Here is a 57,247-nt window from a genome sequence, read left to right as displayed (position 1 = left end):
AATGACTGGGGCGTTTTTTATTGCGGCAAAGAAATGTTCAGGCAAAAAAAGCGCGGCCATTGCCGCGCTCGGTATTACTCTTCTTCCGCTTCCGTCGCGGGTTCCAGCTCGCTAAACCAGGTGTCGAGCTTCTGACGCAGCTTGTCCACGCCCTGCTTTTTCAGCGAGGAGAACGGCTCAACCTGCACATCGCCGTTGAACGCCAGCACCGCTTCGCGAACCATATTCACCTGCGCTTTACGCGCGCCGCTTGCCAGCTTATCGGCTTTCGTCAGCAGCACCAGCACGGCGATATCGCTTGCCACCGCCCAGTCGATCATCTGCTGATCGAGATCTTTCAGCGGGTGGCGAATATCCATCAATACCACCAGACCTTTCAGGCACATGCGTTTTTCGAGGTATTCACCCAGCGCACGCTGCCATTTGATTTTCATCTCTTCGGGTACCTGCGCATAACCGTACCCCGGTAAGTCGACCAGGCGTTTGCCCTCTGCGACTTCAAACAGGTTGATCAGCTGGGTACGGCCAGGTGTTTTTGAGGTACGCGCCAGGTTCTTCTGATTGGTCAGCGTATTCAGGGCGCTGGATTTACCCGCATTAGAGCGGCCAGCAAAGGCCACTTCAATACCGGTATCAGAGGGGAGGTGGCGAATATCGGGCGCACTGGTGACAAAATGCGTCTGTTGGTAGTTCCAGGTAGTCACGTGGTCGTCTCCAAAAATCGTAATCTGAGGGGGATTATACCTGAATGCGGGCAAAAGACTTTTTTCATTGCACTCAGCCTGTAGGCTTAAGCCCTGGCCGCTGTGAGAGATTGGCTATACGTACTATGGGAGATTTCAGAGAAATCGCAGGAGCAAGAAAAAGGCAAACTGTTTTAAATCATCATCTTATTTCCAGGTAATTATCTGAAAATCCGTTTTTGTACCGTTTCGTTGCTTGTTAGTTTAAGCGAACACGGTAAAGTATGCGGCAAGGCGAGGAAGCCAACAGGATGATGACTTAAGGATAAGGGTCAGGAGCGCCAGGAGGCGAAGACGCAGGATTGTCAGGACGACCAGCGCCCGGAGGCGTTTTAACAGGAAATGGAACCGTATCACGGACGGTATTAGCCAAGGGATAAACAGGGTTTGTTGTTGGCAAACATGGAATGTCTGACCCGTTAAGGGTTGTGAGTCAGGAAAAAAGGCGACAGATTGCTCTGTCGCCTTTTTTCTTTGCTTGCTTTCTGCTAGATTTCGCCGCAATTCTATACTGAAGAAAACGACTTAAAGATAAAACATCATGAAAAAACCAACCTCCGCTGCGGGCGCGAAACGCCCTGCAAAAGCACGCCGCAAAACGCGCGAAGAACTGAACCAGGAAGCGCGCGACCGCAAACGCGACAAAAAACATCGCGGTCATGCTGCGGGTAGCCGTGCCAACGGTGGTGGTGCAGCGGGCGCTTCTGCAAAAAGCAAGCAGCAGAAAGATCCTCGTATCGGCAGTAAAACTCCCATTCCACTGGGTGTGACAGACACCCCGGTCACTAAGCAGCACAAACCAAAGAGCGAGAAACCTATGCTTTCACCGCAGGCTGAGCTGGATTTGCTGGAGAACGATGAGCGCCTGGACGCGCTGCTGGAACGTCTTGAAGAGGGTGAAACCCTGACCGCTGAAGAGCAGTCATGGGTGGATGCCAAACTGGATCGCATCGACGAGCTGATGCAGAAGCTGGGTCTGTCTTACGATGACGAAGACGACGAAGAAGAAGACGAAAAGCAGGAAGATATGATGCGTCTTCTGAAGGGTGGAAACTAACATTTGCACCCGGCAGGCACGATAGTCCTGCTTATAACCCTTCCGGTTATATGTTATCTGGTGTGGTTATTCGTTAAACTACGGCGGTTGTCGCGGCGACAGAAGTGGCTGCGCACCCGAATGATGTCCCGCAATGGGGTCAGAACGGGCCGCCGTATACGAACGCGACACCAACGGAAGGAGTGAGCATGTCAGCACCAACTATCGACTGGGATTTGGCCCTAATCCAGAAATATAACTATTCCGGGCCGCGTTATACGTCATACCCCACCGCGCTGGAGTTCTCCGATGCCTTCGGCGAGGAGGATTTTCAGCAGGCTGTCGCGCGCTATCCTGAGCGTCCGCTGTCGCTCTATGTCCATATTCCGTTCTGCCACAAGCTTTGTTACTTCTGCGGCTGCAATAAAATCGTGACCCGCCAGCAGCATAAAGCCGACCAGTATCTTGACGCGCTCGAACAGGAAGTTGTGCATCGCGCGCCGCTGTTTAAAGGCCGTCACGTCAGCCAGCTTCACTGGGGCGGCGGTACGCCAACCTATCTGAACAAAGCGCAAATAAGCCGCCTGATGACCCTGCTGCGCGGCAATTTCAGTTTTAACGTCGACGCTGAAATCTCGATCGAAGTCGATCCGCGTGAAATTGAGCTGGATGTGCTGGATCACTTACGCGCAGAAGGCTTCAACCGCCTGAGCATGGGCGTGCAGGACTTCAATAAAGAGGTTCAGCGCCTGGTGAACCGCGAGCAGGACGAAGACTTTATCTTTGCCTTACTCAACCATGCGCGTGACATCGGTTTCACGTCGACCAACATCGACCTGATTTACGGCCTGCCAAAGCAGACGCCGGAAAGCTTCGCCTTTACGTTGAAGCGCGTGGCTGAACTCAGTCCGGACCGCCTGAGCGTCTTTAACTACGCGCATCTGCCGACGCTCTTTGCCGCCCAGCGCAAAATCAAAGATGCCGATCTGCCTTCTGCCCAGCAGAAGCTGGATATCCTGCAGGAAACCATCACCTCGCTGACCGACACCGGCTATCAGTTTATCGGCATGGATCACTTTGCCCGTCCGGACGACGAACTGGCGGTCGCTCAGCGCGAAGGGGTCCTGCACCGCAACTTCCAGGGCTACACGACCCAGGGCGATACCGATCTGCTCGGCATGGGCGTCTCCGCCATCAGCATGATCGGCGACTGCTACGCGCAGAACCAGAAAGAGCTAAAGCTGTATTACCAGCAGGTGGATGAGACCGGCAACGCGCTGTGGCGCGGCATCGCATTAACCCGTGACGACTGCATCCGTCGCGATGTGATTAAGGCGCTTATCTGCAACTTCCGTCTCGATTTCAGGGACGTGGAAGCGCAGTGGGCGCTGAACTTCAGCGATTATTTCGCGGAAGACCTGAAGCTGCTGGCGCCGCTGGCGAAAGACGGGCTGGTGGATATGTCGGAGAGCGCGATTGAGGTCACGCCGAAAGGGCGTCTGTTGATCCGCAATATCTGCATGTGCTTTGACGCATACCTGCGTCAGAAAGCGCGTATGCAGCAGTTCTCGCGGGTGATTTAAACGGTAATGCCGGGTGGCGGCTTCGCCTTACCCGGCCTACAAAAGTGCGAAATGTAGGCCGGGTAAGCGAAGCGCCACCCGGCTTTTCATCGCCAACTCGCTAGCTAAACAGCCCAACCAGCGCCGCACACAGCACCGCCGCAACGGCGGTTTGTGGCGTGTGGCTTTCAGCGGCTCCGCTAGAGAGCATATTCACGAATGTTTCCAGCATGATGTTCACCCCCAATTTCCGGGCACGATCATACAAAACTCATCGGAACAGTAAAGCGCAAAATAACGGCAATTTGCGCTCAATTAATAACCTTTACACAAGCGCGGATATTACTCCATTCCCAGCTCTTTCAGCTTGCGCGTCAGGGTATTGCGTCCCCATCCTAACAGGCGAGCGGCTTCCTGCTTATGACCCTGGGTATGACGAAGCGCGGTGGTCAACAGCGTACGCTCCATCTCAGGCTGAGCCTCAGACAGCAGGTTTTGATGACCGGAACGCAGCGCGCGGTCGGCCCACTGCGCCAGCAGCGTCGCCCAGCTGTCCGGCAGCGCGTGTCCGCTACTGCTTTCCGGCGCGGTCGCCTCAAACAGCTCGGCCGGTAAATCCTGAATCAGCACTTCCTGACCGGCAGCCATCACGGTTAACCAGCGGCAAGTGTTTTCCAGCTGACGCACGTTGCCTGGCCACGCCAGACGCGTCAGAGCGGCATCGGTTTCGGGATGAAGCTGCTTAGCTTCCACACCCAGCTCGCGGGCAGCCACCTGCAGGAAATGACGCGCCAGGCGGGGAATATCTTCCCGGCGTTCACGCAGCGGCGGCAGATGAACGCGAATGACGTTCAGACGATGGAATAAATCCTCACGGAATTTGCCTTCCTGCACGCGCTGCTCCAGGTTCTGGTGGGTCGCGGCGATAATACGCACGTCCACCTTCACCGGCGCATAACCGCCCACGCGATAAAACTGCCCGTCGGCCAGCACGCGCAGCAGACGGGTCTGAACGTCCAGCGGCATATCGCCGATCTCATCCAGGAACAGCGTGCCGCCGTCAGCCTGTTCGAAGCGCCCCTGGCGAATGGTATTTGCGCCGGTAAACGCCCCTTTTTCGTGCCCGAACAGCTCGGATTCAATCAAGTCCTTTGGGATCGCCGCCATATTCAGGGCGATAAACGGCGCTTTTGCCCGCGGGCTGTGGCGATGCAGCGCATGGGCCACAAGCTCTTTACCGGTGCCCGATTCGCCGTTAATCAAGACGCTGATGGAGGAGCGGGACAGACGGCCAATAATGCGAAACACGTCCTGCATCGCCGGCGCTTCGCCGATGATGTCGGTGGTTGGCCCAAAATCGGGCGCGTGGCGCGGCTGTTGCTGCTCCTGATAATGGCTAATCGCGCGCTCAACCAGCGCCACCGCTTCGTCGATATCAAACGGTTTGGGCAGATAATCGAATGCCCCTTGCTGGTAAGCGCTCACCGCGGCATCCAGATCGGAATGAGCCGTCATTATGATGACCGGAAGCATAGGGTGGCGTTGTTTGATCTGCTTTAACAGCGCCAGCCCGTCCATGCCCGGCATACGGATATCCGACAGCAGAACATCGGGCGTTTTAGTGGTGAGTGCGTCGAGCACTTCGCTGCCGCTCTCAAACGTCGTGCAGCTTAATCCTGCCCCTGTGAGCGCGCGTTCAAGCACCCAACGGATTGAGCTATCGTCATCGACTACCCAGACTATCCCTCGTTGCATAAACGTCACCTTTATTTTTTAATCGGCAGGAAAACCGAAAACTCGGTATGTCCCGGCCAACTGGTAAATTCAATTTTTCCAGAGTGTTGGTCGATCAAACTGCGGGCAATGGATAAGCCCAGGCCGGTACCGCCTTCACGGCCGCTGACCATCGGGTAGAACAGAGTGTCCTGAAGATGCGATGGAATACCGGGGCCGTTATCCTCGACGTCGATACGGGCCGCAAGCCGATAGCGCACGCCGTGTAACGTGAGCTGGAAGGCGGTACGGGTGCGCAAAATAATCTCGCCCCCTTCCGGTCCCAGCGCCTGCAGGGCATTGCGCACAATGTTCAACAGGACCTGCTCAATCTGATCCGGGTCATGGGCCAGTTCCGGCAGGCTTGGGTCGTAATCACGCACCAGCGTGACGTTCTCCGGCAGCTCCATCGAGACGAGCTTCACCACCCGCTCGGCCACTTTATGGATGCTTTCTGTGACGTGCATTCCCGGCTGCTGTGGCCCGAGAAGACGGTCAACCAGATTTCGCAGGCGGTCCGCCTGCTCGATGATGACGTTGGTGTACTCCGCCAGCGCAGGGTCGGGCAGCGCCTTGGTCAGAAGCTGCGCCGCGCCGCGTAACCCACCCAGCGGGTTTTTGATTTCATGCGCCAGGCCGCGCACCAGGTCTCGGGCGGCAATTTGCTGCGCATGCTGAAGCTGCTCCTGGCTCAGGCGACGCTGATTATCCATCGGCGCCATTTCCAGCAGGATCAAGCCTTCGGGAAGACGTTGCGCGGTCAGCGACAGAATGTGCGAGCGCCCGTCGATCACCAGCGTCACTTCGTTATCGGTGAAACCCTGGCCCGCCTGTAAACTTTCCTGCATCAGGCCAATATTCAGCGAAAAATAGCTCAGAAGTTCCGGAAGCGGGGTGCCGAACAGTTTGCGTGCGCTTTGGGCGAGCAGCTGCTGTGCCGCCGGGTTGGCGTAATGAACGGCCAGCTCGTCATCCACCAGCAAAATGCTGTTAATCAAAGAATTGAGGATCTGCCCAGCATCGGGCAGCGTGCCAGTTGCCATTCAGCAGTCTCCTGGAGTCGTTTGCACTAATTTAGTGCAGTATAGCGTTTTCGGCGTCAAAAGCGCGTGAGATCAGGTTGTTGGTGGAGAAAAAAGCCCATCCGGAGATGGGCTAAAAGTTTCCACGGCAACTACTCCCGGCGCTTGTCACGCCGGGTAAAACAACTTAATTAAACGCTGTAGTACAGTTCGAACTCAACCGGATGCGGAGTCATGCGCACGCGGTCGTTCTCTTCAGTACGCAGGGCGATGTAGGCATCAATAGCGTCGTCAGTGAATACGCCACCTGCGGTCAGGAACTCACGGTCTGCGTCCAGCGCCTGCAGGGCTTCTTCCAGAGAGCCAGCAACCTGTGGGATCTCTTTCGCTTCTTCTGGCGGCAGGTCGTACAGGTTTTTGTCCATCGCTTCGCCTGGGTGGATCTTGTTCTTGATACCGTCCAGACCGGCCATCAGCAGTGCTGCGAAGCACAGGTATGGGTTAGCCGCTGGATCCGGGAAGCGAACTTCGATACGACGCGCTTTAGGAGACGCCACCACCGGGATACGGATAGAAGCAGAACGGTTACGCGCAGAGTAGGCCAGCATCACTGGCGCTTCGTAGCCCGGGACCAGACGCTTGTAGGAGTTGGTGGTTGGGTTCGCCAGGGCGTTGATCGCTTTAGCGTGTTTGATTACGCCGCCGATGTAGTACAGCGCCTGCTCGGACAGACCGGCATATTTGTCACCAGAGAACAGGTTGGTACCGTTCTTGGACAGAGACATGTGGCAGTGCATACCGGAACCGTTGTCGCCAAACATTGGTTTTGGCATGAAGGTCGCGGTTTTACCGAAACGGTGCGCAACGTTGTGCACAACGTATTTGTAGATCTGAATTTCGTCCGCTTTTTTGGTCATGGTGTTGAAGCGGGTAGCCACTTCGTTCTGACCCGCAGTCGCCACTTCGTGGTGGTGAGCTTCAACAACCAGGCCCATCTCTTCCATCACCAGACACATGGTGGAACGAATGTCCTGTGCAGAGTCGACCGGAGGAACCGGGAAGTAACCGCCTTTAACGCCTGGACGGTGACCTTTGTTACCACCTTCGTATTTGGTGGAGGAGTTCCATGCGCCTTCGATGTCGTCGATAGCCACGTGGGAGCCAGAGATAGAGGCACCAAAACGGATGTCATCGAACAGGAAGAACTCTGGCTCTGGCCCGAACAGAACGGTGTCCGCGATGCCGGTAGAACGCAGGTACTCTTCAGCGCGTTTCGCGATAGAACGTGGGTCGCGGTCGTAGCCCTGCAGCGTGCCTGGCTCGAGGATGTCGCAACGGATGATCAGGGTAGGTTCTTCGAAGAACGGATCAATGACCGCAGTGGTTGCATCTGGCATCAGAACCATGTCGGATTCGTTAATGCCTTTCCAGCCACCAATGGAGGAGCCGTCAAACATTTTGCCTTCTTCAAAGAATTCGGCGTTCACCTGATGAGCAGGGATTGTGACGTGCTGTTCTTTACCTTTGGTGTCGGTGAAGCGGAGATCAACAAACTTCACTTCATGTTCGTTCAGCATCGTCAAAACGTGTTCAGCGGACATACTTAACTCTCCAGATTGGTCATTGTCGTCGTGGTAACGAGGTCTTCAGTTTCTGTTTGTACTGGCTGTTGCCATGTAATTTTTATAAAGCGAAATCTGTGCCAACTTTTAAAACACCCCAAAAAGGCGTTATCATGCGCACCATAGTGCAAAAGGGCTGCACCACAATGGTAATGTTGCACCAGTATAGTGCTTCAGTGTGAACACCGAGCACCATATTGGTGCAATTTTCGTTAAAGTGCCCTTTTTCGCTCCGTGAAAGCGATCACAAAGCATCTCTGCGATACTTGTTTGCGGAGGATGTTTGTGATCCTGTTTTGTAGTGCGATTAATCCGTGTACAATAACGCGCTATTTCTAATGCCTGAGGCAAAGTTGTGATCGAAAATTTGCGTAACATCGCCATCATCGCGCACGTTGACCATGGTAAAACTACCCTGGTTGATAAGCTGCTGCAGCAATCCGGTACGTTTGATGCACGTGCCGAAACTCAAGAGCGTGTGATGGACTCCAACGATTTGGAGAAAGAGCGTGGGATTACTATCCTCGCGAAAAACACCGCTATTAAATGGAATGACTACCGTATCAACATCGTTGATACCCCAGGGCACGCCGACTTCGGTGGTGAAGTTGAGCGCGTGATGTCCATGGTGGATTCCGTGCTGCTGGTGGTTGACGCATTTGACGGCCCAATGCCGCAAACGCGCTTCGTGACCAAAAAAGCATTTGCCCATGGCCTGAAACCAATTGTTGTTATCAACAAGGTTGACCGTCCTGGCGCACGTCCTGACTGGGTTGTTGATCAGGTATTCGACCTGTTCGTTAACCTCGACGCGACCGACGAACAGCTGGACTTCCCTATCATTTACGCTTCGGCGCTGAATGGTATCGCGGGTCTGGACCACGAAGATATGGCGGAAGACATGACCCCGCTGTATCAGGCGATTGTCGATCACGTACCGGCACCGGATGTTGATCTGGATGGTCCACTGCAGATGCAGATCTCCCAGCTGGACTACAACAACTACGTTGGCGTCATCGGTATCGGCCGTATCAAACGCGGTAAAGTGAAGCCAAACCAGCAGGTTACTATCATCGATAGCGAAGGCAAAACCCGCAACGGTAAAGTGGGCAAAGTGCTGACTCACCTGGGTCTGGAGCGTATCGACAGCGATCTGGCTGAAGCGGGCGACATCATCGCGATCACCGGTCTGGGCGAGCTGAACATCTCTGACACCATCTGCGACCCGCAGAACGTGGAAGCGCTGCCAGCCCTGTCTGTTGATGAACCAACCGTTACCATGTTCTTCAACGTCAACACCTCTCCGTTCTGTGGTAAAGAAGGTAAGTTCGTGACCTCTCGTCAGATCCTTGACCGCCTGAACAAAGAGCTGGTGCACAACGTTGCGCTGCGCGTTGAAGAAACCGAAGACGCTGATGCCTTCCGCGTATCCGGTCGTGGTGAACTGCACCTGTCTGTTCTGATCGAAAACATGCGTCGTGAAGGTTTCGAGATGGCGGTTTCCCGTCCGAAAGTTATCTTCCGCGAAATCGACGGCCGTAAACAAGAGCCGTTCGAAAACGTGACGCTGGACGTTGAAGAGCAGCACCAGGGTTCTGTGATGCAGGCGCTGGGCGAGCGTAAAGGCGACCTGAAAAACATGAATCCAGATGGCAAAGGCCGCGTACGTCTCGACTACGTGATCCCAAGCCGTGGCCTGATCGGCTTCCGTTCTGAGTTCATGACCATGACCTCTGGTACCGGTCTGCTGTACTCCACCTTCAGCCACTACGACGACGTGCGTCCGGGCGAAGTGGGCCAGCGTAACAACGGCGTACTGATCTCCAACGGTCAGGGTAAAGCGGTTGCGTTTGCGCTGTTCGGTCTGCAGGATCGCGGTAAGCTGTTCCTGGGTCACGGTGCTGAAGTTTACGAAGGCCAGATCATCGGTATTCACAGCCGTTCTAACGACCTGACCGTAAACTGCCTGACCGGTAAGAAACTGACCAACATGCGTGCGTCCGGTACTGACGAAGCAACGGTTCTGGTTCCACCGATCAAGATGACTCTGGAGCAGGCTCTGGAATTCATCGATGACGACGAACTGGTAGAAGTGACTCCGCTGTCTATCCGTATCCGTAAACGTCACCTGACCGAGAACGATCGTAAACGTGCTATGCGCGGTGCGAAAGAAGAGTAATTCGGTTATGCCGTAGGCCGGGTATGCGCATGCGCCACCCGGCAACGAAAAAGCCGCTGAGCGATCAGCGGCTTTTTTTATTAGAACGAATACCGTAGCCCTAAACGGATCCGGTACTGCTCCCGGTTGTAATCATTCCATCTGTCCAGCCACTGCAGTTCGAGGTACGGCAGCCAGTTTTTGTCGATCCTGTAACTGAATTTATTGGTAATTTCCCAGTGATGGTCTTTGCCATTTTTGCTGTGATAATCATTCACCCGCTGGAAAAAGTGCGGTTCAAAGGTGTAGAAAAATGCATCCGTTACTTTGAAATTCCAGTAGTTGGCAAATTCGTGCGTGTCGTTCTTATCCATCTGCCCGTTATAGTCCGGCGTATCGTAGTTGTTATGGTTATAGCGATAGCGGAACGTCAGATTAAACCAGTCTGTAAATTTGTAGTTGGTATCTAAATACACCGCGCCACCCGAACCGGCGCTGCTGTCGTTAATCAACCCGCCGGGCTGGAAGGTGAGTTTATCGGTCGGCTTAAAGAGCGGATACCACCCCTCGATTTCGTTATAGCTGTGCTTAAGTTCATCCCATTTACCCACGTTATAGGCGTTGGTGAACATCAGTCCCGCGCCCATATCGAAGTTATAACCCGCACGCAGGATCACCTCGTGCATCTCTGAGGCCGTATTGTAGGCTTCACGCGTTTCGACATAGGCCCCGGCAAATACCGGGCAGGACACAGACGACACGATCAGTACAGTGATGATTCTTTTCATAATTTGTCCATGTATCAGGTACAGAAAGGCCTCCCTCCTGATAAACAGGAAGGACATAGTGGCCGGATTTATTGTTATAAAGTGACTGCTGACGCTTTATTGTTGGCGGTTATCTCAGGGGTATTCGCGGTTTGTTTCTTCCGTTTTCCAATCTCCTCGATAATAAAGGCGAAGCGCGCTTCGTTGAGTTTATAAAACAGCCCCATGGTCACGGCAGCAACAATCGCCAGGCCGCACGGCCAGAGGAAAATAAGCTGACGCAACCCAAGCAGCGTGCCCGCGCTCTGCACGGCATGGGGAACGTAGCCAATCTGGGTCAGCATAATGCCGGGCAGGAAACCGGCGAGCGCAGCGGAGATTTTGCGCGAGAAGGTATAGCCGGTATACACCGACCCTTCGGCGCGAATGCCGGTTTTCCACTCGCCGTAATCGACGGTATCCGGCACCAGCGCCCAGTTCAGGCTGTTCACAAACGCCGTGCCGAAGAAGGCCATGCAGGAAAACAGCACGAACAGCAGGGAGCTGGTCCCCCAGAAGAAATTCAGCACGTCGCCCACCGCCCACAGCGCCAGCCCGCCCAGATAGACCGGTTTCTTGCCAAAGCGCTTTACCGCGCTGGGCACCAGAAACACGCCAATCAGAATGCAGCCCATGCTGAAAAAGCCCATCCACGACAGCAGATGCAGATCGTTCAGCACGTACTGGGTGTAATAGACCTGAATCGCCAGCTTGATGTTAAACGCGGCGAGAGTGCACAGGTTGGCGATGCACAGCACCAGCAGCGGCGGATTGCGGAAAATCGCGCAGAACGATTTCAGAATGCCGGGCTTATGGTGATCGGGCGTAAGCTCGACGTAGCGTTCTTTCACCCCGCTGTAGCACCACCACATGCAGAACAGGCCGCCGGTAACGAACACCAGCGCGGCCACCAGATAGCCGAGTGAGGGCTGGTGGACGAACAGCGCCTGAATGGGCATAAAGCCGACGGTGCAGAGCAACAGCCCCACCGTAGCGCCGCCCTGACGCCACGCCGCAAGCTGCGCGCGCTCGTTCGGGTTTTTGGTGATGGCCGGGACCATCGCACCGTAGGCGCAGTTCATCAGGCTATAGCAGAGGCCAAACATCATGAAGAGCACGGTGGCGAGGGCCGTTTTCACCGTCAGGCTAAAGTCGTTGGCCATAAACTGCGCCGTCGCCACCAGCGCCACCGGAACGGAGGCGTAAAGAATGAACGGCCTGAATTTTCCCCGCGCGCCGATGTTACGTCGGGAGTCGAGCAGCACCCCGGTCAGCATGTCGGTAAAGGCGGTGAAAAACTTTGCCACCAGGAAAATAATGCCGCCGTAGAACGCCGGCATGCCCAGTTCATCGGTGTAGAACTTCAGCAGATACAGCGTGCCAATACACAGCATCAGGTTCGAGCCAAAATCGCCCATCCCGTAGGCGCACTTCTCTCGCAGGCTCAATTTCAGGGTTAACGGATCAGTATTATGTGTCATGGTCGATCCTCAAAGCGCCCCGCAGGGCGCTCTATCACGTCATTATGCCGTACGTTTGCGCAGTTCGATCTCTTCGACGATGCGCACATACATCTTCTCGTTGAGGTTGTAGAAGCAGCCCATCGCCACGATGGTGATAACTGCCAGCAGGCTCGGGTAGATAAATATCAGCTGCCGCAGCCCTTCAACCGTGCCACTGGATTGCACCACGTTGGGCACATAGCCGATCTGCGTGAGCATGATCCCCGGGAAGAAGCCCGCCAGCGCCTGGGAGACCTTCCTGAAGAAGGTAAAACCGGTATAGACCGTCCCCTCTGAGCGCACGCCGGTGCGCCACTCGCCGTACTCCACGGTATCGGACACCAGCGCCCAGTTCAGGCTGTTCACGAACGCGGAGCCGAAAAAGGCCAGGCAGGAGAACGCCACAAAGCTCACCGAGCCGCCGCCGAAGAAGTAGTTGAGCAGATCGCCCGCCACCCAAATCATCAGCCCGCTGATGTAGACCTTTTTCTTGCCGAATCGCCGCACCGCGCCGGGCATCATAAAGACGCCGATAAAAATACAGCCCATGCTGAAGAAGCCCATGTACGACAGCAGGATCGGGTCGTTCAGCACGTACTGCGTGTAGTAAACCTGAATGGCGAGTTTGACGTTAAAGGCGCCCAGCGTGCACAGGTTAGCGATGCACAGGATAAACAGCGGACGGTTCCCGGCGATGGCGCGAAACGACTGCAGCAGCCCCGGTTTTTGCGCCGGGTTGGCGGGTTGCGCCTCGACGTAACGCTCGGTCACCCCCTTGTAGCACCACCACATAAAAAACAGTCCGAACAGCGAGAAGAGGGTGGCGGCAAAGATATAGCCAAGCTGGTCATTGCCTTCAATCAGGTTCATCACCGGAACAAAACCCACGGTACAGAGCAGCAGGCCCAGCGTAGCGCCGCCCTGACGCCAGGCGGCCAGCGAGGCGCGCTCGTCCGGGTTTTTGGTAATGGCGGGCACCATCGCGCCGTAGGAGCAGTTCATCATGCTGAAGAACAGGCCGTACAGCATGAACAGCACCGTCGCCATCACCGTTTTACCGGTGATTTCAAACGGCGTGCCGACGAAGTTGGCAATCGCCAGTAAGGTCACCGGGAACGCCGCATAGAGCACGAACGGGCGGAATTTCCCTTTCGGGCCGATCTTGCGCCGGGAGTCAAGCATGATCCCGGTGCCCATATCGGTGAAGGCGGTAAAGAACTTCGCAATCAGGAAGATAATTCCGCCGTAGGTGCCCGGCAGCCCCAGCACGTCGGTGTAAAACTTCAGCAGATAAAGCGTGCCGATATCCAGCAGGATGTTTGAGCCGAGATCGCCCATCCCGTAGGCGAGTTTTTCTTTAAACGGCAGGCGTAGGGTTGCCGGATCGGAAGTATGTTGACTCATTATTGTTCTCCGTCTGCCCGCAGGTGGCCCCGCGGGCGAGCCTTATCAGATATGACGTAAGGTGCTAAACAGATCTGCCCATTCGCTGTGCTGGCGGTAGAAGACCGGCGGCTTGCCGAGCGGGGCATCTACGGTCACGTCACCGCCCCGGCAGATTTCCCCGGTCCACGCATTCACCCAGCTGTCCTGCGGCAGATAGAGCGACCAGTCGCGGCGCCCCTCTTCATGAACCGGCGCCACCAGCAGGTCGCGGCCAAACAGGTACTGGTATTTCAGCGTGTAGGCGCGCGCGTCGTCCTCGTAGTGCAGGAACAGCGGACGCATCACCGGCAGGCCGCTTTTCGCGTTCTGCGCGACCGCAGCTTTGATGTACGGCTTCAGGGTGGTGAAGACGGTGGTCATGCGCGCGAAGTGCGCGATGGTTTCCGCGTCGCCGTCGAACTGCCAGTTATCGCCTGGACGGTTGCCCTCATGGGTACGCATCATCGGCGTAAAGGCGCTGAAGTCGCACCAGCGCAGCAGCAGCTCCTTGCTGCGCTTCATCTCGAACAGGGTGGTGTAGCCGCCGATGTCGCTGTGGTGCAGGCCGTGCCCGGTCATCGCCAGCGACAGCGCCGCAGGGATGACGGACGCCAGACCGTCGTCCAGGCTCCAGTCGACGTTCTGATCTCCCGCCCACATCATCACCGAGTGCTTCTGGCTGCCGGTATAGCCCGCGCGCATGAAGAACAGGATCTCCCCGAGCTTGCCGGTCTCTTCCAGCGCCTCATAGTTACATTTGGCCCACAGGGCAGGCCAGGCGTTATGCATGATCTCCGCGCTCACGCCGTTATGCAGGAAGGTGTCGGTCGGCAGATATTCCCCGAAATCGGCCATCCAGCCGCCGCAGCCCAGTTCGATCAGGTTCTTTTTAATGACCTCTTTGTACCAGTCGTAGGCTGCCGGGTTGGTCAGGTCGATAACGCCCGCGTAGAACTCGCCGAACTCGACGTGGTAGTCCTCGCCGTTGGCGTTTTTGGTCAGATAGCCGCGTTTCGCGGCCTCTTCGCAGAGATCTTTATCGCTGGCGACGTACGGGTTGATATAGGAGAGGAACTGAACCCCTTCCTGTTTCCACTTCGCAATCCGCGCATCAAGCTGCGGATAGAGCGCGCTGTTCCACTTCCAGTTCCACATCACGCGCTTGCCGAAGGAGGTCATGCGAATGCCGGACCAGTCCTGCGCCCAGATGCCGTTGACCTTCACGCCGCCCTCGCGCATGGCGTCGAGCTTCTGCTGACACACCTCGGTGCCGCCCTGAATGCCCAGCGTCACGCCGTCGTACACCCAGTCCGGCAGCTCCGGCTGACGCCCCAGCAGGCCGGTCAGTTTTTCCAGTAGATCGACGTACGTTTCCGCACATTCGAAGCGCAGCGTGGCGTTATCTTCCCAGAACGCCAGCTCGTGGAAGTCCGGCGCGCTGAAGTCAAAGTTCATATAGCAGCTGTTATCCACGTGGCAGTAGTACTTCTGGGTGCTCACGAAGGTAGGCTGCGGGAAGAAGGTCCAGTAGTAGTCGCCGCCCGCGTTCTCTTTGCAGTCGGCCTGCCAGGTGACGTAGGTTTGCTTATTGCGGCCCACGCCCTGCTCGCTGGTCCACAGCGGGAACGGCTTGCCGCGCAAATCGAAATACGAGAACTGCTCGCCGCAGCCGTAAATATGATCGTCTGGCTGCGCCGCCAGCCGCAGCCAGATGCGGTTATGGCTGGCGGCGTCATTTTTCAGCTTCAGCTCCAGACGGCCTTCCGCATCCACGCCCACCAGCAGCGTCGCGCTTACCGCATCGCCGCGGGTAAAGCGGATCGCCCAGCCCGCGTTTTGCTGCGTGACGGTCGCGTCCGTCAGGGCAATCTTTTCGTTGAGCTTGTCTTTGATGCTGAAGTTGCCGCGAAACATCTCGATATCCGCCTCGCCTGCGCCAATCCACAGGCAAGGGGCATCCGCGGTGTGGGATAAAATCAGACGGTCCTGCCAGCGCAGGGTGAAGCCACTTTCGTTATTTTTCAGGTCAATATTGTGTAGGGTACGCATAAACACTCCGTCTTAATTATTTGGCCTGGCTATCCAGTAATCCGGCGGCGACGGCAGGGGCTAAGCCCGGGGCCAGCGGCAGGCGGGGGATCACCAGGCAGTGCAGCAGGTGGTAAATATCCTGCTTGCCGTCCCAGACTTTGGTCGTCACTTCGTTATTGGTGTCCAGCTCCTGCCACCAGGAACCGTTTTCGTAATCCATCAGGTACTTGATGCAGTAATCCCACCACTTCTGATACCAGGCTTCGTACTGCGCTTCGCCGGTCACGGTATAGAGGGCATAGGCCGTGCCCATCGCCTCGACGATTGGCCAGCGCACGCGTTCACGCACAATAGGCTTGCCGTCCCAGCCCACGGAGTAGACAAACCCGTCGGCCCCGTCGGGTGCCCAGGCGTCGCGGATGGTGGCGTGGAACAGTCCTTTCGCATCTTCCAGCAGCCATTCCGGCGGGGTCTCAAAGCGCGCTTCCAGCGCGGCGCGCAGGTGCAACATCAGGCGGCCCCATTCAATCCAGTGTCCCGGCGTGCCGCCGTAGGCGCGGAAGCGGTGAGCAGGGTTATCAATGTTGTAATCGCGGATCGGGTTCCAGCTGGTGTCGAAATGCTCGTTAACGCGGTACTCCCCTTTGCGCGCCACGTCGTGAATAATCACCGAGGCGATGCGCAGGGCGCGGTCGAGCCATTTACGGTCGTGGGTCACGTCATAAACGATCAGGAAGGCTTCCACGGCGTGCATGTTGGCGTTACCGCCGCGATAGTCTTCCGTTTTGCTGAAGGCTTCATCCCAGGACTCCAGGCACATCTGCTCCTGTTCGCTCCAGAAGTAGCGCTCAATCACCTCGATGGCATCGTCCAGCAGCTTACGTGCCTGCGGGTGACCCGTGGTCACGGCGCTCGCCGCGCCCAGCAGGACGAAGAAGTGCTGATAGCCCTGCTTGGAGGCGTCAATGACGCCTTCATCGTTTACGCAGGCGTACCAGCCGCCGTGCTGCTTGTCGCGCAGCGGACCGTTGAGGGCATTAATGCCGTGCTCAACCATGGCATACGCGCCGGGGCGTCCCATGTTCGCCGCCACCGCGTACACGTGCAGCATGCGGGCGGTGATCCACAGATGGGTGCCCATATCGCTGCGCACCTGGCCGTTATTGCCCAGCCAGCCAAAGCCGGTCGGTACGGCGGCGTTTTTACCGAAATCGAGAATGCGGTCGGTCTCTTGTTCGAGCCAGCGGTTATGGCTCAGGGTGTTAAACCATTTCATGTTCGGATCCTTTCTTAACGGCGAGCCATCATTTCGTCGACGATCTCACCCAGACGCTGAAGTTTGGGGACGGAGATATCACGCAGCATCATCTCGGTGTCCGGCAGGCCAATTACAGAGGACCAGACGGCGCGACCGGCTAAAAAGCCCGATGCCCCCGCCTGCATGGCGACGCTTACGGCGCGCGGGAAGAGCTTATCGTCCACGCCGGAGGAGAGGATCACCCACGGCATGGCGATGTTCTCGTTAAGCTTTTGCGAGGCCGCCAGCAGCTCTTGCTGCGTGCCCTTGCCAAACAGCGGCATCTCCACTTTGTAGAGGTCGGCACCGCTGTCGCCCAGCTCTTTGGCCGCGTCGATAATCGCCTGTTCGCGGTTAAACGCGGCACCGCGACGTGGCGGACGCACCACCGGCTCGATAATGCTCAGCAGCCCGTTATCGTGGCACAGCGTATTGAACGCTTTCACCATCTCCAGGCGCTGCTGCGGATCTTCATCGCTGCGCCACAGCACCAGCAGCTTCAGTGCTTTGCCGCCATCGCGTTTAACCGCCTGCGCGTCGACGTTCTTGTCGATCGCCACGCTGTCGACCGGAATACCGTTCCCCGGAATAAACTCGTCGGCGGCCACAATCATCGCGCAGCTGTTGGCCACGGCCTGCTGCTCGACAATCTGGCGATAGCAGAACTGCTGGTCGACGAGAATGGCAGAGGCGTACGGCGACAGAATTTTTGCCGCGTTGACCTTAAAATCGGTCAGGTGCTGGTCGGTTACCGGCACCGGCGCGCCTGCGGCAGCAAACATCAGGCGCATCGCTTCGCGCTGATCCACGGCCAGCATCGCAAAACCGCCGGAAGGTCGGGTGATATCTTTCAGGGTGTACATCGTCATTCCTCAGTCCTTTCGTATCAGTGTGTTTTTTTCAGCCCGGCAGATGCGCGAACCTGTTCAAGAATGGCCGTCCAGTCTTCGCGCCCGCGCCCGGCGGCGCGTGCCTGGTTGTAAACTTCGCGGGAAGCCGCGCCCAGCGGCATCGGAACGTGGAGCTGGTTGGCCACGTCGAGGGCGATCCCCAGATCTTTATGCGCAAGGTCGATCATGAAGGCGGGAGAAAGATCCCCTTTCAGCACCTTGTTCGGCCAGGATGTTGTGAAGTGGCCTTTACCCGCAGGCGTACCGCTCATGACCTTGAGCGCCACGTCAAAAGAGAGGCCAAGCGCTTCGCACAGCACGGCGGCCTCGGCGGAAAGGGCGTTCAGGGCAATGCTCATGTAGTTATTGATAAGCTTCACGCGGATGCCCATGCCTGGCCCGCCGGCGTTAATCAGCTCATTGCCCATCGCCATTAAGACCGGGGTGGCGCGCTCAACCTGCTGCGCCGTGCCGCCCGCCAGCAGGAGCAGCGTGCCGGCGATGGCATGGTCAGAGGTGCGCCCGACGGGCACGTCCATCAGGCTGAAGCCTTGCTCAGCCATGTCGCGGATCAGCGCGTCGGTTTGCAGCGGGTGAATGGTGGACATATCAATGACCAGTGCGTCGCGGGATAACCCTTCGCACACGCCGTGCTCGCCGAACAGGACGCTGCGTACCAGGTCGCCGTTTGGCAGCATGGTGATCACGAATTCGGCGTCCGTTGCTGCCTGCGCGGGCGTTGCCGCCGCCCGAGCGCCGCTTTCAACCAGCGCCTGAATCGCCTGCGGGTTTACGTCAAAGACGTTAAGCTGGTGACCTTGTTTCAACAGATTCTTCGCCATTGGCGCGCCCATCTGTCCTAAGCCGATAAATGCGATTGCTGACATGCCTTTCTCCTGTCACATCGTGTCAATTTTTGCGCGTTTATGTTGTCTGTTTTTGATCGTATTTGTAATTTATAGTCAAAAAATTGACACGGGTCACTTTTTAAACATTTGATGAAATTAAAATGAAGGCATCAGAAATCGCAGAAGGAATCACCATGACTCGCATCGTTTGTGTCGGCATTACCGTGCTGGATCGCATCTGGTATCTCGATGATTTACCAAAAGAAGGTGGGAAATATGCCGCAAAGGACTATACGGAAGTGGGCGGCGGCCCGGCGGCAACGGCGGCAGTGGCGGCGGCGAAACTGGGCGCGGAAGTGGATTTTATTGGCCGGGTGGGTGATGACGATACCGGCAGACGGCTGCTCGCGGAGCTGGAATCCCTGGGGGTGAAGACCCGCTACACGCGCGTGTTTAAGGGTGCCCGATCGTCACAATCGGCGGTGCTGGTGGAAGCAAGCGGAGAGCGCGTGATTGCCAACTACCCCAGCCCCGATCTCCCTGCGGCGGCAGACTGGCTGCATGAAATCGACTTCTCTCAGTGGGATATTGTCTTAGCCGATGTGCGCTGGCATGACGGGGCAAAACAGGCGTTTACCCTGGCCCGTCAGCAGGGCGTACCGACGTTGCTTGATGCGGATGTCACCCCGCAGGACATCGCGGAGCTGATCGCCCTAAGCGACCACGCGGCCTTCTCCGCGCCGGGATTGCGGCGTTTAACGCAGCGGGATGACACCGAAGACGCGCTGAAAAAAGCACAAACGCTCACAAATGGACATGTGTATGTTACGCAGGGGCGAGACGGCTGCTTCTGGCTGGAAAACGGCGCATTGTGTCATCAGCCCGGCTTTGAGGTGAACGTGGTGGATACCACGGGGGCGGGCGACGTGTTCCACGGTGCGCTGGCGGTCAGCCTGGGGCAGCAATTGCCCGCCGCAGACGCCGTGCGTTTTGCCAGCGCCGTCGCAGCGCTGAAATGCACGAAGCCCGGCGGGCGCGCGGGTATACCTGACTGTGATCAAACCCGCTCTTTTTTGTCACTTTTTGTATAAAATGCGGGGCGTGATGGTTTTCAGAGGACAGCCCATGAGCCTTACCGAACTGACCGGCAACCCGCGTCACGATCAGCTGCTGACGCTGATTGCCGATCGCGGCTATATGAACATTGATGAACTGGCGCAGCTGCTGGATGTCTCCACGCAAACCGTGCGCCGTGATATCCGTAAGCTCAGCGAGCAGGGGCTGATCACGCGTCATCATGGCGGGGCGGGCAGGGCATCCAGCGTGGTGAACACGGCGTTCGAGCAGCGTGAAGTCTCGCTTACCGAAGAGAAGCGGGCGATTGCCGAAGCCATTGCGGACTATATTCCCGATGGCTCGACTATTTTCATCACCATCGGCACGACCGTGGAGCACGTTGCCCGGGCGCTGCTCAACCATAACCACCTGCGCATTATCACCAACAGCCTGCGGGTGGCGCATATTCTGTATAAAAACCCGCGCTTTGAAGTGATGGTGCCTGGCGGCACGCTGCGCCCGCACAATGGCGGGATTATCGGGCCTGCGGCAACGGCGTTTGTGTCTGGTTTTCGGGCGGATTATCTCGTGACCAGCGTGGGGGCAATTGAGCACGACGGCGCGATGATGGAGTTTGACGTCAATGAAGCCAGCGTGGTGAAAACCATGATCGCCCACGCTCGCCACATTCTGCTCGCAGCCGATCATACGAAATTTACCGCATCCGCGGCGGTGGAGATTGGCAACGTGGCGCAGGCCACGGCACTCTTCACCGATGAGATGCCTGGCTCGGCTCTGCAAACTCACCTGAAATCCAGTAAGGTTGAAATCATCCTGGCCAGTACCAGCGATGATATTGCCTGAAGCAAAAAAAGCCGCTGAGCAAACAGCGGCTTAAATATTGTTATTTAAAGCTGTATTTCATCCCTAACATCCCCTGCGTATCGCTGTAGCCTTTATCGCCTATCTGCTGAGCCACGTTGCCCCATACGCTAAGCTGCGGCGTAATCTGCCCCTCTACGCCGGTCTTGAGTTCACCGATATTGCGCGTACCACGCATGTCATTGCTGACGTCATCCATGCGGATACGCGTGGGCTGGGTGTTGTGGATCCAGTTCGCTTCGATAAACGGCTGGAAGGTCCGTGATTTACCGTCGTCAATCGCGTTATGTCCGCTGATGTAGGCCTTCACGCCGAGACGTGTCATCAGGTTGCCCTGAGTCTCGTCTTTCACCCGCGTGCCGTTGCGCTCGCGATGATCGTCAGCCTGCACGTCCATCCAAACGGCCTGCGCTTTCGGCTGGATCCAGTAGCTGTTGCGGCTGCTTTCGCCCACCTTAACGCTATAGCCCGCTTCGACAGAGGCGGTCACGCCGCTGGAACGATAACTCTCAGTGGCCTGATCCTGTCCCATTACCTTATTGTCGAACCAGTTATACAGCACCCAGCTATCAACGTAGGTGCCACTTTTATCCGCCTCGTTTGCGTACCAGGTACCATACAGACCGACGCTATAGCCATTCACTTCACCGCGTGAATGGTATCCGGTCAGGCTGGAAGCGCTCCGGCTCTGGCTGTTGCCGTAGCCCGCCATCAGGCCGAGATGCCAACGGTCCAGGCCGTCGGTGCTCCACTGGGCGACATCGCCACCCAACTGCAGCACGTAGCGATTGGCGGTGGTTTTTAACTGGCCGCTGCCGTCTCTGAAACGCGTATGACCGCCGACGTTACGCATCCACAGGCTCGTCACTTTCTGCTCGCCAGTGAGCATGTCGGTGTACTGCGTTTCACCCAGACGATCGTGCAGGCGGGTCATAAACAGCGTATTTGCCGCATAGCTGTTTGCCAGATAGCTACCAAATTCCGGGCGATACTGATGCTCGCTTTTCGGTGGTGCAGGCGGTGGGACCGGCTCTTGCGGCGGAATCACCGGGTCAACGGGCGGATCTACCGGGTCGACTGGTGGGTCCACGGGGTCAACAGGCGGGTCTACGGGGTCGACCGGTGGGTCAACTGGATCAACGGGCTCCGCCAGGCTGGTCAGAAACCAGTTTTTACCTTTTTGCACAACGTTATAGTCATAACCGCCCGCCACGATACGGCTGGCCTTCTCAAACGTCCCGTCAGAGTTGCCACCAACGCTGACAATTTCAATCCCCTCTACGGTTTGCGCGCCAGTACCGCCAATGTTGTTCACTTCCACCCCGGTATGACCGGACGTGTTGCCTTCAACAATCAGTTTGTCCGTTTCCGAAGTGTCGTCAAACAGCACGGTATTGAAAACCAGCTTGCCGCCGTTGCCGATAAAATCATCCTTGATGGTCAGCGTTTGCCACGCCGCGTCCTCTGCATGCTGAAAATTAATCGTGCCGCCCGCATTCAGCGTCAGGCTGGTCAGCGTGGAGCTGTCGCGCAGATTCCAGACGGCATCATTCATCGTCAGTGCGATAGTACCGGTACCCGCGGCGTTGCCCTCAATGAAGGACGCCCCATTCCACAGGGAGTTGTCATCCATCGTCAACGTAATGGTACTGTTTTGTGCCGGAAGCGTGCTGGTGGCCGCGACGCCGCCCGCTGAAAGGACATCGCCGTTGAGGATGAATTTGCCTCCAGCGGACGCGTCAATTACCCCGCCGTTACTGGCGTTCAGGGCATAGCTACCGTTGTCGCGATGGCCTGCGGTGGTAATGGTTGCACCACCCGCGAGGGCTATCACGCCGCGTGACCAGGCATACATCCCGTGCGGCGCTTGCGCAGAGCTGCTGGTTTTCTCGCTGCTGTTTACCGCAATGGTGACGTTATCTCCCAGATTCACCGCACCGGTGTAAGCATAGACGCCATGCGCACTGGCACCGTTGGTCGTGATGGTGGCGCCTTCATCAAGGGTGATGGTTGACGAACCGGTGGAATAAACCCCGGAGGCACTGGCCGCGTCGGTGGTAATCGTCGCGCTTTTGCCTAGCTCAATTTTTGACGCAGAGCCCGCGTACAGGCCATAGGCCGATGTGCCGTACGTTTCGATGGTCGCCACATCTCCCAGCCGGACGTATGAGCCGCTCTGGTTGGTACGAATTCCCTCAGCGTAAGTCCCGCGCGTCACAATATGCGCACGATCGCCGACGATAACGTTATTTTTTGCCTTTGAGGCATCATTCAGTGCATAAGCGCTAATCCCGCGCCCGGTGCTGCCCGTGGTTTCGATATAGAGATCGTCACCCACATAAATATTGGCGGAGCCGAGAGAACCCTGACTGAAGGAGCTGTACCCGGCATTAATACCGTCACCGCTTTGGCCGTTAACGTAGATATGGGTGCGGTCGCCGGTAATGATAAATACCGGGTTGGCCGGCGTGTTCATCCCGTGGGTACGAATACCGTCGACGTCTTTACCATTATTGGCAGCCACTTTTGACTGGGTGCGAATAGTCAGATCGTCACCAAATATCACCCCCGGGCTGCCGGACGTGGAGTTCTGAATAACGGTAACGGAATGCTCAAAGGCTTCCGCCCCAGGCCCTTCGAGGGTGATCCCATCTCCGTAAATCGGGATATTCCCCGGGCTGTACTGGTAGACATAGTTAGGATCGCCGGTATTTTTGCTAAAGTTCGCGTTTGCCGTTGCGGGTATCAGTGCCTGTATTTCTGCAGGCAAATCCGTTACCGCTCCGGAGGCAGGTAAATTAGCAAAATCTATTACCGCTGCATGTGCGGTAAATAGCGCTGACGTTAACGCCAGCGAAATCGCAGCGGCGACTGGTGAGTGTTTCATTAAATATGGCATGACTGCCCCCTTTCTTTCAGGCGTAGAACATCCTCCACACCATTAAATGTGGGTAGGTAAACAGGTTGAAATTACAAAATAGAAACGAGAATTTTATGAATACTGGTGCCTAACTTCCTCTCAAGTCGTATTTTATGAACATAAATTTTTTTAACATCAATGCCGTCTGATTTTATAATCTCCTGGAGGCAAGCACCTGACAAAAATCTGTTCAGTAACGTAAATTCAACAGCGTTCAACATGCTGCCGCGTCTGCTATTTAACCGTCTCCCGGAGAAAAGATGGCTGATTTTTTCCTTTAATATAATGTCGTTGTCATTCGAATAAATAATTCCCTTTATTTCACTGCGCTGCATGAAAAAATAATTGGCCAATGCTTCCAGCTTGCGGTCTGTGATAATCACGATGTTCATGTTAGTTCTCACCAGACGTTCAATCCATTGCGGATCGGCAAGTACGCGCAGGTTGCAAAACGAAAAGTCTACAAATATAAAGCCGCGTAATAAGTGATTCTTGTTTCCTTGCAATATTTTATTTTCTACTGCAATCTGCAGGAAATGGTTACCACCAGGCCAAACTGCGAATGAGGCATTTCCACAATATTGTGAACGTACTGCGTTATCTGGAAATAACTGACAGGACAATTCACAGCTCATACAGCGGACAACCTTATGCGACGATGTCATCATCCAGTCCACTCCTGTCTTATTTTCACTGTCAATATTTCACTGCCATCCAAATGTGTCAATCTTGAAACATATCTCGTGCCCCTCTCTTGTTTATGATAAATAGTGATGAAGAATATAAATTCCTGGTGATGTCTATTTTGTCAGGCCGTAGCCATAGCGAAAGGACATACCTTGGTCATCGTATTCCAGGACTATTCTTCAGCCCCTTAAGATTATTCGACAAAAAAAATCCCGAAGGATGATTTACGAAATAGCACTAATAGCTAAAGATTCGTTTCTTAAATCGGCCGTAACGACAGTCTTTTCGCGACTTGGGGCTCAATATAATGAGTGGGCCGGGCGAAGTGTAATGAAATCTCATTATGTCGTTTTAGATGAGAGAAACCTAAGAAAACTGTCTTTTAACTGATTGAAAAACAATGTGTTATTCTTAATCTTAGTTGGGGTGGTATCGCGTCCTGATCCTTCTGACCTATACTGTTGTTAAATATACGTATATCTTTCTGGTGTATATAGTTAAGGGTTGTTATTGCTGAGGAAAGGAAAATTGTATCTTATTAACAAATTGGTCGAGTATGATCCAGAAAACAAAAACCTGGTAAATCATATTACCGGGCGCTCGATACAATTGCAGCTTCCTGCCAACCTCTGTTTTCTTTATCTCATCACCCATCCCGGAGAAATAATTTCGCAAAACCAGTTAATGGTGGTGGGATGGGGGGAGCGCAATGACGTCACTACGCCGAATACCTTTTACCAGGCTATTTTGACATTACGCAATGCCCTCGCTGAGGTGGGCTTACCGCGCGATACGGTAAAAACGATTTCGCGTCGCGGGCTTATGCTTTCCGAGGCTACCGAGGTTGAATTATTTGTCCCAACCGCTGAGCCAGTCATAGCCAATAAAGACGCGGTCGTTGCCAATGGCGCCGCAAGGCAGAGGCCAGCCTGGCTGATAATAACGACCGCAACGCTTTTGTTGATCGCGCTTATCAACGGGGGAATATTATATAAAAAGCACCAGAACATGCCGTTTAGTCACTACATTCCCCTTTCAACGGGCAGCATGCCCCAGGCCTGCCAACTTTTTTATGCACCTAACGAACATATTCAGGATCATTACGTGCGCCTGCTAAACAATAATCCCGGTCTGTGTGCCGAAAAACGATACGTTTTTCTCGTCGGCTATAGTAAAACGGAGCGAATCGCGGCGTTTGTCTGTAATAACGATGCGCGAAGGGACGCGACGGCGTTATGTACTACCCATTATTTTTGGGCGCACGAAAAATGATGACTCTCCGGAACGGTATCATTTTGCTGGCGGCATTTCTGGCGGCCGCTATCACCAGTGGCTGGTTAGCTTATTCGCATTTATCGAGTACGCCGATACGCTGTACGGGAGATGTGGAATGGACGATTGGTAAAAACCGATTTGTGGGTACGGTTTCCTGGCGGATGCAGCATCGGGAGGGGTCTACGGTTATTAACGGTAAATTATTTGGTCAGACGGTTACTGAAGTTAATCGTACAATCTATTTTCACTACAGTGACCATGAGAACGCGCGCGTGTTAAATAACAATCGTATTGTTAAAACCTTTGCCGATAATGCGGATGAGGCTGATATCAACGCAACGCTACCGGGTTTTTACCGCACGCCGGGTAGGGAGCTGAGCCTGATGATCGATGAGTATCGGGGGGCCTGGATTTTTGCCGCGTCAAACGTCCCTTCGCTTTACTGTCGTAAAAACGCGCCGTAAAAATCGATCGCACACCTTAGACCGCATCCATAGTCAAATCTCTTTATTCCCGCTACAGTTACCTCTCCACGGCGAGCAGGAGATAAACATGCTTTATATCTTTGATTTAGGAAACGTCATCGTCGATATCGATTTTAATCGCGTGTTGGGTGCATGGAGCGATTTTAGCCGCGTGCCGCTGGCGACCTTAAAGCAGAATTTCGCGATGGGCGAGACCTTCCACCAGCATGAGCGCGGTGAAATCAGCGATGAAGCATTCGCTGAACGTTTCTGCCAGGAGATGGGGCTTTCGTTAAGCTATGAACAGTTTTCCCACGGCTGGCAGGCGGTATTTGTGGCGGTTCGCCCTGAGGTGATCGACATCATGCACAAACTGCGCGAGCAGGGGCATCGGGTCGTTGTGCTGTCAAATACCAACCGTCTGCACACCACGTTCTGGCCTGAAGAATACCCTGAAGTTAAGGCGGCGGCGGATAAGATCTACCTCTCGCAGGAGATGGGGATGCGTAAGCCTGAAGCGCGAATTTATCAGGCTGTTCTGCAGGCAGAGGGATTCACCGCGGCCGATGCGGTCTTTTTCGACGACAACGCCGATAATATAGAGGGAGCTAACCAGTTGGGTATTACGTCAATTCTGGTGACCGGAAAAGAGACGATACCAGACTACTTTGCGAAGCAGCTATGCTAAAAACCGTTCATCAAAAAGCCACGCACCATACTCGCCCGCTGCGGGCCTGGCTGAAACTGCTCTGGCATCGGATTGATGAGGACAATATGACCACGCTGGCGGGTAACCTCGCCTACGTGTCGCTGCTCTCATTGGTGCCGCTGGTGGCGGTCATCTTTGCCCTGTTCTCCGCCTTTCCGATGTTTGCGGACGTCAGCGTGCAGCTTCGTCATTTTGTCTTCGCGAATTTCATTCCGGCAACCGGGGATGTCATCCAGAACTACATTGAGCAGTTTGTTGCTAACTCCAGCAAGATGACGGCAGTGGGGGCATGCGGTCTTATTGTCACCGCGCTGCTGTTGATGTACGCCATCGATAACGCGCTGAACACGATCTGGCGGAGTAAAAAAGCGCGGCCAAAGGTCTATTCCTTTGCCGTGTACTGGATGATCCTCACGCTGGGGCCGCTGCTGGCCGGGGCGAGCCTCGCGATCAGTTCGTATCTGCTCTCCCTGCGCTGGGCGAGCGATTTAAACGGCGTGATTGATAATGTGCTTCGCATCTTTCCGTTGATCCTGTCGTGGCTCTCGTTCTGGCTGCTCTATAGCGTGGTGCCGACCACGCGCGTGCCTAACCGCGATGCGGTCGTGGGGGCGCTGGTGGCGGCGTTGCTCTTTGAGCTCGGTAAGAAAGGGTTTGCCCTTTACATCACCATGTTTCCGTCCTATCAGCTGATTTACGGCGTGCTGGCGGTGATCCCCATTTTGTTTGTCTGGGTCTACTGGACCTGGTGTATCGTCTTGCTTGGTGCTGAAATAACTGTCACTCTCGGTGTATACCGCGAACTTAAAAAAGCAGCAGAAGCTGAAAAACAACAAGAAGCAGACCAACCATGATTGCATTGATACAGCGCGTAACCCGTGCCAGCGTCACCGTGGAGGGAGAGGTGACGGGTGAAATTGGCTCAGGACTTTTGGTGTTGTTAGGTGTCGAAAAGGATGATGACGAACAAAAAGCCAACCGCTTGTGTGAGCGCGTGCTGGGCTACCGTATTTTCAGCGATGCGGAAGGCAAGATGAACCTGAACGTCCAGCAGGCGGGCGGCAGCGTGCTGGTGGTTTCCCAGTTTACGCTGGCAGCGGATACCGAGCGCGGCATGCGCCCGAGTTTCTCGAAAGGCGCCGCGCCGGATCGTGCAGAAGCACTTTACGAGTACTTTGTTGAGCGTTGTCGCCAGCAGGAAATGAATACGCAAACCGGACGATTCGCTGCAGATATGCAGGTATCGCTGGTGAACGATGGCCCCGTCACATTCTGGCTCCAGGTATGAGCATACTTACGGCGTGGCCGCGGGTAACAAGAGAGAGTACAGCTATGTATCACCTTCGAGTACCGCAAACGGAAGAAGAGTTAGAAGCCTATTACCAGTTCCGCTGGGAAATGCTACGCAAGCCATTACATCAGCCAAAAGGCTCTGAGCGCGACGCCTGGGACGCGATGGCCCACCATCAGATGGTGATGGACGAAGAGGGCAACCTTGTGGCCGTCGGGCGTTTGTATATCAACGCCGATAACGAAGCGTCTATTCGCTTTATGGCGGTTCATCCCTCCGTGCAGGACAAAGGTCTGGGGACGCTAATGGCGATGACCCTGGAATCCGTCGCTCGCCAGGAAGGCGTTAAGCGCGTCACCTGTAGCGCCCGCGAAGATGCCGTAGAATTCTTCGCTAAACTCGGTTTTGTGAATCAGGGTGAAATCACAACCCCGCAAACCACCCCGATTCGTCATTTTTTGATGATCAAACCCATCGCCACGCTGGACGATATTCTGCATCGCGCCGACTGGTGCGGACAGCTGCAGCAGGCCTGGTATCAGCACATTCCGCTCAGCGAAAAAATGGGCGTACGCATTCAGCAGTACACCGGACAAAAATTTATTACCACCATGCCGGAAACCGGCAACCAGAATCCGCACCACACCCTGTTTGCCGGAAGTCTTTTCTCGCTGGCCACGCTCACCGGCTGGGGGCTTATCTGGCTGATGCTGCGCGAGCGCCATCTGGGCGGGACCATCATTCTGGCCGATGCCCACATTCGCTATAGCGCGCCGATAAGCGGCAAGCCGACCGCCGTGGCCGATCTGGGATCTCTGGGTGGCGATCTTGACCGTCTGGCACGCGGTCGCAAGGCGCGCGTACAAATGCAGGTCGAACTGTTTGGCGATAAAACGCCGGGCGCGGTGTTTGAAGGCACCTACATTGTTCTTCCGGCGAAGCCTTTTGGCGCGTATGAAGAGGGCGGGAACGAGGAGGAGTAATCTCCTGTTTACGCTCCCCGGGCGTGCTGAATCCGCCCGGCGATATCCCGCATAACATCTCGCGCTGATTGGCTAATTCCACCAAGCTGGAAGAAGCCATGTATTACTCCCAGCCATCGCTGAGCGGTACACGTCACTTCTTGCTCCGTGAGGCGTTGAAACAGTGCCTCGCCTTCATCGCATAACGGATCGTACTCAGCGGTAACGATATGGACAGCTGGCAGGCCGCTGAAGTCTTCTCGCCACAGCGGGCTAACCTCAGGATGCTTACGGTCGGCTCCAGCCAGATATATTTCATAGCCGCTCAGCAGGGTATCGCGAGTAATTACGTAATCCAGGCCGTTGAGGGTATAGCTTTCAAAACTGGCCGTGGCGTCGAGCATGGGGTAGATAAGAATAAGCTGTACAGGCTGCCAGAGCCCTTTAGCCTTAAGCCGCAGCGCCGTTACCAGCGCAAGATGTCCCCCCGCGCTGTCTCCGCAAAAGGTGATCCGGTTTTTATCCACGCCCAGTTTATCCGCATATTGCCAGACCAGATCTGCACCTCTTTCCGCATCGTCATGTGCGGCGGGGAAGGTATGCTCCGGCGCCAGCCTGTATTGAATCGCAACCACCCGGCAATTGCCGTAGCAGGCTAACTGACGGAGCTGGTTGTCATGGGTATCAAAGCCGCCGCTGATAAAGCATCCGCCGTGGTAGTAGATGGCAGCAGGCAATAGTTCAGGCGCATTGAGAGGTGAAAATACCCGAATGGTAAGACCCTCAAGAACAAGCGTCTCCACCTGAACGCGCGTTTCGGTCTCCCCGGCAAGCCCTGTGCTGGCAATATAGCCTGCTCGTCGCACCTCAATGCTCTGGCGACGTGACGAGGGCCGCCCTGCAGCGATAAATCCCTGAACCAGCTGTGCAATACCCTGTTCCAGCGCCATGAATAATCCCTTTTACTGTATGGATGAACAGTTTTATAGCCTGGTTTGATTCAAAAGAAAACAAGAATAGTGTTGAAGGCAACAACCTGGAAAGCGGCTCGCAAAGGCGGTAACGCGTCTCTCAACGAGAATGGAGAGTATCTGGCATGAAAGGCGGCGGGTATTGCTGTCGAATTACAGGCCGGGCAAGCACGCGCTGCCCGGCACTGTCACAGGGAATTACTCCCCTTCACCCGGGAACAGGAACGGGTTGATCGAGCTGCGGGCAAAGCCCTCCTGCTCCATCTTTGCGTCCAGAATCAGCGAGGCGAGATCGTCGGCCACCGCTTCGACTTTCGGGTCCTTTTCCTGATAGAGAATCTTCAGGTAGGTGCCGCAGTCGCCGCAGCTTTCGGCTTTCACCGCCGCGTCTTCGTTTTCCAGCGACCAGTAGTTCAGATCGCGGGTCTGCTCGCAGTTGCTGCACTTAATGCGCACCACGTGCCACTCGGTTTCACACAGGTTGCAGTGCAGGTAGCGCAGCCCCTGAGTGGTGCCGATTTGCACCATGCTCGATACCGGCATAGAGCCGCATACCGGGCAGAACTGGCGCGCCTCGCCGTATTCGGCGCGAGCTTTGCCCGGGATCAGGCTTGCCATTTGTGCCCAGTAGAGCGACAGCGCAGCCCAGATAAACGGCGCTTTATCGCTGCTGACCAGCGAGAAGTCGGACGCGAACAGCGCGCTCGCCATCTCTTCCAGCTCCAGGTCAGAGGCTTTTTCCAGATTCTCAATGACCGCCAGCGCGGTGCCGCTCATTTCCGGCTTCAGCTCGGCAATCAGCGAATGCAGCAGCTTTTGCCAGTGCTTGTCGCGCGGCAGGACGTGAATGTCCAGCGGCGGCTTACCCTGCGCGTTGGCTTCTTTGATCCGCGCGGTCAGGTCCATTTGCAGCGGGTGGTCGTACAGCACCACTTCCTGCGCGTGGGCGACCAGCGCGGCAAAGCGCAGAAAATCACCCAGCGGGTTGTTCTCTGCCAGCTCGCGCAGACGCTCTGCGCGGCGGTTGTAGAGGTTCTTGAGTCTGGGGAATAACAACGGCGGAATATAATCCGCCGTGCGTTTCTCGCTCGACCCCAGCTCATCTTGCGGGATTATGCGAATACTCATTCAGATGACTTTTCCTGTTTCTGGCGGACTTCACGGTACCAGCGCGGGTGATGTTTCTTCGCCCACGTGCTGGTGACCCATCCCTCCACCATCGCGGTAATGGTGCCTTTCACCCAGAGGGCGGCGTAGATATGCACCATGATAACCACAATTAACGCCACTGCGGCAAATGAATGCAGCATCAGCGCGAATCGGATCACCGGGATTGAGAAAGCAGGCGCAAAGTACGGACGCCAGATGATCACGCCGCTGACCAGCAACAGGACCAGGAAGATAATCGCCGCCCAGAATACGCATTTCTGGCCGAAGTTATAACGCCCGGTGTCACCCACTTCCTCGTTGACGACGATCTTACGAATATTCTTCGCCCAAAAGATATCATCCCGATTGATTAGGTTATGGTGCCAGTAGCGGAAAAACATGATGATGAACGACGCGAACATGATGACGCCCACAAACGGGTGCAGGATGCGCGCCAGCTGTGGTGTCCCCATGATCTGCATCAGCCAGTTGAAGGACGGGAAGAAGAACCCCAGCCCGCTTATCGCCGCCAGCATGAAGCAGAAGGCGGTGACCCAGTGGTTGATGCGTTCCGGCGCGGTGTAGCGCACGATGGTGTCACGTTTTCTCATTTGCGCACCTCGTCTTTCTCTTCATGCAGGTTGTCGTCTTCCTCTTCCGCGCGGTTCGGACCGACGCCGACGTAGTGGAAGATGCTCGCTGCAAAGGTGGCAGCAAAGCCCACCGCTGCCAGCGGTTTCCAGATGCCTTTCCAGAACTTCACGGTAGCGCTGATTTCCGGGTTCTCCGGCAGGCCGTGGTACAGGTTCGGCTTGTCGGCGTGGTGCAGCACGTACATCACGTGCGTACCGCCTACCCCGGCCGGATCGTACAGGCCCGCGTTGTCGTAACCACGGGTTTTCAGCTCGCCCACGCGCTCTGCCGCCAGCGTTTTCATATCCTCTTTAGAACCAAAGTGGATGGCGCCGGTTGGGCAGGTCTTCACGCATGCAGGCTCCTGGCCAACGGTAACGCGGTCCACGCACAGGGTGCATTTGTAGACGCGGTTGTCTTCCGGGTTCAGGCGCGGTACGTCGAACGGACAGCCCGCGATGCAGTAGCCGCAGCCAATGCACTGCTCGGACTGGAAGTCGACGATGCCGTTGGCATACTGAATGATAGCCCCTTCTGACGGACATGCCTTCAGGCAGCCCGGATCCGCACAGTGCATACAGCCGTCTTTGCGGATAAGCCATTCCAGTTTGTCGTTCTGCTCCACTTCCGAGAAACGCATCACCGTCCAGGACTTGGCGGTCAGGTCTGCCGGGTTGTCGTACACCCCGACGTTGTGACCCACTTCGTCACGCAGGTCGTTCCACTCAGAGCAGGCCACCTGACAGGCTTTACAGCCGATACAGGTCGTCACGTCGATAAGCTTCGCCACTTCCTGCTGGTGGTCCCGCGCCTGAGGCGCGGGCGTGAAACCGTTAGTCGCGGAACGACGGATAATGTCTTGAGATTGATAAGCCATAAGTCGTCTCCGTTACACCTTTTCCACGTTCACGAGGAAGGCCTTAAACTCCGGCGTCTGCGTGTTCGCATCACCGACGAATGGCGTCAGGGTGTTCGCAATAAACCCTTTCTTCGCCACGCCCTCATAGCCCCAGTGAATTGGGATGCCGATGGTATCCACCTGCTGACCGTGAACGTTCAGCGTGCGAATACGCTTGGTCACCACCGCCTTGGCCTTGATGTAGCCGCGGTTAGAGGAGACCTTCACGGTATCGCCATGGGCAATGCCGAGCTTGTTCGCCAGCTTCTCGCCGATCTCCACAAACTGTTCCGGCTGCGCGATGGCGTTAAGCAGCGCGTGCTTGGTCCAGTAGTGGAAGTGCTCGGTCAGACGGTAAGTGGTGCCCACGTACGGGAACTTGTCCTTTTTACCCAGCGCTTCAAAATCGCTCTTGAAGATACGGGCTGCCGGGTTAGAAACCACGTTCGGGTGCAGCGGGTTGGTGCCCAGCGGCGTCTCAAACGGCTCATAGTGTTCCGGGAACGGACCTTCCGCCATCTTATCGATAGCGAACAGACGCCCCATCCCTTCAGGCTGCATGATAAACGGTCCGACATCGCTGCCTGGTGCGGCAGTGCTGTAGTCCGGAATATCCACGCCGCCCCATTTCGCACCGTCCCACTTCAGCAGCTGACGCTTCGGATCCCACGGGTTGCCCTGCGGGTCAGCGGACGCGCGGTTATAGAGGATACGGCGGTTGAGCGGCCACGCCCATGCCCAGCCCAGCGTATTGCCCAGACCCGACGGGTCGGCGTTATCGCGGTTGGCCATCTGGTTTCCTTTCGGCGTCCAGCTACCGGCAAAGATCCAGCAGCCGCTGGAGGTGGTGCCGTCGTCACGCAGGTGCGCGAAGGTACTGAGCTGATCGCCTTTCTTCGCCAGCACGGTGCCGGTGGCCGGGTCGATAACGTCCGCCAGCGCCTTACCGTTGCTCTCCATCGCCACTTCTTCCGGCGCTGGGTTTTCCGGCGTCGAGTAGTTCCAGGTCATGTTCAGCACAGGCTCAGGGTTCGCGCCGCCTTCAGCCGCATACATCTTACGCAGGCGTAAGAAGATACCGGCCAGGATCTCGCCGTCGTTCATGGCGATGCCCGGGGCGTCCGCGCCTTTCCAGTGCCACTGCAGCCAGCGCCCGGAGTTGACGATAGAGCCGTTTTCTTCCGCAAAGCAGGTCGATGGCAGACGGAACACTTCGGTCTGAATCTTCGACGGATCGACGTCGTTCGATTCACCGTGGTTCTGCCAGAAGGTCGAGGTTTCGGTATTGAGCGGGTCAATCGTCACCAGGAACTTCAGCTTCGACAGCGACTCAACAACCTTGTTCTTGTTCGGGAACGAGGCAACCGGGTTAAAGCCCTGGCACAGATAGCCGTTCACTTTGCCCTGGTGCATCATCTCGAAATATTGCAGAACGTCGTAGCCTTTGTCCCACTTCGGCAGCCAGTCAAAGCCCCAGCTGTTTTCCGCCGTCGCTTTGTCGCCGAAGAACGCTTTCATCATCGAGACGAAGAACTTCGGATAGTTGCCCCAGTAGTTCACCTGGCCTTCAAGCAGCGGTTTAGGCGTGCTGGCCGTCAGGTAGGTTTGCAGGTCGGTCTGTTTCTCGCTTGGCAGGTTCATGTAGCCCGGCAGGCTCTGAGACAGCAGGCCGAGGTCGGTCAGACCCTGAATGTTGGAGTGACCGCGCAGGGCGTTCACGCCGCCGCCTGCCATTCCCATGTTGCCGAGCAGCAGCTGAACCATCGCCATGGTGCGGATGTTCTGCGCGCCGATGGAGTGCTGCGTCCAGCCGAGGGCGTACAGGAACGACGCGGTTTTGTCTTTCGCGCTGGTTTCGGCAATCAGCTCGCACACCTTCAGGAAGTCCGCCTTCGGCGTACCGCAGATGTTTTCGACAACCTCCGGCGTGTAGCGGGAGACGTGCTCTTTCAGCAGGTTCCACACGCAGCGCGGGTGTTGCAGGGTGGTGTCACGCTTCGCAAAACCTTTCTCATCCAGCTCGTAGTTCCAGCTGGTTTTGTCGTACTTGCGTTTTTCGGCGTCGTAACCGCTAAACAGACCATCTTCGAAGTGGTAATCCTCACGCACGATCAGGCTGGCGTTGGTATAGGCTTCGGTGTATTCGCGGTTGTATTTTTCGTTGGTCATCAGGTACAGCAGTACGCCTGACAGGAAAGTGATGTCAGTACCTGAACGAATAGGGGTGTAAAAATCCGCCACTGACGCAGTACGCGTGAAGCGGGGATCGATCACAATCAGCTTCGCGCCGTTGTGGATTTTGGCTTCCATCGCCCAGCGGAACCCGACAGGGTGCGCTTCAGCGGCGTTACCGCCCATCACCACAATAAGGTTGGCGTTCTTGATGTCGACCCAGTGGTTGGTCATCGCACCGCGACCAAATGTTGGAGCAAGACTTGCTACCGTTGGTCCGTGTCAGACACGCGCCTGGTTGTCGACCGCGAGCATACCGAGTGCGCGCGTAAATTTCTGGGTTAAATAACCGGTTTCGTTGCTGGAGGCAGAGGCACACAGCATCCCGGTGGAGAGCCAGCGGTTGACCGTGACGCCGTCGGCGTTCTTCTCAACAAAGTTGGCATCGCGGTCTTCTTTAATCAGTTTAGCGATGCGGTCAAACGCCTCTTCCCAGCTGATTTGCTGCCATTTGTCGGAACCCGGCGCGCGGTATTCAGGGAATTTCAGGCGGCTTTCGGAGTGGATAAAGTCCACCAGACCGGCCCCTTTCGGGCACAATGCGCCGCGGTTAACCGGGTGATCCGGGTCGCCTTCGATATGGAAAATAGACGCTTTGGCGTTTTTAGCACCGTCGCCGAGGCTATACATCAACAGCCCGCAACCGACAGAGCAGTACGTACAGGTATTACGGGTTTCACGGGTGCGCAGCAGTTTATACTGCCGCGTTTCCGCCAGCGCTACGCCGGGCGCAAAGCCCAGTGCCGCTGCCGTGGTGCCTGCCATACCGCCAGCGCAGATCTTAAAGAACTGCCTTCTGCTGACCTGCATGGGTCACTCCTTGTTTCGACATTGCTTACATATGTAGTTTTGACTTCGCGGTTGAAGAATGACCGCAAAGGAAAAAATTTGCGTTAATCCCTCAATTCCACGAGGGATATCATCAGAATACCACATTGTCGGTACAGCTGTTCTAATGGCGTTAATACAAAGTGAACGTATTATCACCATGTTGATTATAAAGTGTGATATTGATCACGTTAACAGCTCTGCATGTTAAAGCGGTGTAGCCGGTGGCAGGTTGCACCCCTGCTAAATGAGTAGGAGAATGGTTGTCGAAAAGTTGATCCATACTATGCGTACAGCCTGTGGTTTATGCTGCAATAGCACGCTCGCTTCCGTGGTTGTTCAGGAATACCGCTGTGTCTAAACAAAACCGTGATCCCCACTCGTCACCCCTGCCTGCCGGCATTGTGGAACTGTCGGTACACCGACCGCCCCACATAACCGATGCCATACCCGATTTTCTGGCCGAAGAAGTGCCCGTTGCGCTCGTTTACAACGGCATCTCGCATGTGGTGATGATGGCGTCTCCGAAAGATCTTGAGCTGTTCGCCATCGGTTTTTCCCTCTCGGAAGGCATCATCGAGCATCCGCAAGATATCTATGGCATGGACGTGGTGCAGGCCTGCAACGGCCTGGAAGTGCAAATCGAGCTCTCCAGCCGCCGCTTTATGGGGCTGAAAGAGCGCCGCCGCGCGCTGGCCGGGCGTACCGGCTGCGGCGTGTGCGGCGTTGAGCAGCTCAACGATATTGGCAAACCTGTTTCACCACTGCCGTTTACTCAGACCTTTAATCTGGCGCACCTCGACCCTGCGCTTGAGCACCTCAACGATGTACAGCCTATCGGCCAGCTCAGCGGCTGCACGCACGCGGCGGCGTGGGTATTGCCGTCGGGAGAGATTGCCGGCGGGCATGAAGACGTGGGCCGCCATGTGGCGCTGGATAAGCTGCTCGGTCGTCGTGCACGTGAAAGTGAGGTTTGGCAGCAGGGCGCCGCGCTCGTTTCCAGCCGCGCCAGCTATGAGATGGTGCAAAAATCGGCGATGTGCGGGGTGGAGATCCTGTTTGCCGTGTCGGCGGCAACGACGCTGGCGGTGGAGGTGGCCGAGCGCTGCAACCTGACGCTGGTGGGTTTCTGCAAGCCGGGAAGGGCGACAATTTATACCCATCCACAGCGATTAATAGTTAATCAGTAATTTTGAATGATAATAGCAAATCCTTCCGCTTTTAGTTGTTCGCGATGAGGTCTAGTATTTATCTCATCAAGGCACGGTGCCTTACCTGAACAACTTAATGAATGGGTTTATATTATGAAAAGCATCAAAACTTTTGTCGCTGTAATCGCTCTGGCTACTTCTTTCGGTTCTTTCGCTGCGCAGACTGTGACCGCAACCGCCTCTACCATTGATGGTGCAGAAGCGAAAATCGCGGCTCAGGCTCAGGAAGCGGGCGCGTCTTCGTACAAAATTACCCAGGCATTCACCGGTAACCGCGTACACATGACTGCTGAACTGAACAAATAAGCGAGTCACACCGTCGAAAGAGCGCCCCCGGGGCGCTTTTTTAGTTTATGCCCGCTACGCGCAGCAATGCCGTCACCACTGCCGCGGCCACAATGACCACGATTAACGGCATTTTCCGCCAGGCCAAAAACACCGCAAACGCCACGCCCAGCACGCGCGCCATGCCCGCGAAGTGGTCTCCTTCATAAAAGGTGGTCGCCAGCGCCACGGAGAACAGCAATACCGTTGCCGCATCTGACAGCAGCGCCTGAGAACGCTCCGACAGCGCCAGCCGGTTGCCGAGTTTGGCGCCGCCAAGGCGCATTAAATAGGTTCCGGCAGAAAGAATGGCGATGCCGAGAATAAAGACCGTCATGTTTTCCATTATTTTTTCCTCGCGGCAAGACCGAGTAAAGAGAGCAGTACCGGTAATCCCACCGGGGCAAACGGTACGGCGGCCAGCGATAACACGGCGCCGCTGCAGGCGCGGATCAGCGTGGTACGGTTCTTAAATGCGGGAACCACTAATGCCAGCAGAATGGCCGGAAATACCGCATCCAGCCCGATGGTCTCCGGGTCGGGCAACAATTTGCCGACCATGGCCCCCAGCAGTGCGCCAAGCGGCCAGACGAGGGCGACGCCTAAGCCGCACAGCCAGTAGGCGGCTTTACGCTGCTCGGCGGTTTTTTGCGACAGGCCAAACACCACGCTTTCATCGTTCATGATGTGGCAGCCCAGCAGGCTCAGACCGCGCTTGCCCACCAGCTCACGCACCGTCACGCCAAACGGCACGTGCCGGGCGTTGACCAGCAAACCTGCCGCCGCGGCCGCCAGCGGATTGCCGCCGCTCGCCACGATGCCGATAAACATGAACTCAGACGCGCCCGCCAGCACGGTAATGGAGAGCACAAACGGCACCCAGACCGGGAAACCGTAGGCCATCGCCAGCGAGCCGTAGGACATCCCGACCACGCCCACCGCCAGGCAGACCAGAATGATTGCTTTTATGGTGTCGCCTTTCAGACAAGAGAGATGATGCTTCATACAATTTTAGCCATATCGAACGTGTATCCATTATAATGAACGCAACGAAACTGATTTTCAAGACGAACGATTCGTTCGTTTTATAGAACAAGAGGCCGTTATATGACGCAGCCGATCAGCCTGATCGCCAAAAGTCTGGTGCGAGAACGCCTGCGAACCGGGCTTTCACTGGCGGAAATTGCCCGCCGTGCCGGGATCGCAAAATCCACGCTTTCCCAGCTGGAGTCCGGCAACGGTAACCCTAGCCTGGAAACGCTGTGGTCGCTCTGCGTGGCGCTGGATATTCCTTTCGCCCGTTTGCTTGAGCCGCAGCTACCGACCACGCAGGTGATCCGCCGTGGAGAAGGGACAAAAGTGGTCGCCGGAGAGGCTAACTATGAAGCCATTTTACTGGCGGCATGCCCTCCCGGCGCGCGCCGCGATGTCTATCTTCTGATGACCCAACCGGGCGCAGACCGTCTTTCTCAGCCGCATCCGCCGGGCTCGGTTGAACATATTATTGTGACGCAGGGGCGGGCGCTGGTCGGCCTGCTCGACGCGGCGGAAGAGCTCGGCGCAGGGGATTACATTTGTTATCCCGCCGATCAGCCGCATATCTTTAAGGCCCTGGAGCCAGACACTTACGCGCTGCTGGTGGCGGAACAAAACTAACAGAGATACGGAAACTCATGTCGCTTAAAGCCATTGCCAAAGAACTGGGGCTGTCAGTCACCACCGTCAGCCGCGCCCTCAACGGATATGACGACGTCTCCGCCGAGACGCGCGCTCGCGTGGAAGCAGAGGCCCAGCGCCGTGGTTACCGACCGAACACCTTCGCCCGCCGCCTGAAGATGGGCAAAATTGACGCCGTTGGGCTGGTGTTCCCGGTCCATCCTGTTCCGCTCAATAACAGCGTATTTATGGACATGGTCGGCGAAATTAGCCACGAACTGGCGCGACATGAAATCGACCTGCTGCTCATTGCAGACGACGATCTGGCGGATAAGCACAGCTACATGCGCATGGTGCAAAGCCGCCGCGTGGATGCGCTGATCGTGGCCCACACGCTGGATCGCGATCCCCGTCTTGAGCAACTGCAGGCCGCCGGTTTTCCTTTCCTGGCGCTCGGGCGCAGCCAGCTACCGCAGCCGTACGCGTGGTTCGACTTCGACAACTATGCCGGTACGTACAATGCGACCCGCTGGCTGATCGGAAAAGGCCATCAGCGCATTGCCCTGCTGGGCGAAAGCAACAATCAGGCATTCATCACCCAGCGCCGTCAGGGCTATCTGGACGCGTTGCGGGAAGCCGGGCTTTCCAGCGAATGGCTGCGCGCCATGCCCCCTTCACGCCGGGTGGGGTATGCCACCACGAAAGAGCTTCTCTCGCTATCGCAGCCGCCCACGGCCATCATTACCGACTGCAACACTCACGGCGACGGCGCGGCGATGGCGCTGGCGGAGCTGGGCCGCCTGACCGGCGAGAACGCCGTTGCGCTGGTGGTTTATGACGGGCTTCCGCAGGACAGCATCGTCGACGCTGACGTGGCGGCAGTGATCCAGTCCACCCGTCAGGGCGTCGGGAAACAGATTGCCGATATGGTTCGCCAGCTGATCAACGGCGAGGCGATTGAGCAGCTCCAGGTGCTCTGGCAGCCCGAATTCTCTCCCGGCCAGACGGCCTGAATCTCTCCATTTTCTAAACCCGATCACAAATCCGAAACGTTTTGGTTTGTATCCGAAACGTTTCGGATCAAAACTCAAGGCATCCCATGACAGGAGATGTCTGATGCAAGATTCCATTTTACGACTCGAAAGCGCGACGGTGGATGTGGTGATAAAAACGCACCCGTTCGCCGAAATTATCTACTGGGGGCCGCATCTTCAGTACTTTTCGCCGCAGAATGCAGAAACCCTTTCCCGGCCGGTTGCCAACGGCAGGCTGGATGTGGATTCTCCGGTCACGCTGATGGCCGAGCTGGGGCACGGCCTGTTTGGGTCGCCCGGTATTGAAGGGCATCGTCTGGGCCTGGACGGTTCACCTCTCTTTAGCACCACAGACGTCCAGCAGCAGGGGCAAACCCTGACGATTACGGCAGAAGATGAACATGCGGGCCTGCGGCTGACCAGCGAGCTGGCGCTGGATGACAGCGGCGTGCTGGCGGTGCGTCACGGTTTAACCAACCTGAAAGCGCAGGCGTGGCAGGTGGACCGTTTTGCCATAACGCTACCCGTGGCCGAACGCGCACGGGAGGTGATGGCCTTCCACGGACGCTGGATCCGGGAATTTCAGCCGCACCGCGTGACGCTTGAACACGACAGCTTTGTGATTGAAAACCGCCGGGGTAAAACCTCCCATGAACACTTCCCGGCGCTGATTTCGGGTACGCCGTCGTTCAGCGAAATGCACGGCGACGTCTGGGGCGTGCATCTGGGCTGGAGCGGCAACCACCGCCTGCGTGCGGAAGCCAAAACCGACGGCCGCCGCTATCTGCAGGCTGAAGCCCTCTACCTGCCGGGCGAAATGGCGATTGAGGAGGGCGACACGCTCTGGACGCCGCGCCTGTATGCAAGCTACTCCGCACGGGGCCTGAACGGCATGAGCCAGCAGTTTCACCATTACCTTCGCGACAACGTTATCCGCTTCCCCGAAAACAAACCGCGCCCGGTTCACCTCAATACCTGGGAAGGCATCTACTTTAATCACGACCCGGACTACATCATGCGCATGGCCGACGAGGCGGCCGCGCTGGGCGTGGAGCGCTTTATCATCGACGACGGCTGGTTCAAAGGTCGCAACGACGACTACGCCGCGCTGGGTGACTGGTATCTGGACGAGAAGAAGTACCCGAACGGCCTCACGCCGGTCATCAGCCATGTGAAACAGCTCGGCATGGCGTTTGGCATCTGGGTTGAGCCGGAAATGATTAACCCGGATTCCGATCTTTATCGTGCGCATCCCGACTGGGTGCTGGCGTTGCCCGGCTACAGGCAACATACCGGGCGGCACCAGCTGGTGCTTAACCTGAACATTCCGCAGGCGTTTGATTACCTGGTGGAGCGCATGAGCTGGCTTCTGGGTGAACATGAGGTCGACTACGTGAAGTGGGACATGAACCGTGAGCTGGTGCAGCCGGGTCACGACGGGAAGGCCGCCGCCGACGCGCAAACCCGCCAGTTTTATCGCCTGCTGGACGTGCTGGGCAAGCGTTTCCCGCACGTCGAATTTGAATCCTGCTCCTCCGGCGGGGGGCGAATTGATTATGAGGTGCTGACGCGCTGCCACCGCTTCTGGGCCTCGGACAACAACGATGCGCTGGAGCGCAACGCTATCCAGCGCGGCATGAGCTATTTCTTCCCGCCGGAGGTGATGGGGGCGCATATCGGTCATCATAAATGTCACGCCACCTTCCGCCAGCACAGCATTGAATTTCGCGGTCTGACGGCGCTGTTTGGCCATATGGGGCTGGAACTGGATCCCCTCACCGTTGATGAGCAGGAGCGCGAAGGTTATCGCCGTTACGCCGCGCTGTATAAGCAGTGGCGCGAGGTTATCCATCAGGGCATCCACTGGCGCGTGGATATGCCGGATGCCACTACGCTGGCACAGGGTATTGTGAGCGAAGATAAAACGCAGGGACTGTTTATCGTGAGCCAGCTCGCCATGCCGGACTACACGTTGATGATGCCGCTGCGCATGCCGGGGCTTGAGGCCAGCGCGCAGTATCGTATTTCGCTGCTCGATCACCCTGATATTCACATCACCGGTGAAGGAGGCCATACCATGCGCAAGCTGCCGGCATGGATGGAGGCCCCGCAAACGGCGAGCGGTGAGTGGCTGATGCAGGCGGGCATTGCGCTGCCGATTCTCGATCCGGAAAGCGCCATCCTGATTGGCGTGGAACGCGTGTAAAGGTGACGGGCCGGGAAACTGGCCCTCCGTTGAGGATAAAAATAATGAACACAACAACCTGTACCCACAAAGACAACCCTAATTTCTGGATTTTCGGGCTGTTCTTCTTTCTCTACTTTTTCATCATGGCCACCTGCTTTCCGTTCCTGCCGATCTGGCTGTCGGATATCATCGGCCTCAATAAAACCCATACCGGCATCGTCTTCTCCTGCATCTCACTCTCGGCCATTGCCTTCCAGCCGGTGCTTGGGGTGATCTCGGATAAACTGGGGCTGAAAAAACACCTGCTGTGGATCATCTCCGTGCTGCTGTTCCTGTTTGCCCCTTTCTTCCTCTACGTCTTTGCGCCGTTACTGAAAGCCAACATCTGGCTGGGCGCGCTGAGCGGCGGCATTTATATCGGCTTTGTCTTTTCGGCGGGCTCAGGAGCCATTGAGGCCTACATTGAACGCGTGAGCCGTAACAGTTTCTTTGAGTACGGCAAGGCGCGCATGTTTGGCTGCCTCGGCTGGGGGCTGTGCGCCTCCACGGGCGGGATCCTGTTCGGCATCGATCCGTCGTATGTTTTCTGGATGGGCTCGGGGGCGGCGCTGCTGTTGATGCTGTTGCTGGTGGTCGCAAAGCCAAGACCCAACCAGACGGCGCAGGTGATGAATGCGCTGGGTGCCAACCAGCCGCAGATCACCGCGAAAACGGTCTTTAGCCTGTTCCGTCAGCGCAGAATGTGGATGTTTATTCTGTATGTGATTGGTGTGGCCTGCGTCTACGACGTCTTCGACCAGCAGTTTGCTACCTTCTTCAAAACGTTCTTCGCCACGCCGCAGGAGGGCACTCGCGCCTTTGGTTTTGCGACCACTGCCGGGGAAATCTGCAATGCGATCATCATGTTTTGTTCACCGTGGATCATTAACCGCATCGGCGCGAAAAACACGCTGCTGATCGCCGGGGTGATTATGGCGACGCGCATTATCGGCTCGTCGTTTGCCACCACCGCCGTAGAAGTGATTGCCCTGAAGATGCTGCACGCGCTGGAGGTGCCGTTCCTGCTGGTGGGGGCCTTCAAGTACATCACCGGGGTGTTTGATACGCGTCTTTCGGCGACTATCTATCTGATTGGCTTCCAGTTCGCGAAACAGTCGGCGGCAATCTTCCTCTCCGCGTTTGCCGGGAATATGTATGACCGGATCGGTTTCCAGGAGACGTACCTGATGCTGGGCTGTTTCGTGCTGGCGATTACGGTGGTGTCGGCGTTTACGCTCAGCAGCAGGGAGGAGATTGCGGCAGGCAATAAGGCGCTAGAAGTTCATTAACGCCCTGAACCCACTCACTATTCCGGCGTTGGTCAAAAAATGAATAACCTTATAAAAACTACGGCATTGATAATCATTTTCAATATCATTTAATTAACTATAATGAACCAACTGCTTACGCGGCATTAACAGCTGTGCCGCCCGACAATAATGGAGAGGATTATGAGTTATACACTGCCATCCCTGCCGTATGCCTACGACGCACTGGAACCGCATTTCGACAAGCAGACGATGGAAATCCATCACACTAAACACCACCAGACCTACGTGAACAACGCGAACGCCGCGCTGGAAAGCCTGCCTGAGTTCGCTAACCTGCCTGTTGAAGAGCTGATCACCAAGCTGGACCAGCTGCCAGCGGACAAGAAAACCGTGCTGCGCAACAACGCGGGCGGTCACGCTAACCACAGCCTGTTCTGGAAAGGCCTGAAAACCGGTACTACCCTGCAGGGCGACCTGAAAGCGGCTATCGAGCGCGACTTCGGTTCCGTTGACAACTTCAAAGCGGAATTCGAGAAAGCCGCTGCAACCCGCTTCGGCTCTGGCTGGGCGTGGCTGGTACTGAAAGGTGATAAACTGGCCGTGGTTTCTACCGCGAACCAGGACTCCCCGCTGATGGGTGAAGCGATCTCTGGCGCATCCGGCTTCCCAATCCTGGGTCTGGACGTGTGGGAACACGCTTACTACCTGAAATTCCAGAACCGTCGCCCGGACTACATCAAAGCGTTCTGGGACGTGGTGAACTGGGACGAAGCAGCAGCGCGTTTCGCCGCTAAAAAATAAGGTTGCATTGACGCCTGTGAGAAGCGAGTCTGATGGCTCGCTTTTTTGTATCTGCGTAATGGAGGCAGCGATGCATTATCCGGTGAATGTATTTACAGGCAAGGTAAGGGAGTACGACGGCAGCCGCCCGAGCGCCATCGCCAAAATTCAGATCGACGGTGAGCTGACGTTAACCGACCTCGGGCTTGCGGGTGACGAGCAGGCCGAAAAGAAGATCCACGGCGGGCCGGAGCGCGCGCTGTGCCACTACCCGCGCGAGCACTATCAGCACTGGAAGGCAGAGTTCCCGGAGCAGGCGGATCTCTTCGTTGCTCCCGCGTTTGGTGAAAATCTCTCCACTGAAGGGCTCACCGAAAAGAACGTGTTTATTGGTGATATCTACCGCTGGGGCGATGCCCTGATTCAGGTGACGCAGCCGCGCTCGCCGTGCTTCAAGCTCAACTACCATTTCGGCATTCATGACATGTCGGCTCAGATGCAAAGCGCGGGTAAAACCGGCTGGCTGTACCGGGTGGTGCTGGCTGGGCAGGTTTCAGCGGATGCGCCGCTTGAGCTGGTATCACGCCTGAGTGAGGTGTCTGTTTACGACGCCTGCGCCATTGCGTGGCATATGCCGTTTGATGACGAGCAGTATCATCGCCTGCTGTCGGCGGCGGGGCTGTCGACCAGCTGGACAAGAACGATGCAGAAACGGCGTTTAAGCAGCAAGATCGAGGATAATTCGCGGAGGTTGTGGGGTAAATAGACCTCAGTAAAAAGTAGGCCGGGTAAGGCGAAGCCGCCACCCGGCACTAACAGCTACGAACGCTTATACAACGGTAGCCACAGCGTTAACCGCAGCCCACCCAGCGGGCTGTCGTCGGCTTTCACCCAGCCGCGATGCTGCTGCATGGCGGTTTCCACAATCGCCAGCCCCAGCCCCGTACCGCCCGATTCCCGGTCGCGCGCCTCGTCGGTGCGGTAGAACGGACGGAAGATCTGCTCGCGGTCTTCCGGGCTGACGCCAGGACCGTCGTCGTCGACGATGACGGTGATCCCGTCTTTATCCACCGAGAACGCCACCTCAATCTTCGTGTGCGAGTAGCGCAGGGCGTTACGCACGATATTTTCCAGCGCGCTTTCCAGCGCGTTGGGGTTACCGTACAGCGGCCATGGACCCGGCGGGAAGTTAACGGTGAAGGATTTGCCCATCTGCTCCGCTTCGAACGCCGCGTTATCCAGCACTTCATGCCACAGATGATTGGCTTTCACCGTTTCGCTCACCAGCGCGTTTTTCTGCTGATTGCGCGACATGACCAGCAGATCGTTGATCATGCTGTCCAGACGATGCGCTTCGGTTTCGATGCGCTCCAGCTCTTTGCTCTCACCGCTGCGGCGACGCAGCAGGGCGGTACCCAGCTGTAAGCGCGTGAGCGGGGTACGCAGCTCGTGCGAGATATCCGACAGCAGGCGCTGCTGGGCCGTCATCATGCGATCGAGCGCGCTCACCATCTGGTTAAAACTGGTCCCGGCGGCCAGGAACTCCTGCGGTCCGGACTCCAGTTCCGGGTGCTGCCTCAGGTTGCCCTGCGCCACTTCGTCGGCGGCGTTTTTCAGCTTACGTGCGGGTTTTGCCAGGCTCCACGCCAGCCATAACAGCAGCGGCGAGCTGACCAGCATCGTGACAATCAGCAGCAGGAGAGGGCGGTCAAACAGCAGGTTGATAAAATCGGACTGGGAGCTGCTCGCGGGGCGAATCAGGTAGAGCTGATAGTTATCCTCGCCATCTCTGACGGAGAACGGCCCCACCATCTCTACGCGGCCATATTTTTTCTTCTGGGGGTGATCGGCATTATCTGCCTGGCCAATGAAGTTGCGGATGATCTGCATTTCATTGCGATCGGCGCCAATCACGCGGCCTTCGCTGGTCACCAGCAGCAGGCGTTGTCCGGGCGGCGCCCACTTGTCGATAGCGCGAAATAGCCTGCGCCACCACATCAAATCGTTTGGCGGATCGTTTGCCAGCTCGGCTTCCACGTGCTGCTCGATCATCACGCCCTGACGTTGCTCGCTGTCGAGCAGCTCCGTCATCTGGCGTGAGTCGAGTTTTGGCAACATCAGTACGAGCATTAAAACCAGTGCCAGCGTCAACCAGAAGATGGCGAAGATGCGGGCGGTTAAGCTTCCTATCATGAAGCGGAAACCATCAGATAACCGCGACCACGCAGGGTTTTAAACCATGGGTGACCGTCTTTACGCTCCGGCAGCTTACGGCGCAGGTTAGAGATGTGCATGTCGATGGCGCGGTCAAACGGGGTAAGACGCTTGCCCAGCACTTCCTGACTTAAATGTTCACGCGATACCACCTGGCCGAGGTGCTGTGCCAGCAGATACAGCAGGGTGAACTCGGTGCCGGTGAGTTCGAGCGTCTGGCCATCAAAGCTCGCTTCCTGGCGGCCCGGATTCAGGCTCAGGGAGTCGACTTCAAGGGTAGGTGAGCTGTTGTCGGTATTCTGCTGCTGCTCGCTCCAGTGGGAACGACGCAGGATCGCGCGAATACGGGCGACCAGTTCGCGGTCGTTAAACGGCTTCGGTAAATAGTCATCCGCACCCAGCTCAAGGCCGAGTACGCGGTCGAGTTCGCTGCCGCGCGCGGTCAGCATGATAACGGGAGTCTGGTGTGTCTGGCGAAGCTCTTTCAGCGTATCAATGCCGTTTTTCTTCGGCATCATCACGTCGAGCAAAAGTAAATCGATGCTGTCGTCAAGGAGACTCAGCGCCTGCTCGCCATCATGGGCAACCAGGACGTTGAAACCTTCCATGTCGAGCAACTCCTTTAAAAGGGATGTGAGCTCTCGGTCATCATCAACTAACAGGATTTTATTCATTGTTTAAATACCTCCGAGGCAGAAATTACGACATCAAGGCTGTCTAATCCATGACTTTACGTTGTTTTACACCCCCTGACGCATGTTTGCAGCCTGAATCGTAGACTGTCTCTCGTTGAATCGCGACACGAAAGATTTTGGGAGCAAGTGATGCGCAAAGTTACCGCTGCCGTCATGGCCTCAACGCTGGCGTTCAGTGCGTTTAGCCAGGCTGCTGTAGCTATCATCAGCGATAACGGTCCCTTACAAGAGGGCGCAACGCAGAACAGCAGCCAAAGCCATATGTTTGACGGCATAAGTTTAACCGAACATCAGCGTCAACAGATGCGAGATCTGATGCAGAGGGCGAGACACGACCAGCCCCCTGTTAATGTTAGCGAAATGGAGACAATGCATCGCCTTGTCACCGCAGAAAATTTTGACGAAAGCGCTGTGCGCGCTCAGGCCGAAAAAATGGCACAGGAACAGGTTGCTCGTCAGGTTGAAATGGCGAAGGTCCGCAACCAGATGTTCCACCTGCTAACGCCGGAGCAGCAAGCGGTTTTGAACACCAAACATCAGCAGCGTATGGATCAACTGCGTGAGGTTGCACGGATGCAGCGAAGCTCAGAAACCTCGTTTTTCAGTAGCAATAGCAGTACCCGTAGTAACCAGTAAACCCTGTTTTCCTTGCCATAGACACCATCCCTGTCTTCCCCCACATGATGTGGGGGTTTTTTTTGCCCCACATTCTGGTTTGTTAACCGTTTATTCATCCTTCGACTCCACATGCTTCCGTTATACTAGCGGCATGACATGACAGGAGCGTTTATGAATCAATCCTATGGAAGACTGGTCAGCCGGGCCGCCATCGCGGCGACCGTCATGGCATCCAGCCTGTTACTGATTAAAATCTTTGCCTGGTGGTATACCGGCTCGGTCAGTATTCTGGCGGCGCTGGTGGATTCGCTGATGGACATTGCCGCCTCATTGACCAACCTGCTGGTCGTGCGTTACTCGCTGCAGCCAGCGGATGAAGAGCACACCTTTGGGCACGGTAAAGCGGAGTCGCTGGCCGCGCTGGCGCAAAGCATGTTCATATCCGGTTCTGCGCTGTTCCTGTTTCTCACCGGCATACAGCATCTCGTCTCGCCGACGCCGATGAACGATCCTGGCGTCGGCGTCGTTGTGACGGTCGTTGCACTTATTTGCACACTTGTTCTGGTAACGTTCCAGCGCTGGGTGGTACGCAAAACGCAAAGTCAGGCCGTACGGGCGGATATGCTTCATTATCAATCTGATGTTATGATGAATGGGGCTATTCTTATTGCGCTCGGTCTGGCCTGGTATGGCTGGCATCGGGCCGATGCGTTGTTTGCGTTAGGGATTGGTATCTATATTTTATATAGCGCCCTGCGGATGGGGTATGAAGCAGTGCAATCGCTGCTTGACCGCGCCCTCCCGGACTCAGAACGTAATGAAATTTTTTCTATCGTGACCGCCTGGCCCGGCGTCAGCGGTGCACACGATCTTCGAACGCGGCAGTCAGGGCCGACCCGCTTTATTCAGATTCATATTGAAATGGAAGACAACCTGCCACTGGTTCAGGCTCACGTGATTGCTGAGCAGGTCGAGCAGGCGATTTTGCAGCGTTTTCCTGGTTCAGACGTCATCATTCACCAGGATCCCTGCTCGGTTGTACCCGGACATGTTGGGCTTTCGTAATTCGTTGTAAAAAAGTGAGCCAGGCCAGCATTTTGTGTATAAATTACCGCCATTTGGTCTGACCTGAATCAATTCAGCTGGAAGGGATTGATATACTATTTGCAGTATTCGTTGGTCGATAAGTTTCTTCCGGCAACAGATTTCAATTTTGCATTCCTAAGTTCAGAGGTAGTCATGATTAAGAAAATCGGTGTGTTGACAAGCGGCGGTGATGCGCCGGGCATGAACGCGGCAATTCGTGGGGTTGTCCGCGCGGCGCTGACGGAAGGTCTGGAAGTTTTTGGTATCTATGATGGTTACCTGGGTCTGTATGAAGACCGTATGGTTCAGCTCGACCGTTACAGCGTGTCTGACATGATCAACCGTGGCGGTACCTTCCTTGGGTCTGCGCGCTTCCCGGAATTCCGTGATGAACACGTTCGTGAAGTGGCTATCGAGAACATGAAAAAACGTGGACTGGACGCCCTGGTGGTTATCGGCGGTGACGGCTCGTACATGGGTGCAAAACGTCTGACTGAAATGGGCTTCCCGTGCATCGGCCTGCCGGGCACTATCGACAACGACATCAAAGGCACCGACTACACCATCGGTTACTTCACCGCGCTGGGCACCGTTGTGGAAGCGATTGACCGCCTGCGTGACACCTCTTCTTCCCACCAGCGTATCTCTATCGTTGAAGTGATGGGGCGTTACTGCGGTGACCTGACCCTGGCTGCGGCAATTGCGGGTGGCTGTGAGTTTGTCGTGGTTCCGGAAGTGGAATTCAGCCGTGAAGATCTGGTAGCTGAAATCAAAGCCGGCATCGCGAAAGGCAAAAAACATGCGATCGTGGCTATCACCGAGCACATCTGTGACGTAGACGAGCTGGCGAAGTACATCGAAACCGAAACCAAGCGTGAAACCCGTGCGACCGTACTGGGGCACATCCAGCGTGGCGGTTCCCCTGGCCCGTACGACCGTATTCTGGCGTCCCGTATGGGTGCGTACGCAATCGAACTGCTGCTGCAGGGCCACGGCGGCCGCTGCGTCGGTATTCAGAACGAGAAACTGGTTCACCATGACATCATCGACGCGATTGAAAACATGAAGCGTCCGTTCAAAGGTGACTGGCTGGACTGCGCGAAAAAACTGTACTGATCGGCGTTTGGTTTGTGCCGGGTAAGGCGTAGCCGCCACCCGGCTTTTTTATGCGTACACGCTTTATTATTCCACTACGTTATAGCCAATCTTTTTTTATTCTTTAATCCTCGATTCGCTTTCTGGCACGCTGCATTCATCAAAACACTACACAAGAGAGCTGGGCGATGAATAAATGGGGCGTGGGTTTAACATTATTGCTGGCATCGACCAGCGTTCTGGCTAAGGATATCCAGTTACTGAACGTGTCATACGACCCGACGCGTGAACTGTATGAACAATACAACAAAGCGTTTGCGGCACACTGGAAGCAGGAAACCGGCGACAATGTCGTGGTTCGCCAGTCTCACGGTGGTTCTGGCAAGCAGGCGACCTCCGTCATCAACGGTATTGAAGCCGACGTGGTGACCCTGGCGCTGGCCTACGATGTTGACGCGATCGCCGAGCGTGGCCGTATCGACAAAAACTGGATCAAACGCCTGCCGGATAACTCCGCGCCCTACACCTCGACCATCGTTTTCCTGGTACGTAAAGGCAACCCGAAACAGATCCATGACTGGAATGACCTGATTAAGCCGGGCGTGTCAGTTATTACCCCTAACCCGAAAAGCTCCGGCGGCGCACGCTGGAACTATCTGGCCGCCTGGGGCTATGCACTGCACCACAACAACGGTGACCAGGCTAAAGCCCAGGAATTCGTGAAAGCGCTGTACAAAAACGTCGAAGTGCTGGACTCCGGCGCGCGCGGTGCAACCAACACCTTCGTGGAGCGCGGCATTGGTGACGTGCTGATTGCGTGGGAAAACGAAGCCCTGCTGGCGACCAACGAACTGGGTAAAGATAAGTTTGAGATCGTGACTCCAAGCGAATCTATTCTGGCTGAGCCGACCGTTTCCGTGGTCGATAAAGTGGTTGAGAAGAAAGACACCAAAGCGGTGGCGGAAGCCTACCTGAAGTATCTCTACTCGCCGGAAGGTCAGGAGATTGCAGCGAAGAACTTCTATCGTCCACGCGATGCGGCTGTGGCGAAGAAATATGACGGCGAATTCCCGAAACTGAAGCTCTTCACAATTGATGATGTTTTCGGTGGCTGGACGAAAGCGCAGAAAGAGCACTTCTCTAACGGCGGCACCTTTGACCAGATTAGCCAGCGCTGAACATAAATAAACGACACGGTGACCCGGCGTGAGAAATCCGCCGGGTTTTTTATTTGGTCATCATTTTGCGTTACTCTTTTGCCTCTATTGAAAACAGGGAACGCGTTGTGAAAAAAATTATCTTATTGATCCTCATTGTCATCGCCCTTGCCGCTGGCGGCTGGTACTGGATGAAAGCGGGTAATCCGAATGCGTTGCGACATATCGTTCTCGACCAGTGCCTGCCGAATCAACTGCAACACCGTAACCCGGCACCGTGTGCGCAGGTGAAGCCTGACGCAGGCTATGTAGTCTTTAAAGACCGCAACGGGCCGCTGCAATACCTGCTGATGCCGACATATCGCATCAACGGCACCGAAAGCCCGCTGTTGACCGAAGCGCATACGCCGAACTTTTTCTGGCTGGCCTGGCAGTCGCGAAGCTTTATGACCCTGAAGCGTGGAAGCGAGGTGCCCGACAGCGCCATTTCACTGACGATTAACTCGCCGACAGGGCGCACGCAAAACCATTTTCACATTCATATCTCCTGCCTGCGCCCGGACGTGCGCGAGAAGCTGAACGCGGCACAGGGAGACATCAGCACCCAGTGGCTGCCCCTTCCTGGCGGCCTGGAAGGGCATGAGTATCTTGCTCGTCGGGTGACGGAGAATGAACTGGTGCAGCGCAGCCCGTTCATGATGCTGGCTGAAGAGCTGCCGGAAGCGCGCGACCATATGGGGCGCTTCGCGCTGGCAATGGCGCAGCAGTCAGATGGTTCGTTTGTGCTGCTGGCAACCGAGCGCAACCTGCTGATGCTTAACCGCGCGTCTGCTGAGGAACTGCAGGATCATCAATGCGCTATCCTGAATTGACCCCACCATAAATAGCGTTTACTCGCCCTGCCTGTCGCCGTAGACTTGCTGAAAAATTCTACAGGAGACAGGTATGTCGCTCTGGTCAACGTATCCTCTGCTGCTGCCTTCACTGATCGTTGGCGTCACTATTGTGCTCTGGGCGACGTCGCTGTTGCCGGAATTCATCACCGCGCTGCTGTTCTTCACGGTGGCAATGACGGCGAAGATCGCCCCGCCGGAGGTGATTTTCGGCGGTTTTGCCTCGTCGGCCTTCTGGCTGGTCTTCAGCGGATTCGTGCTCGGCGTGGCGATCCGTAAAACCGGTCTGGCAGACCGGGCCGCCCGGGCGCTGTCGGCAAAGCTCACCGACTCCTGGGTGTTGATGGTAGCGAGCGTGGTGCTGCTGAGCTATGCGCTGGCGTTTGTGATGCCGTCGAATATGGGACGTATCGCGCTGCTGATGCCGATTGTCGCCGCAATGGCGAAACGCGCCGGTATCGCCGACGGCTCCCGCGCCTGGTTTGGTCTGGCGCTGGCGGTAGGGTTCGGGACGTTCCAGCTTTCGGCGACGATTCTGCCCGCTAACGTGCCTAACCTGGTGATGAGCGGTGCGGCAGAAGGTTCGTACGGCATCCACCTGAACTATGTCCCGTATCTGCTGCTGCACACGCCGGTGCTGGGCATTCTCAAAGGCCTGATCCTGATTGGCCTGATCTGCTGGCTTTTTCCCGGTAGCCCGAAACCGCCGAAGGAACAGGCGCCGTCTGAACCCATGGACCGGGATGAAAAGCGTCTTGCCTGGCTGCTGGCGATAGTGCTGGGGATGTGGGTGACGGAGAGCTGGCACGGCGTGGGGCCCGCCTGGACCGGGCTGGCGGCGTCGGTCATCGTTATGCTGCCGCGCATCGGTTTTATCACCGGGGAGGAGTTTTCTGCCGGTGTGAATATGCGCACCTGCATCTACGTTGCCGGTATTCTGGGGCTGGCGATCGTCGTGACGCAAACCGGTATCGGCACGGCGGTGGGCGAGGCGTTGCTCCGTATTATGCCGCTCGATGCAGACCGACCGTTCACCAGCTTCCTGGCGCTGACCGGTATTACCACCGCACTCAACTTCATCATGACCGCTAACGGCGTTCCGGCGCTGTATACCACCCTGGCGCAGAGCTTCTCGGATGCGACCGGCTTCCCGCTGCTGTCGGTGATCATGATTCAGGTGCTGGGCTATTCTACGCCGCTGCTGCCGTATCAGGCGTCGCCGATCGTGGTGGCGATGGGGTTAGGAAAAGTGCCTGCCAGGGCGGGGATGGTGCTCTGTCTGGCGCTGGCGGTGGCAACGTATCTGGTGCTGCTGCCGCTGGATTATCTGTGGTTTAGCCTGCTGGGACGGCTGTAAAAAAGCCCGGTGGCGCTGACGCTTACCGGGCCTACAGAACCGTAGGGCGGGTTAGCGAAGCGCCACCCGCCACAAAGGCAATTACGCCTGTTTAGCCGCTTCTGCCGCTTTAACGATCACCGCGAAAGCGTCCGCTTTCAGGGATGCACCGCCAACCAGCGCGCCATCGATGTCTGGCTGGGTGAACAGCTCAGCAGCGTTAGACGCGTTAACGGAACCACCGTACTGGATGATCACTTGCTCAGCCACTTTGGCGTCAGCTTTCGCAATGTGGTCACGGATGAATTTGTGAACCGCCTGAGCCTGCGCAGGGGTGGCTGATTTGCCGGTACCGATCGCCCAGACTGGCTCGTAAGCGATAACCGCGCCTTCGAACGCTGCTGCGCCCTGCGTTTTCAGCACTGCGTCGATCTGACGTGCGCACACTTCTTCAGTTTTGCCCGCTTCGTTTTCTGCTTCGGTTTCACCGATGCACAGAACCGGGATCAGACCCTGCTCTTTCAGCACGGCGAATTTCTTCGCGATGAACTCGTCGGATTCTTTGTGATAGGTGCGACGCTCGGAGTGGCCGATGATGATGTATTTCGCGCCGATATCTTTCAGCATTTCAGCGGACGTTTCACCGGTGAACGCGCCAGACAGGTTAACGTCAACGTTCTGCGCGCCCAGAATGATGTGGCTGCCGTCAGCGGCACGTTTAGCCAGATCCAGGTACATATCCGGCGGAGCGATAGCAACCGCGCAGCCGGTCACGCCAGCCAGCTCTTTACGCAGGTTCGCAACCAGTTCGTTTACCATGTGGCGGCTGCCGTTCAGTTTCCAGTTACCCATCACTAAAGGATGTCGCATTTCAATTCTCCACGCTCAATAAGCGAATTAAGGAATATGGCCACCCTGTCGGGCAGCATGGTCTGTGAATCAGTATAGAGATTTTCCCTCGAAAGGCTTTGCTTTTTGTCATTAATTCGCCCCGCCGAGAGTGTCAGATAGTGCCAGCTTAATCGGTTCAACAGCGAAGGTCAGTCCTTTTTCGCCGTTGTCCGCCACCACATAGCGGATCGCGCCTTCGGTATCGGCGTAGTAACGCTTATTTTTACCGGCGGTGAGGAGTTTTTGCAGCTTTTGCTGGCTTTGCTTTTTCGTCAGCGCAGGGGTAAACGCCTGCAGGACCGCGCTCATGTACTCCAGCGCTTTCGCCTTCGCGGCTTTCTGCTCTGGGCCCTGTATTGGCAGCCAGGTGATTTGCATGCTTTTGATTTTTAACGTCCCGCGCTCCAGCGCCGTGGAGGCATACAAATTCTCGTTAATCTTGCTTGCCGCACGGGTCAGGGTAGGCGTGTCGCGGGGGCCATCAATGGCACGAAACTCATCCAGTTGCAGCGTGGGATTGGCCTGATTGAAGGCTTCACGAAACTGGCTGATGGACTGATCGAACGACGGTGCGCCCGCCAGCAGGTACGGTGCTGTGGTCGGGGCTGTGGTTTCGGCGGCGTGCAGGGTAAAACCCGCGCTGAGCAGCGCTAAACACAGGAATAGAGAATGTGCCGAACTTTTCATCAACATTGCCCCTGGCCGTAAGTGCTCATGATTAAAACGATATCTGGTCGGCTTGTCAAAAGGTCACAACTCCAGGGTAAAATGCGGGCTAAACGATAATAAGGAACCTTACATGACCATACAGCAGTGGCTGTTTTCATTCAAAGGGCGTATTGGACGCCGTGATTTCTGGATCTGGATGGTGACGTGGGTTGTCGCCATGCTGCTTCTGTTTTTCGTCGCCTATAACGCGTGGCTGAGCACGCAAACGGCGGCCTTCGCGCTGGTCTGCCTGCTCTGGCCAACGGCGGCTGTCGTGGTGAAACGCCTGCACGATCGCGGTCGTTCCGGCGCGTGGGCATTTCTGATTATTCTGGCGTGGATGCTGGTGGCGGGAAACTGGGCGATGCTTCCATCCATCCTGCCGTGGGTGGTGGGCAGGCTGCTGCCGTCGGTCATCTTCGTGATGATGATTGTCGATCTGGGCGCGTTTATTGGCACCCAGAGCGAAAACAAATACGGTAAAGACACCGTTGAGGTGAAATACCGCTGATCACCAGTAGTGTTCGGCGGTCATATGGCCCGGTCGGCGGCGAAGATGTTTCGTCATCTGCCGGGTATCCTTCAGAAGCTGCTGCGTGTCGCGTACCATCTGCGGGTTGCCACACAGCATGACGTGGCTGGTTTCAGCCGTCATCGGTAAACCCACCGCCTCTTCCAGGGCACCATTCTCAATTAACGCCGGCACGCGACCGGTCAGCGTTCCTGCTACGGTTTCGCGGCTGACCACCGTCTGAATCTTTAACTTTCCGCCGTACTGCTGTTCCAGCGCCTGCATCTGCGGCAGGTAGCTCAGGTCTGCGGCGTAGCGCGCAGCGTGAACCAGCACGATGTTTTTAAAACGCTCCAGGTCTTTGCCGTACTGCAAAATAGAGAGATAAGGGCCGATGGCCGTACCGGTTGCCAGCATCCAGAGCGTGTCACAATCCGGGATCTCTTCGAGCACAAAGAAGCCTGCTGCTTCACTCACGATTTGCACCTCGTCGCCGGGCTTGAGGGCGGCAAGGCGCGGGCTGAGTTTACCGTCAGGTACGGTGACCAGATAGAACTCGAGAGCCGGGTTATCAGGCGCGTTAACGTAAGAGTAGGCGCGCTGCACGCGCTCGCCGTCGACATCCAGCCCCAGCTTCGCAAATTGCCCGGCTTTAAACGGGTGGACGGGAGCATGCAGGGTGAGACTAAATAGCGCATCGGTCCAGAACTGTACCTTTGTGACTTTACCTGTTACCCAGTCCGCCATGATCTTCTCCTGTGCTGTTTCTCTGTTCTATCTTCCGTACTTAACGGGGAGATTTCCAGCCCATTTGGGCCGGAAAGCTCTATCGATCAAACGGTTTTACAGAATGTGCGTCTGTACGTCCGGGTCTTTGCGGTCGAGATAGTGGATAGACTGGATGCGGCGAATGGTGCGTGATTTTCCGCGGATCAGCAGCGTTTCAGTGGTGGCCATATTGCCCTTGCGGCTGATGCCGTCCAGCAGATCGCCTTTGGTGATACCTGTCGCCGAGAAGACCACGTTATCGCTACGGGCCATATCATGCAGCGCCAGCACTTTGTTGGCCTCGATGCCCATCGCTTCGCAACGTGCCAGCTCGTTTTCCCCGATACGGCGGTTCTCTTCGCTGTCGCCTTTCACCTCGTGGCGGGGCAGCAGACGAGCCTGCATATCGCCGTCCAGCGCGCGGATCACTGCCGCAGAGACTACGCCTTCCGGCGCGCCGCCGATGCCGTACAGCACGTCTACTTCGCTGTCCGGCATGCAGGTCAGGATCGAGGCGGCAACGTCACCATCCGGAATGGCAAACACGCGCACGCCGAGCTTTTGCATCTGCGCGATGGTGGCGTCGTGGCGCGGTTTGGCCAGAATGGTGACGGTGAGTTCGCTCAGCGGTTTGTTCAGCGCGCTGGCGACGTTACGCAGGTTCTCTTCCAGCGGCAGGCTAAGATCGATTGCGCCTTTCGCACCAGGACCGACAATCAGCTTTTCCATGTACATATCCGGCGCGTTGAGGAAGCAGCCCTTATCGCCCACGGCCAGCACCGCCAGGGCGTTGGCCTGACCCATTGCGGTCATGCGCGTACCTTCGATCGGGTCGACGGCGATATCCACGGCATCACCTTTGCCGGTACCGACTTTTTCACCGATGTAGAGCATTGGCGCTTCGTCGATCTCACCTTCGCCGATCACGATGGTGCCGTCGATGTTGACCTGGTTAAGCACAATGCGCATGGCATGGACGGCTGCGCCGTCTGCGGTATTTTTGTCACCACGACCCAGCCACTTATAGCCTGCAAGGGCAGCCGCTTCGGTGACGCGGGAAAACTCGATAGCAAGTTCACGTTTCATGAGGTACTCGTACA

53 protein-coding genes are annotated in these 57,247 nt (G+C 56.3%); 26 read left to right on the top strand and 27 right to left on the bottom strand.

The features are described 5' to 3' along the window. Nucleotides 1-74: 74 nt before the first annotated feature. Nucleotides 75-704, bottom strand: a complete 630-nt coding sequence (yihA, locus tag AA74_RS0110190) for a ribosome biogenesis GTP-binding protein YihA/YsxC (RefSeq protein ID WP_008501861.1) — start codon at nt 702-704, stop codon at nt 75-77. 580 nt (nt 705-1,284) lie between these two features. Here yihA and yihI point away from each other — a divergent pair. Beyond that, complete coding sequence (gene yihI, locus AA74_RS0110185) at nt 1,285-1,800, top strand: Der GTPase-activating protein YihI (protein ID WP_008501860.1); 516 nt, start codon at nt 1,285-1,287, stop codon at nt 1,798-1,800. Between the two features lie 188 nt (nt 1,801-1,988). Then, the gene (gene hemN, locus AA74_RS0110180) at nt 1,989-3,362 is read left to right on the top strand and encodes an oxygen-independent coproporphyrinogen III oxidase (RefSeq protein ID WP_025912318.1); all 1,374 of its coding nucleotides are present in this window, start codon (nt 1,989-1,991) and stop codon (nt 3,360-3,362) included. Nucleotides 3,363-3,462: 100 nt separating this feature from the next. On the opposite strand, the gene AA74_RS1000000123410 is transcribed toward hemN, so the two are convergent. The 4 genes from AA74_RS1000000123410 to glnA form a co-directional block, all read right to left on the bottom strand. Then, the gene (locus AA74_RS1000000123410; RefSeq protein ID WP_032622955.1) at nt 3,463-3,573 is read right to left on the bottom strand and encodes a YshB family small membrane protein; all 111 of its coding nucleotides are present in this window, start codon (nt 3,571-3,573) and stop codon (nt 3,463-3,465) included. A gap of 110 nt (nt 3,574-3,683) precedes the next feature. Beyond that, complete coding sequence (gene glnG / locus AA74_RS0110170; RefSeq protein WP_008501858.1) at nt 3,684-5,096, bottom strand: nitrogen regulation protein NR(I); 1,413 nt, start codon at nt 5,094-5,096, stop codon at nt 3,684-3,686. An 11-nt stretch (nt 5,097-5,107) separates the two neighbouring features. Then, the gene (gene glnL, locus AA74_RS0110165; RefSeq protein WP_008501857.1) at nt 5,108-6,157 is read right to left on the bottom strand and encodes a nitrogen regulation protein NR(II); all 1,050 of its coding nucleotides are present in this window, start codon (nt 6,155-6,157) and stop codon (nt 5,108-5,110) included. 170 nt (nt 6,158-6,327) lie between these two features. Beyond that, nucleotides 6,328-7,737: a glutamate--ammonia ligase gene (glnA, locus tag AA74_RS0110160; protein ID WP_008501856.1), complete on the bottom strand. Its 1,410-nt coding sequence runs from the start codon at nt 7,735-7,737 to the stop codon at nt 6,328-6,330. Between the two features lie 376 nt (nt 7,738-8,113). Between glnA and typA the strand changes: the two genes are divergently transcribed. After that, nucleotides 8,114-9,937 (top strand): ribosome-dependent GTPase TypA, encoded by a 1,824-nt coding sequence (gene typA, locus AA74_RS0110155; protein WP_008501854.1) that lies wholly within the window; start codon nt 8,114-8,116, stop codon nt 9,935-9,937. A gap of 80 nt (nt 9,938-10,017) precedes the next feature. On the opposite strand, the gene ompL is transcribed toward typA, so the two are convergent. The 7 genes from ompL to yihU form a co-directional block, all read right to left on the bottom strand. Continuing rightward, nucleotides 10,018-10,704: a porin OmpL gene (gene ompL, locus AA74_RS0110150; protein ID WP_025912317.1), complete on the bottom strand. Its 687-nt coding sequence runs from the start codon at nt 10,702-10,704 to the stop codon at nt 10,018-10,020. 74 nt (nt 10,705-10,778) lie between these two features. Then, on the bottom strand, nt 10,779-12,203 hold the full coding sequence (locus tag AA74_RS0110145; RefSeq protein ID WP_025912316.1) for an MFS transporter: 1,425 nt from the start codon (nt 12,201-12,203) through the stop codon (nt 10,779-10,781). Between the two features lie 42 nt (nt 12,204-12,245). Then, complete coding sequence (locus AA74_RS0110140; RefSeq protein ID WP_025912315.1) at nt 12,246-13,628, bottom strand: MFS transporter; 1,383 nt, start codon at nt 13,626-13,628, stop codon at nt 12,246-12,248. 45 nt (nt 13,629-13,673) lie between these two features. Continuing rightward, entirely contained in the window at nt 13,674-15,698 is a 2,025-nt protein-coding gene (locus AA74_RS0110135) for an alpha-glucosidase (protein WP_025912314.1), read from the bottom strand. Nucleotides 15,699-15,714: 16 nt separating this feature from the next. After that, nucleotides 15,715-16,956: a sulfoquinovose isomerase gene (gene yihS / locus AA74_RS0110130; protein WP_025912313.1), complete on the bottom strand. Its 1,242-nt coding sequence runs from the start codon at nt 16,954-16,956 to the stop codon at nt 15,715-15,717. A gap of 14 nt (nt 16,957-16,970) precedes the next feature. After that, the gene (yihT, locus tag AA74_RS0110125; RefSeq protein WP_025912312.1) at nt 16,971-17,846 is read right to left on the bottom strand and encodes a sulfofructosephosphate aldolase; all 876 of its coding nucleotides are present in this window, start codon (nt 17,844-17,846) and stop codon (nt 16,971-16,973) included. Between the two features lie 17 nt (nt 17,847-17,863). After that, nucleotides 17,864-18,754 carry a sulfolactaldehyde 3-reductase gene (gene yihU / locus AA74_RS0110120; RefSeq protein WP_025912311.1) on the bottom strand — a complete coding sequence of 297 codons (891 nt, stop codon included), beginning with the start codon at nt 18,752-18,754 and terminating at the stop codon, nt 17,864-17,866. A 155-nt stretch (nt 18,755-18,909) separates the two neighbouring features. Here yihU and AA74_RS0110115 point away from each other — a divergent pair, with 155 nt between their 5' ends. After that, the gene (locus tag AA74_RS0110115) at nt 18,910-19,806 is read left to right on the top strand and encodes a sugar kinase (RefSeq protein WP_025912310.1); all 897 of its coding nucleotides are present in this window, start codon (nt 18,910-18,912) and stop codon (nt 19,804-19,806) included. Between the two features lie 34 nt (nt 19,807-19,840). Then, nucleotides 19,841-20,635, top strand: coding sequence for a DeoR/GlpR family DNA-binding transcription regulator (locus AA74_RS0110110; protein WP_021242785.1), 795 nt, complete (start codon nt 19,841-19,843; stop codon nt 20,633-20,635). A 40-nt stretch (nt 20,636-20,675) separates the two neighbouring features. On the opposite strand, the gene AA74_RS0110105 is transcribed toward AA74_RS0110110, so the two are convergent. Beyond that, nucleotides 20,676-23,552: an autotransporter outer membrane beta-barrel domain-containing protein gene (locus tag AA74_RS0110105; RefSeq protein ID WP_025912309.1), complete on the bottom strand. Its 2,877-nt coding sequence runs from the start codon at nt 23,550-23,552 to the stop codon at nt 20,676-20,678. A gap of 71 nt (nt 23,553-23,623) precedes the next feature. Next, complete coding sequence (locus tag AA74_RS0110100; RefSeq protein ID WP_023326338.1) at nt 23,624-24,241, bottom strand: hypothetical protein; 618 nt, start codon at nt 24,239-24,241, stop codon at nt 23,624-23,626. Between the two features lie 547 nt (nt 24,242-24,788). On the opposite strand from AA74_RS0110100, the gene AA74_RS0110095 reads away from it, so the two are divergent. The 6 genes from AA74_RS0110095 to fabY all read left to right on the top strand — a co-directional run bounded on the left by AA74_RS0110095 (nt 24,789) and on the right by fabY (nt 28,982). Continuing rightward, on the top strand, nt 24,789-25,532 hold the full coding sequence (locus AA74_RS0110095; RefSeq protein ID WP_008501841.1) for a winged helix-turn-helix domain-containing protein: 744 nt from the start codon (nt 24,789-24,791) through the stop codon (nt 25,530-25,532). Beyond that, nucleotides 25,496-25,999 (top strand): hypothetical protein, encoded by a 504-nt coding sequence (locus AA74_RS0110090; protein WP_227009864.1) that lies wholly within the window; start codon nt 25,496-25,498, stop codon nt 25,997-25,999. The genes AA74_RS0110095 and AA74_RS0110090 overlap by 37 nt, the downstream gene beginning before the upstream one ends. Nucleotides 26,000-26,087: 88 nt before the next feature. After that, nucleotides 26,088-26,687 carry a glucose-1-phosphatase gene (gene yihX, locus AA74_RS0110085; RefSeq protein WP_008501839.1) on the top strand — a complete coding sequence of 200 codons (600 nt, stop codon included), beginning with the start codon at nt 26,088-26,090 and terminating at the stop codon, nt 26,685-26,687. Continuing rightward, nucleotides 26,681-27,562 (top strand): virulence factor BrkB family protein, encoded by an 882-nt coding sequence (locus AA74_RS0110080; RefSeq protein ID WP_023326335.1) that lies wholly within the window; start codon nt 26,681-26,683, stop codon nt 27,560-27,562. Before yihX ends, AA74_RS0110080 begins: the two co-directional genes overlap by 7 nt. Next, entirely contained in the window at nt 27,559-27,996 is a 438-nt protein-coding gene (gene dtd / locus AA74_RS0110075; RefSeq protein ID WP_025912308.1) for a D-aminoacyl-tRNA deacylase, read from the top strand. Before AA74_RS0110080 ends, dtd begins: the two co-directional genes overlap by 4 nt. A 44-nt stretch (nt 27,997-28,040) precedes the next feature. Next, a complete protein-coding gene (fabY, locus tag AA74_RS0110070) occupies nt 28,041-28,982 on the top strand; it encodes a fatty acid biosynthesis protein FabY (RefSeq protein ID WP_023326334.1) in 942 nt (313 codons plus the stop codon). A gap of 8 nt (nt 28,983-28,990) precedes the next feature. Here fabY and AA74_RS0110065 read toward each other — a convergent pair whose 3' ends face one another. From AA74_RS0110065 to fdnG, 5 genes are all read right to left on the bottom strand, one after another. Next, complete coding sequence (locus AA74_RS0110065) at nt 28,991-29,911, bottom strand: alpha/beta hydrolase (protein WP_025912307.1); 921 nt, start codon at nt 29,909-29,911, stop codon at nt 28,991-28,993. Between the two features lie 219 nt (nt 29,912-30,130). Then, entirely contained in the window at nt 30,131-31,060 is a 930-nt protein-coding gene (gene fdhE / locus AA74_RS0110060) for a formate dehydrogenase accessory protein FdhE (RefSeq protein WP_025912306.1), read from the bottom strand. Continuing rightward, nucleotides 31,057-31,692: a formate dehydrogenase cytochrome b556 subunit gene (gene fdoI / locus AA74_RS0110055; protein ID WP_008501832.1), complete on the bottom strand. Its 636-nt coding sequence runs from the start codon at nt 31,690-31,692 to the stop codon at nt 31,057-31,059. The genes fdhE and fdoI overlap by 4 nt, the downstream gene beginning before the upstream one ends. Next, on the bottom strand, nt 31,689-32,591 hold the full coding sequence (gene fdxH, locus AA74_RS0110050; RefSeq protein WP_008501831.1) for a formate dehydrogenase subunit beta: 903 nt from the start codon (nt 32,589-32,591) through the stop codon (nt 31,689-31,691). The genes fdoI and fdxH overlap by 4 nt, the downstream gene beginning before the upstream one ends. 12 nt (nt 32,592-32,603) lie before the next feature. Beyond that, nucleotides 32,604-35,654: a formate dehydrogenase-N subunit alpha gene (gene fdnG, locus AA74_RS0110045; protein ID WP_088728449.1), complete on the bottom strand. Its 3,051-nt coding sequence runs from the start codon at nt 35,652-35,654 to the stop codon at nt 32,604-32,606. A 371-nt stretch (nt 35,655-36,025) separates the two neighbouring features. Between fdnG and fdhD the strand changes: the two genes are divergently transcribed. Continuing rightward, nucleotides 36,026-36,862, top strand: a complete 837-nt coding sequence (gene fdhD, locus AA74_RS0110035; RefSeq protein ID WP_023326326.1) for a formate dehydrogenase accessory sulfurtransferase FdhD — start codon at nt 36,026-36,028, stop codon at nt 36,860-36,862. A gap of 114 nt (nt 36,863-36,976) precedes the next feature. Then, entirely contained in the window at nt 36,977-37,189 is a 213-nt protein-coding gene (locus AA74_RS0110030; RefSeq protein WP_008501827.1) for a DUF1471 domain-containing protein, read from the top strand. A gap of 40 nt (nt 37,190-37,229) precedes the next feature. On the opposite strand, the gene AA74_RS0110025 is transcribed toward AA74_RS0110030, so the two are convergent. Next, on the bottom strand, nt 37,230-37,553 hold the full coding sequence (locus AA74_RS0110025) for an AzlD domain-containing protein (protein ID WP_021242796.1): 324 nt from the start codon (nt 37,551-37,553) through the stop codon (nt 37,230-37,232). Then, entirely contained in the window at nt 37,553-38,212 is a 660-nt protein-coding gene (locus AA74_RS0110020) for an AzlC family ABC transporter permease (protein ID WP_023293608.1), read from the bottom strand. Before AA74_RS0110020 ends, AA74_RS0110025 begins: the two co-directional genes overlap by 1 nt. Nucleotides 38,213-38,314: 102 nt before the next feature. Between AA74_RS0110020 and AA74_RS0110015 the strand changes: the two genes are divergently transcribed. The 6 genes from AA74_RS0110015 to yiiM all read left to right on the top strand — a co-directional run bounded on the left by AA74_RS0110015 (nt 38,315) and on the right by yiiM (nt 44,941). After that, the gene (locus tag AA74_RS0110015; protein ID WP_021242797.1) at nt 38,315-38,863 is read left to right on the top strand and encodes a helix-turn-helix domain-containing protein; all 549 of its coding nucleotides are present in this window, start codon (nt 38,315-38,317) and stop codon (nt 38,861-38,863) included. Nucleotides 38,864-38,880: 17 nt separating this feature from the next. Beyond that, nucleotides 38,881-39,876 carry a LacI family DNA-binding transcriptional regulator gene (locus tag AA74_RS0110010; RefSeq protein ID WP_023293607.1) on the top strand — a complete coding sequence of 332 codons (996 nt, stop codon included), beginning with the start codon at nt 38,881-38,883 and terminating at the stop codon, nt 39,874-39,876. A 103-nt stretch (nt 39,877-39,979) separates the two neighbouring features. Further along, entirely contained in the window at nt 39,980-42,103 is a 2,124-nt protein-coding gene (locus AA74_RS0110005; protein WP_025912305.1) for an alpha-galactosidase, read from the top strand. 44 nt (nt 42,104-42,147) lie between these two features. Further along, complete coding sequence (locus AA74_RS0110000) at nt 42,148-43,413, top strand: MFS transporter (RefSeq protein ID WP_021242800.1); 1,266 nt, start codon at nt 42,148-42,150, stop codon at nt 43,411-43,413. Nucleotides 43,414-43,575: 162 nt separating this feature from the next. Beyond that, nucleotides 43,576-44,196 (top strand): superoxide dismutase [Mn], encoded by a 621-nt coding sequence (sodA, locus tag AA74_RS0109995; protein ID WP_003861999.1) that lies wholly within the window; start codon nt 43,576-43,578, stop codon nt 44,194-44,196. A gap of 70 nt (nt 44,197-44,266) precedes the next feature. After that, nucleotides 44,267-44,941: a 6-hydroxyaminopurine reductase gene (gene yiiM / locus AA74_RS0109990; protein WP_025912304.1), complete on the top strand. Its 675-nt coding sequence runs from the start codon at nt 44,267-44,269 to the stop codon at nt 44,939-44,941. 53 nt (nt 44,942-44,994) lie between these two features. Here the strand turns inward: yiiM and cpxA are convergent, their stop codons facing one another. Together cpxA and cpxR are read right to left on the bottom strand one after the other, a co-directional pair. Beyond that, on the bottom strand, nt 44,995-46,368 hold the full coding sequence (cpxA, locus tag AA74_RS0109985; protein WP_003862003.1) for an envelope stress sensor histidine kinase CpxA: 1,374 nt from the start codon (nt 46,366-46,368) through the stop codon (nt 44,995-44,997). Beyond that, nucleotides 46,365-47,063 (bottom strand): envelope stress response regulator transcription factor CpxR, encoded by a 699-nt coding sequence (gene cpxR, locus AA74_RS0109980; protein ID WP_006179159.1) that lies wholly within the window; start codon nt 47,061-47,063, stop codon nt 46,365-46,367. The genes cpxA and cpxR overlap by 4 nt, the downstream gene beginning before the upstream one ends. Nucleotides 47,064-47,213: 150 nt before the next feature. On the opposite strand from cpxR, the gene cpxP reads away from it, so the two are divergent. The 6 genes from cpxP to AA74_RS0109950 all read left to right on the top strand — a co-directional run bounded on the left by cpxP (nt 47,214) and on the right by AA74_RS0109950 (nt 53,290). Continuing rightward, nucleotides 47,214-47,720, top strand: a complete 507-nt coding sequence (gene cpxP / locus AA74_RS0109975; RefSeq protein WP_021242802.1) for a cell-envelope stress modulator CpxP — start codon at nt 47,214-47,216, stop codon at nt 47,718-47,720. A gap of 153 nt (nt 47,721-47,873) precedes the next feature. Beyond that, complete coding sequence (gene fieF / locus AA74_RS0109970; protein WP_008501817.1) at nt 47,874-48,767, top strand: CDF family cation-efflux transporter FieF; 894 nt, start codon at nt 47,874-47,876, stop codon at nt 48,765-48,767. 174 nt (nt 48,768-48,941) lie between these two features. Continuing rightward, nucleotides 48,942-49,904 carry a 6-phosphofructokinase gene (pfkA, locus tag AA74_RS0109965; protein ID WP_008501816.1) on the top strand — a complete coding sequence of 321 codons (963 nt, stop codon included), beginning with the start codon at nt 48,942-48,944 and terminating at the stop codon, nt 49,902-49,904. A 167-nt stretch (nt 49,905-50,071) separates the two neighbouring features. Further along, nucleotides 50,072-51,061 (top strand): sulfate ABC transporter substrate-binding protein, encoded by a 990-nt coding sequence (locus AA74_RS0109960; protein WP_021242803.1) that lies wholly within the window; start codon nt 50,072-50,074, stop codon nt 51,059-51,061. Between the two features lie 107 nt (nt 51,062-51,168). Beyond that, the gene (locus AA74_RS0109955; RefSeq protein WP_025912303.1) at nt 51,169-51,912 is read left to right on the top strand and encodes a CDP-diacylglycerol diphosphatase; all 744 of its coding nucleotides are present in this window, start codon (nt 51,169-51,171) and stop codon (nt 51,910-51,912) included. A 73-nt stretch (nt 51,913-51,985) separates the two neighbouring features. Continuing rightward, nucleotides 51,986-53,290: an SLC13 family permease gene (locus tag AA74_RS0109950; RefSeq protein WP_025912302.1), complete on the top strand. Its 1,305-nt coding sequence runs from the start codon at nt 51,986-51,988 to the stop codon at nt 53,288-53,290. Nucleotides 53,291-53,371: 81 nt separating this feature from the next. On the opposite strand, the gene tpiA is transcribed toward AA74_RS0109950, so the two are convergent. After that, a complete protein-coding gene (gene tpiA, locus AA74_RS0109945; protein WP_003862019.1) occupies nt 53,372-54,139 on the bottom strand; it encodes a triose-phosphate isomerase in 768 nt (255 codons plus the stop codon). Nucleotides 54,140-54,250: 111 nt separating this feature from the next. Further along, nucleotides 54,251-54,847, bottom strand: coding sequence for a DUF1454 family protein (locus tag AA74_RS0109940; RefSeq protein WP_008501812.1), 597 nt, complete (start codon nt 54,845-54,847; stop codon nt 54,251-54,253). Between the two features lie 112 nt (nt 54,848-54,959). Here AA74_RS0109940 and AA74_RS0109935 point away from each other — a divergent pair, with 112 nt between their 5' ends. Then, nucleotides 54,960-55,379 carry a DUF805 domain-containing protein gene (locus tag AA74_RS0109935; RefSeq protein WP_023293600.1) on the top strand — a complete coding sequence of 140 codons (420 nt, stop codon included), beginning with the start codon at nt 54,960-54,962 and terminating at the stop codon, nt 55,377-55,379. Here the strand turns inward: AA74_RS0109935 and fpr are convergent, their stop codons facing one another. Both fpr and glpX read right to left on the bottom strand, forming a co-directional pair. Next, nucleotides 55,380-56,126, bottom strand: coding sequence for a ferredoxin--NADP(+) reductase (fpr, locus tag AA74_RS0109930; RefSeq protein ID WP_025912301.1), 747 nt, complete (start codon nt 56,124-56,126; stop codon nt 55,380-55,382). Nucleotides 56,127-56,222: 96 nt separating this feature from the next. Further along, nucleotides 56,223-57,233 (bottom strand): class II fructose-bisphosphatase, encoded by a 1,011-nt coding sequence (gene glpX / locus AA74_RS0109925; protein WP_023293599.1) that lies wholly within the window; start codon nt 57,231-57,233, stop codon nt 56,223-56,225. Nucleotides 57,234-57,247: the final 14 nt, after the last annotated feature.

The sequence above is a fragment of the Enterobacter sp. 5-4 genome (genome assembly GCF_000612205.1).
GTDB lineage: Bacteria > Pseudomonadota > Gammaproteobacteria > Enterobacterales > Enterobacteriaceae > Enterobacter > Enterobacter roggenkampii.
This window is presented reverse-complemented; position numbering and strand designations above follow the sequence as displayed.

Excerpts from the sequence above, each read along its gene's own strand:
- yihI (WP_008501860.1), top strand. The coding sequence starts at position 1,285 with ATGAAAAAACCAACCTCCGCTGCGGGCGCGAAACGCCCTGCAAAAGCA.
- hemN (WP_025912318.1), top strand. The coding sequence starts at position 1,989 with ATGTCAGCACCAACTATCGACTGGGATTTGGCCCTAATCCAGAAATAT.
- AA74_RS1000000123410 (WP_032622955.1), bottom strand. The coding sequence starts at position 3,573 with ATGCTGGAAACATTCGTGAATATGCTCTCTAGCGGAGCCGCTGAAAGC.
- glnG (WP_008501858.1), bottom strand. The coding sequence starts at position 5,096 with ATGCAACGAGGGATAGTCTGGGTAGTCGATGACGATAGCTCAATCCGT.
- glnL (WP_008501857.1), bottom strand. The coding sequence starts at position 6,157 with ATGGCAACTGGCACGCTGCCCGATGCTGGGCAGATCCTCAATTCTTTG.
- glnA (WP_008501856.1), bottom strand. The coding sequence starts at position 7,737 with ATGTCCGCTGAACACGTTTTGACGATGCTGAACGAACATGAAGTGAAG.
- ompL (WP_025912317.1), bottom strand. The coding sequence starts at position 10,704 with ATGAAAAGAATCATCACTGTACTGATCGTGTCGTCTGTGTCCTGCCCG.
- AA74_RS0110145 (WP_025912316.1), bottom strand. The coding sequence starts at position 12,203 with ATGACACATAATACTGATCCGTTAACCCTGAAATTGAGCCTGCGAGAG.
- AA74_RS0110140 (WP_025912315.1), bottom strand. The coding sequence starts at position 13,628 with ATGAGTCAACATACTTCCGATCCGGCAACCCTACGCCTGCCGTTTAAA.
- AA74_RS0110135 (WP_025912314.1), bottom strand. The coding sequence starts at position 15,698 with ATGCGTACCCTACACAATATTGACCTGAAAAATAACGAAAGTGGCTTC.
- yihS (WP_025912313.1), bottom strand. The coding sequence starts at position 16,956 with ATGAAATGGTTTAACACCCTGAGCCATAACCGCTGGCTCGAACAAGAG.
- yihT (WP_025912312.1), bottom strand. The coding sequence starts at position 17,846 with ATGACGATGTACACCCTGAAAGATATCACCCGACCTTCCGGCGGTTTT.
- yihU (WP_025912311.1), bottom strand. The coding sequence starts at position 18,754 with ATGTCAGCAATCGCATTTATCGGCTTAGGACAGATGGGCGCGCCAATG.
- AA74_RS0110115 (WP_025912310.1), top strand. The coding sequence starts at position 18,910 with ATGACTCGCATCGTTTGTGTCGGCATTACCGTGCTGGATCGCATCTGG.
- AA74_RS0110110 (WP_021242785.1), top strand. The coding sequence starts at position 19,841 with ATGAGCCTTACCGAACTGACCGGCAACCCGCGTCACGATCAGCTGCTG.
- AA74_RS0110105 (WP_025912309.1), bottom strand. The coding sequence starts at position 23,552 with ATGCCATATTTAATGAAACACTCACCAGTCGCCGCTGCGATTTCGCTG.
- AA74_RS0110100 (WP_023326338.1), bottom strand. The coding sequence starts at position 24,241 with ATGATGACATCGTCGCATAAGGTTGTCCGCTGTATGAGCTGTGAATTG.
- AA74_RS0110090 (WP_227009864.1), top strand. The coding sequence starts at position 25,496 with ATGTACTACCCATTATTTTTGGGCGCACGAAAAATGATGACTCTCCGG.
- yihX (WP_008501839.1), top strand. The coding sequence starts at position 26,088 with ATGCTTTATATCTTTGATTTAGGAAACGTCATCGTCGATATCGATTTT.
- AA74_RS0110080 (WP_023326335.1), top strand. The coding sequence starts at position 26,681 with ATGCTAAAAACCGTTCATCAAAAAGCCACGCACCATACTCGCCCGCTG.
- dtd (WP_025912308.1), top strand. The coding sequence starts at position 27,559 with ATGATTGCATTGATACAGCGCGTAACCCGTGCCAGCGTCACCGTGGAG.
- fabY (WP_023326334.1), top strand. The coding sequence starts at position 28,041 with ATGTATCACCTTCGAGTACCGCAAACGGAAGAAGAGTTAGAAGCCTAT.
- AA74_RS0110065 (WP_025912307.1), bottom strand. The coding sequence starts at position 29,911 with ATGGCGCTGGAACAGGGTATTGCACAGCTGGTTCAGGGATTTATCGCT.
- fdhE (WP_025912306.1), bottom strand. The coding sequence starts at position 31,060 with ATGAGTATTCGCATAATCCCGCAAGATGAGCTGGGGTCGAGCGAGAAA.
- fdoI (WP_008501832.1), bottom strand. The coding sequence starts at position 31,692 with ATGAGAAAACGTGACACCATCGTGCGCTACACCGCGCCGGAACGCATC.
- fdxH (WP_008501831.1), bottom strand. The coding sequence starts at position 32,591 with ATGGCTTATCAATCTCAAGACATTATCCGTCGTTCCGCGACTAACGGT.
- AA74_RS0110030 (WP_008501827.1), top strand. The coding sequence starts at position 36,977 with ATGAAAAGCATCAAAACTTTTGTCGCTGTAATCGCTCTGGCTACTTCT.
- AA74_RS0110025 (WP_021242796.1), bottom strand. The coding sequence starts at position 37,553 with ATGGAAAACATGACGGTCTTTATTCTCGGCATCGCCATTCTTTCTGCC.
- AA74_RS0110020 (WP_023293608.1), bottom strand. The coding sequence starts at position 38,212 with ATGAAGCATCATCTCTCTTGTCTGAAAGGCGACACCATAAAAGCAATC.
- AA74_RS0110015 (WP_021242797.1), top strand. The coding sequence starts at position 38,315 with ATGACGCAGCCGATCAGCCTGATCGCCAAAAGTCTGGTGCGAGAACGC.
- AA74_RS0110010 (WP_023293607.1), top strand. The coding sequence starts at position 38,881 with ATGTCGCTTAAAGCCATTGCCAAAGAACTGGGGCTGTCAGTCACCACC.
- AA74_RS0110005 (WP_025912305.1), top strand. The coding sequence starts at position 39,980 with ATGCAAGATTCCATTTTACGACTCGAAAGCGCGACGGTGGATGTGGTG.
- AA74_RS0110000 (WP_021242800.1), top strand. The coding sequence starts at position 42,148 with ATGAACACAACAACCTGTACCCACAAAGACAACCCTAATTTCTGGATT.
- sodA (WP_003861999.1), top strand. The coding sequence starts at position 43,576 with ATGAGTTATACACTGCCATCCCTGCCGTATGCCTACGACGCACTGGAA.
- yiiM (WP_025912304.1), top strand. The coding sequence starts at position 44,267 with ATGCATTATCCGGTGAATGTATTTACAGGCAAGGTAAGGGAGTACGAC.
- cpxA (WP_003862003.1), bottom strand. The coding sequence starts at position 46,368 with ATGATAGGAAGCTTAACCGCCCGCATCTTCGCCATCTTCTGGTTGACG.
- cpxR (WP_006179159.1), bottom strand. The coding sequence starts at position 47,063 with ATGAATAAAATCCTGTTAGTTGATGATGACCGAGAGCTCACATCCCTT.
- cpxP (WP_021242802.1), top strand. The coding sequence starts at position 47,214 with ATGCGCAAAGTTACCGCTGCCGTCATGGCCTCAACGCTGGCGTTCAGT.
- fieF (WP_008501817.1), top strand. The coding sequence starts at position 47,874 with ATGAATCAATCCTATGGAAGACTGGTCAGCCGGGCCGCCATCGCGGCG.
- pfkA (WP_008501816.1), top strand. The coding sequence starts at position 48,942 with ATGATTAAGAAAATCGGTGTGTTGACAAGCGGCGGTGATGCGCCGGGC.
- AA74_RS0109960 (WP_021242803.1), top strand. The coding sequence starts at position 50,072 with ATGAATAAATGGGGCGTGGGTTTAACATTATTGCTGGCATCGACCAGC.
- AA74_RS0109950 (WP_025912302.1), top strand. The coding sequence starts at position 51,986 with ATGTCGCTCTGGTCAACGTATCCTCTGCTGCTGCCTTCACTGATCGTT.
- tpiA (WP_003862019.1), bottom strand. The coding sequence starts at position 54,139 with ATGCGACATCCTTTAGTGATGGGTAACTGGAAACTGAACGGCAGCCGC.
- AA74_RS0109940 (WP_008501812.1), bottom strand. The coding sequence starts at position 54,847 with ATGAAAAGTTCGGCACATTCTCTATTCCTGTGTTTAGCGCTGCTCAGC.
- AA74_RS0109935 (WP_023293600.1), top strand. The coding sequence starts at position 54,960 with ATGACCATACAGCAGTGGCTGTTTTCATTCAAAGGGCGTATTGGACGC.
- fpr (WP_025912301.1), bottom strand. The coding sequence starts at position 56,126 with ATGGCGGACTGGGTAACAGGTAAAGTCACAAAGGTACAGTTCTGGACC.
- glpX (WP_023293599.1), bottom strand. The coding sequence starts at position 57,233 with ATGAAACGTGAACTTGCTATCGAGTTTTCCCGCGTCACCGAAGCGGCT.